The 57,671-nt window shown below is 43.2% G+C and carries 44 protein-coding genes, 2 tRNA genes and 3 pseudogenes (2 of these 49 running past the window's edge); 13 read left to right on the forward strand and 36 right to left on the reverse strand.

Annotated elements, in window-relative coordinates:
- Positions 1-1,291, forward strand: the 3' portion of a protein-coding gene (locus BM030_RS02690) for an acyl-CoA carboxylase subunit beta (RefSeq protein ID WP_090971035.1). The gene continues 338 nt to the left of window position 1, outside the view; the window shows 1,291 of its 1,629 coding nt (coding positions 339-1,629); its start codon lies off the left edge, out of view; its stop codon occupies positions 1,289-1,291.
- Positions 1,292-1,316: 25 nt separating this feature from the next.
- Positions 1,317-2,666, forward strand: a complete 1,350-nt coding sequence (locus BM030_RS02695; RefSeq protein ID WP_090970767.1) for an acyl-CoA dehydrogenase family protein — start codon at positions 1,317-1,319, stop codon at positions 2,664-2,666.
- 64 nt (positions 2,667-2,730) lie between these two features.
- Here BM030_RS02695 and yidC read toward each other — a convergent pair whose 3' ends face one another.
- Positions 2,731-4,551 (reverse strand): membrane protein insertase YidC, encoded by a 1,821-nt coding sequence (gene yidC / locus BM030_RS02700; RefSeq protein ID WP_090970768.1) that lies wholly within the window; start codon positions 4,549-4,551, stop codon positions 2,731-2,733.
- Positions 4,552-4,564: 13 nt separating this feature from the next.
- Positions 4,565-6,184: a CTP synthase gene (locus BM030_RS02705; RefSeq protein ID WP_090970769.1), complete on the reverse strand. Its 1,620-nt coding sequence runs from the start codon at positions 6,182-6,184 to the stop codon at positions 4,565-4,567.
- Between the two features lie 241 nt (positions 6,185-6,425).
- On the opposite strand from BM030_RS02705, the gene BM030_RS02710 reads away from it, so the two are divergent.
- Together BM030_RS02710 and BM030_RS02715 are read left to right on the forward strand one after the other, a co-directional pair.
- Complete coding sequence (locus BM030_RS02710) at positions 6,426-9,443, forward strand: amidohydrolase family protein (RefSeq protein WP_090970771.1); 3,018 nt, start codon at positions 6,426-6,428, stop codon at positions 9,441-9,443.
- Positions 9,444-9,456: 13 nt separating this feature from the next.
- A complete protein-coding gene (locus BM030_RS02715) occupies positions 9,457-10,764 on the forward strand; it encodes an amidohydrolase family protein (RefSeq protein WP_090971037.1) in 1,308 nt (435 codons plus the stop codon).
- An 86-nt stretch (positions 10,765-10,850) separates the two neighbouring features.
- Here BM030_RS02715 and rplS read toward each other — a convergent pair whose 3' ends face one another.
- Positions 10,851-11,198 (reverse strand): 50S ribosomal protein L19, encoded by a 348-nt coding sequence (gene rplS, locus BM030_RS02720; RefSeq protein ID WP_090970773.1) that lies wholly within the window; start codon positions 11,196-11,198, stop codon positions 10,851-10,853.
- A gap of 155 nt (positions 11,199-11,353) precedes the next feature.
- Between rplS and BM030_RS02725 the strand changes: the two genes are divergently transcribed.
- Positions 11,354-11,428 (forward strand) — tRNA-Pro (locus tag BM030_RS02725).
- Positions 11,429-11,604: 176 nt separating this feature from the next.
- On the opposite strand, the gene BM030_RS02730 is transcribed toward BM030_RS02725, so the two are convergent.
- The 4 genes from BM030_RS02730 to BM030_RS02745 form a co-directional block, all read right to left on the reverse strand.
- The gene (locus BM030_RS02730; protein WP_090970775.1) at positions 11,605-12,375 is read right to left on the reverse strand and encodes a metallophosphoesterase family protein; all 771 of its coding nucleotides are present in this window, start codon (positions 12,373-12,375) and stop codon (positions 11,605-11,607) included.
- 117 nt (positions 12,376-12,492) lie between these two features.
- Positions 12,493-13,578: an ACR3 family arsenite efflux transporter gene (arsB, locus tag BM030_RS02735; protein WP_090970777.1), complete on the reverse strand. Its 1,086-nt coding sequence runs from the start codon at positions 13,576-13,578 to the stop codon at positions 12,493-12,495.
- 136 nt (positions 13,579-13,714) lie between these two features.
- A complete protein-coding gene (locus BM030_RS02740) occupies positions 13,715-14,188 on the reverse strand; it encodes a DUF6428 family protein (protein ID WP_090970779.1) in 474 nt (157 codons plus the stop codon).
- A gap of 63 nt (positions 14,189-14,251) precedes the next feature.
- A complete protein-coding gene (locus tag BM030_RS02745; RefSeq protein WP_090970781.1) occupies positions 14,252-14,587 on the reverse strand; it encodes an ArsR/SmtB family transcription factor in 336 nt (111 codons plus the stop codon).
- 408 nt (positions 14,588-14,995) lie between these two features.
- On the opposite strand from BM030_RS02745, the gene BM030_RS02750 reads away from it, so the two are divergent.
- The 3 genes from BM030_RS02750 (at position 14,996) to BM030_RS02760 (ending at position 18,713) form a co-directional block, all read left to right on the forward strand.
- Positions 14,996-16,153, forward strand: a complete 1,158-nt coding sequence (locus tag BM030_RS02750) for an aldose epimerase family protein (protein ID WP_090970783.1) — start codon at positions 14,996-14,998, stop codon at positions 16,151-16,153.
- Between the two features lie 182 nt (positions 16,154-16,335).
- On the forward strand, positions 16,336-17,691 hold the full coding sequence (locus tag BM030_RS02755; protein WP_090970785.1) for a M23 family metallopeptidase: 1,356 nt from the start codon (positions 16,336-16,338) through the stop codon (positions 17,689-17,691).
- 287 nt (positions 17,692-17,978) lie between these two features.
- Positions 17,979-18,713: a copper homeostasis protein CutC gene (locus BM030_RS02760; RefSeq protein ID WP_244518619.1), complete on the forward strand. Its 735-nt coding sequence runs from the start codon at positions 17,979-17,981 to the stop codon at positions 18,711-18,713.
- Positions 18,714-18,719: 6 nt separating this feature from the next.
- On the opposite strand, the gene BM030_RS02765 is transcribed toward BM030_RS02760, so the two are convergent.
- Positions 18,720-18,902: a spore protein gene (locus tag BM030_RS02765; protein ID WP_090970787.1), complete on the reverse strand. Its 183-nt coding sequence runs from the start codon at positions 18,900-18,902 to the stop codon at positions 18,720-18,722.
- A gap of 33 nt (positions 18,903-18,935) precedes the next feature.
- Positions 18,936-19,006, reverse strand: a tRNA-Cys gene (locus BM030_RS02770).
- Between the two features lie 265 nt (positions 19,007-19,271).
- Between BM030_RS02770 and BM030_RS02775 the strand changes: the two genes are divergently transcribed.
- Positions 19,272-19,913, forward strand: coding sequence for an outer membrane beta-barrel protein (locus BM030_RS02775; RefSeq protein WP_090970788.1), 642 nt, complete (start codon positions 19,272-19,274; stop codon positions 19,911-19,913).
- Between the two features lie 120 nt (positions 19,914-20,033).
- Here the strand turns inward: BM030_RS02775 and rpsJ are convergent, their stop codons facing one another.
- The 5 genes from rpsJ to BM030_RS02800 form a co-directional block, all read right to left on the reverse strand.
- Positions 20,034-20,339: a 30S ribosomal protein S10 gene (rpsJ, locus tag BM030_RS02780; RefSeq protein WP_090632042.1), complete on the reverse strand. Its 306-nt coding sequence runs from the start codon at positions 20,337-20,339 to the stop codon at positions 20,034-20,036.
- Positions 20,340-20,403: 64 nt separating this feature from the next.
- Positions 20,404-22,518: an elongation factor G gene (gene fusA / locus BM030_RS02785; RefSeq protein ID WP_090970790.1), complete on the reverse strand. Its 2,115-nt coding sequence runs from the start codon at positions 22,516-22,518 to the stop codon at positions 20,404-20,406.
- Positions 22,519-22,610: 92 nt separating this feature from the next.
- A complete protein-coding gene (gene rpsG, locus BM030_RS02790) occupies positions 22,611-23,078 on the reverse strand; it encodes a 30S ribosomal protein S7 (protein ID WP_090970792.1) in 468 nt (155 codons plus the stop codon).
- Between the two features lie 18 nt (positions 23,079-23,096).
- The gene (rpsL, locus tag BM030_RS02795) at positions 23,097-23,504 is read right to left on the reverse strand and encodes a 30S ribosomal protein S12 (RefSeq protein ID WP_090970794.1); all 408 of its coding nucleotides are present in this window, start codon (positions 23,502-23,504) and stop codon (positions 23,097-23,099) included.
- A 300-nt stretch (positions 23,505-23,804) separates the two neighbouring features.
- Complete coding sequence (locus BM030_RS02800) at positions 23,805-26,894, reverse strand: metallophosphoesterase (RefSeq protein ID WP_090970795.1); 3,090 nt, start codon at positions 26,892-26,894, stop codon at positions 23,805-23,807.
- A gap of 238 nt (positions 26,895-27,132) precedes the next feature.
- Here BM030_RS02800 and BM030_RS02805 point away from each other — a divergent pair, with 238 nt between their 5' ends.
- The 4 genes from BM030_RS02805 (at position 27,133) to BM030_RS02820 (ending at position 32,249) form a co-directional block, all read left to right on the forward strand.
- On the forward strand, positions 27,133-27,981 hold the full coding sequence (locus tag BM030_RS02805; protein ID WP_090970797.1) for an RteC domain-containing protein: 849 nt from the start codon (positions 27,133-27,135) through the stop codon (positions 27,979-27,981).
- A 262-nt stretch (positions 27,982-28,243) separates the two neighbouring features.
- On the forward strand, positions 28,244-28,579 hold the full coding sequence (locus BM030_RS02810) for a helix-turn-helix domain-containing protein (RefSeq protein ID WP_090971042.1): 336 nt from the start codon (positions 28,244-28,246) through the stop codon (positions 28,577-28,579).
- A gap of 60 nt (positions 28,580-28,639) precedes the next feature.
- Entirely contained in the window at positions 28,640-30,061 is a 1,422-nt protein-coding gene (locus BM030_RS02815) for a DUF3945 domain-containing protein (RefSeq protein WP_090970800.1), read from the forward strand.
- Between the two features lie 103 nt (positions 30,062-30,164).
- The gene (locus BM030_RS02820; protein WP_090970802.1) at positions 30,165-32,249 is read left to right on the forward strand and encodes a type IA DNA topoisomerase; all 2,085 of its coding nucleotides are present in this window, start codon (positions 30,165-30,167) and stop codon (positions 32,247-32,249) included.
- A gap of 162 nt (positions 32,250-32,411) precedes the next feature.
- On the opposite strand, the gene BM030_RS02825 is transcribed toward BM030_RS02820, so the two are convergent.
- From BM030_RS02825 to BM030_RS02940, 22 genes and pseudogenes are all read right to left on the reverse strand, one after another.
- Positions 32,412-33,239, reverse strand: a complete 828-nt coding sequence (locus BM030_RS02825) for an RteC domain-containing protein (RefSeq protein ID WP_090970805.1) — start codon at positions 33,237-33,239, stop codon at positions 32,412-32,414.
- Between the two features lie 24 nt (positions 33,240-33,263).
- On the reverse strand, positions 33,264-33,896 hold the full coding sequence (locus BM030_RS02830) for an ASCH domain-containing protein (protein WP_090970807.1): 633 nt from the start codon (positions 33,894-33,896) through the stop codon (positions 33,264-33,266).
- Between the two features lie 2 nt (positions 33,897-33,898).
- The gene (locus tag BM030_RS02835; RefSeq protein WP_090970809.1) at positions 33,899-34,753 is read right to left on the reverse strand and encodes an SDR family oxidoreductase; all 855 of its coding nucleotides are present in this window, start codon (positions 34,751-34,753) and stop codon (positions 33,899-33,901) included.
- Positions 34,754-35,204: 451 nt separating this feature from the next.
- The gene (locus BM030_RS02845; protein WP_090970813.1) at positions 35,205-35,987 is read right to left on the reverse strand and encodes an AraC family transcriptional regulator; all 783 of its coding nucleotides are present in this window, start codon (positions 35,985-35,987) and stop codon (positions 35,205-35,207) included.
- Between the two features lie 68 nt (positions 35,988-36,055).
- Positions 36,056-36,882: pseudogene (locus BM030_RS02850) on the reverse strand (RteC domain-containing protein).
- Between the two features lie 389 nt (positions 36,883-37,271).
- Positions 37,272-39,305 carry a heavy metal translocating P-type ATPase gene (locus BM030_RS02855; RefSeq protein ID WP_090970815.1) on the reverse strand — a complete coding sequence of 678 codons (2,034 nt, stop codon included), beginning with the start codon at positions 39,303-39,305 and terminating at the stop codon, positions 37,272-37,274.
- A 5-nt stretch (positions 39,306-39,310) separates the two neighbouring features.
- Positions 39,311-39,898, reverse strand: a pseudogene (locus BM030_RS02860) (transglutaminase-like domain-containing protein); the annotation flags it as partial.
- A 178-nt stretch (positions 39,899-40,076) separates the two neighbouring features.
- A complete protein-coding gene (locus tag BM030_RS02865; RefSeq protein ID WP_090970816.1) occupies positions 40,077-40,499 on the reverse strand; it encodes a Fur family transcriptional regulator in 423 nt (140 codons plus the stop codon).
- Positions 40,500-40,511: 12 nt separating this feature from the next.
- Positions 40,512-41,792, reverse strand: coding sequence for an efflux RND transporter periplasmic adaptor subunit (locus BM030_RS02870; protein ID WP_090970818.1), 1,281 nt, complete (start codon positions 41,790-41,792; stop codon positions 40,512-40,514).
- 85 nt (positions 41,793-41,877) lie between these two features.
- On the reverse strand, positions 41,878-46,236 hold the full coding sequence (locus BM030_RS02875) for a CusA/CzcA family heavy metal efflux RND transporter (protein ID WP_090970820.1): 4,359 nt from the start codon (positions 46,234-46,236) through the stop codon (positions 41,878-41,880).
- 132 nt (positions 46,237-46,368) lie between these two features.
- The gene (locus tag BM030_RS20395) at positions 46,369-46,752 is read right to left on the reverse strand and encodes a DUF6660 family protein (protein ID WP_090970822.1); all 384 of its coding nucleotides are present in this window, start codon (positions 46,750-46,752) and stop codon (positions 46,369-46,371) included.
- A gap of 549 nt (positions 46,753-47,301) precedes the next feature.
- Positions 47,302-47,768, reverse strand: a pseudogene (locus BM030_RS20540) (transposase); the annotation flags it as partial.
- Positions 47,769-47,905: 137 nt separating this feature from the next.
- Positions 47,906-48,733, reverse strand: a complete 828-nt coding sequence (locus BM030_RS02895; protein ID WP_090970828.1) for an RteC domain-containing protein — start codon at positions 48,731-48,733, stop codon at positions 47,906-47,908.
- Between the two features lie 198 nt (positions 48,734-48,931).
- Positions 48,932-49,726, reverse strand: a complete 795-nt coding sequence (locus tag BM030_RS02900; protein WP_090970830.1) for a cation efflux transmembrane domain-containing protein — start codon at positions 49,724-49,726, stop codon at positions 48,932-48,934.
- A gap of 3 nt (positions 49,727-49,729) precedes the next feature.
- A complete protein-coding gene (locus tag BM030_RS02905) occupies positions 49,730-51,901 on the reverse strand; it encodes a TonB-dependent receptor (protein ID WP_090971044.1) in 2,172 nt (723 codons plus the stop codon).
- Between the two features lie 85 nt (positions 51,902-51,986).
- Positions 51,987-52,298 carry a hypothetical protein gene (locus BM030_RS02910; protein WP_090970832.1) on the reverse strand — a complete coding sequence of 104 codons (312 nt, stop codon included), beginning with the start codon at positions 52,296-52,298 and terminating at the stop codon, positions 51,987-51,989.
- Between the two features lie 66 nt (positions 52,299-52,364).
- Positions 52,365-53,396, reverse strand: a complete 1,032-nt coding sequence (gene arsB / locus BM030_RS02915) for an ACR3 family arsenite efflux transporter (protein ID WP_090970835.1) — start codon at positions 53,394-53,396, stop codon at positions 52,365-52,367.
- A gap of 368 nt (positions 53,397-53,764) precedes the next feature.
- The gene (locus tag BM030_RS02920; protein ID WP_090970837.1) at positions 53,765-56,035 is read right to left on the reverse strand and encodes a multicopper oxidase family protein; all 2,271 of its coding nucleotides are present in this window, start codon (positions 56,033-56,035) and stop codon (positions 53,765-53,767) included.
- 13 nt (positions 56,036-56,048) lie between these two features.
- Complete coding sequence (locus BM030_RS02925; RefSeq protein WP_090970839.1) at positions 56,049-56,504, reverse strand: heme-binding domain-containing protein; 456 nt, start codon at positions 56,502-56,504, stop codon at positions 56,049-56,051.
- A gap of 26 nt (positions 56,505-56,530) precedes the next feature.
- Positions 56,531-56,950, reverse strand: coding sequence for a hypothetical protein (locus tag BM030_RS02930; protein WP_090970842.1), 420 nt, complete (start codon positions 56,948-56,950; stop codon positions 56,531-56,533).
- Positions 56,951-56,976: 26 nt separating this feature from the next.
- Positions 56,977-57,492 (reverse strand): DUF305 domain-containing protein, encoded by a 516-nt coding sequence (locus tag BM030_RS02935; protein ID WP_244518630.1) that lies wholly within the window; start codon positions 57,490-57,492, stop codon positions 56,977-56,979.
- A 20-nt stretch (positions 57,493-57,512) separates the two neighbouring features.
- On the reverse strand, positions 57,513-57,671 hold the 3' end of the coding sequence (locus BM030_RS02940) for a DUF3347 domain-containing protein (RefSeq protein WP_090970847.1). The gene runs 507 nt beyond the window's last position; only the last 159 of its 666 coding nucleotides appear in the window; its start codon lies off the right edge, out of view; it ends in the stop codon at positions 57,513-57,515.

Below are 57,671 nucleotides of genomic sequence, written 5' to 3' on the forward strand. Positions count from 1 at the left end.
GGCCAAGAAAAACCTGCGTGCGCAGGAAATTGCCATGGAAAACCGGCTGCCCATTATTTACCTTGTTGATTCCGCCGGTGTGTACCTTCCCCTGCAGGATGAGATATTCCCGGATAAGGAGCATTTCGGACGCATCTTCCGCAACAATGCCCGGATGAGCAGTGAAGGCATCGTACAGATTGCGGCTATCATGGGCGCCTGTGTAGCCGGCGGCGCTTACCTGCCCATCATGAGCGATGAGGCCATGATTGTAGAAGGTACGGGCTCAGTGTTTCTGGCGGGGTCTTATCTGGTCAAGTCGGCCATCGGTGAATCGGTGGACAACGAAACGCTGGGTGGTGCAACCACACATTGCGAGATTTCAGGGGTGACGGACTATAAACAGCCGGACGACAAAACATGCCTGGATTCTATCCGGAAAATCATGGGAATGCTGGGTAAACCCAAAGACGCGGGGTTTGACCGTGTAAAGCCAGCGCCCCCTAAATCGGACGCACGCGAGATCTATGGGATACTACCGGCGTCGCGCGAAAAACCGTATGATACAAAGGAGATTATCCGCAGATTGGTAGACCACTCTGAATTCGAGGAATATAAAGCACTGTACGGGCAGAGTATAGTATGCGGCTTGGGCCGTGTGGATGGCTGGGCAGTAGGGATCGTGGCGAACCAGCGAAAGGTAGTCAAAACCAACAAAGGGGAAATGCAGTTCGGCGGCGTGATCTATTCGGATGCAGCAGATAAAGCCACGCGCTTTATCATGAACTGCAACCAGAAGAAGATACCGTTGGTTTTCCTTCAGGACGTAACGGGCTTTATGGTGGGCAGCCGTGCGGAACATGGGGGTATCATCAAAGACGGCGCTAAAATGGTCAACGCGGTGGCCAACTCGGTGGTGCCTAAGTTTACCGTTGTCATGGGCAATTCGTACGGTGCGGGCAACTATGCCATGTGTGGTAAAGCATATGATCCACGGCTTATCGTGGCATGGCCTTCGGCGAAGATTGCGGTGATGGGTGGTTCACAGGCGGCCAGAACACTACTCCAGATTCAAACGGCATCTTTAAAGGCTAAGGGCGAAGAGATCGAGGCGGAAACCGAAGCGGCATTGCTCAAGACCATTACTGAACGGTATGACGAGCAAACTACGCCATACTATGCAGCGGCACGACTTTGGGTAGATGCTATTATCGATCCGCTCGATACCCGCAAGGTGATTTCCATGGGTATTGAAGCGGCCAATCAGTCACCGGTTGAAAAGCCGTTCAATGTAGGGGTTATACAGACGTAATGGTTGTACTATTAAAAAAAGCACGATGTTCTCAAAAATCAAAAAGGCTTACCAGTTATTCAAAAGCATCGATTTTGAACAACTGGATAAGCTGTCGCGAAAGATAGACCTGCCTAAAGCGATGGAATCTTTTTCCAAGCTGGATGATAAACAGCTTAAGGGCTTGATGAAGATGCTGGACGGCGGAAGGCCTAAAAAGGAATTGCCGCCAATTAACGGCGACTTCTATGAATTGCATTTACGGCTGAGCGACGAGGATCGTGCCTTGCAGCTCAAGGTGCGGGATTTCATGGAACACGAAATACGGCCATTGGTTAACCACTATTGGCTGCGTGATGAATTTCCGTTCGAGATCATCCCCAAGCTGGCTGAATTGAATATCTGCGGCCTCACCTATAAGGGTTATGGCTGTGCGGGCAAATCATCATTGATGGAAGGCATCATTGCCATGGAAATTGCACGGATTGATGCTTCAGTTGCTACATTTTTCGGCGTGCAAAGCGGATTGGCCATGGGGTCAATTTACCTGTGCGGTTCTGAGGAGCAGAAACAGGAATGGTTGCCTGCCATGCAACAGATGAAATTGATTGGCGCATTCGGCCTTACCGAACCCGAGGTTGGATCCGGCGCTGCGGGTGGACTGACCGTGACGGCCAGGAAAACCGATAGGGGATGGGTGCTTAATGGGCAGAAAAAATGGATTGGCAACGCTCCCTTTGCTGATGTAACCATTATCTGGGCCAAGGATGTGGATGACGGGGAAGTGAAGGGATTCTTGGTACGGAAAGGTGCTCCGGGTTTTGAGGTGGAAAAAATCAAAGGCAAGATGGCGCTGCGCATCGTGCAGAACGGGTTGATTACGCTACGGGATTGCATCGTGCCGGAAAACGACCGGCTGCAGCATGCCAACTCCTTCAAAGATACGGCTAAAGTATTGCAGCTCACCCGGGCCGGTGTGGCTTGGATGGCTGTGGGATGTGCAAACGGGGCCTATGAAAATGCACTGGATTATACGCGTAAACGCAAACAGTTTGGTAAGCCCATTGCTTCCTTCCAGTTAATCCAAAACCACCTGGTGGAAATGCTATCTAACCTTACGGCCATGCAGACATTGGTATATCGCCTTTCCGAGCTGCAGGATGCAGGAATGCTGCGGGATGAGCATGCTTCGCTGGCCAAAGTCTTCTGTACGCTCCGCACCCGCGACATTGTGAGCCAGGCGCGCGAGGTAATGGGCGGTAATGGTATTCTGCTGGAATATGATGTGGCGCGCTTCCTGGCCGATGCCGAAGCCATTTACTCCTACGAAGGCACGAAAGAAATCAATTCGCTCATCGTTGGCCGGTCGATTACCGGATTTAGCGCCTTCGTGTAGGGCTGTAACGCACAGAAGCCGGGATGATTTCCTGGCTTCTGTGTTTCGACAAAGGTGGCTATAATTACTTCTTGCCCTTTTTTGCTTGCGCTTGCTGTTGGCGCATGTATTCTTCCATACGTTGCTGGAATTTCGATTTCTTCTGTGCTTCGGGCTTCTTCTTGTTGGCCTCAATGATGGCGAGTATTTTGTCGTCATTGATCAGCTGCCGGATAACCAGTTGCTGCCCGAAGGTGAACACGGTAGAAAGCAGGTAATAATAGTTAAGACCGGCAGGGAAACTGTTCAATACAAAGAGGAAAATCAGCGGCATGAAATAGCCGATGTATTTCATCTGCCCCGTAGCCCCGGAAATTGAATTGTTATACCAGGTGGAAAGCAGCGTGGCCACGGTCATCAGAATACACATCAGGCTGATGTGGTCCATGCCGATAATAGGTATCCGGGGGAAGGTGATGGGCGAATCGTATGTCGATAGATCCTTTACCCACAGAAAGCTCTCGCCCCGTAGCTCAAACAGATTGGGGAAGAAGAAAAAGAAAGCGATGGTAAAAGGCATCTGCAGGAGTAGCGGTATACAGCCTCCCAACGGGTTTACCCCGGCCTGCTTGTACAGTTTGAGGTATTCCTGCTGCAGTAAGGTCGGATTGTCCTGTCCTACCTTTTCCTTGATCTGATCCATCTCCGGTTTCAGCACCCGCATTTTGGCCATTGATACATACGAGCGGTAGGTCAATGGGGAAAGGACGAGTTTCAGCATTACGGTGAGGATGAGGATAACCAAGCCATAGCTCCAGTTGAAGCTGTCCAAAAAGGTAAATACAGGGATGGTGATGAACCGGTTGATCCATTTCATCGGCCCCCAGCCCATGTCTATCTGTTTTTCCAGTCCGTACCCATGGGCTTTCAGCACCTTGTATTGGTTCGGGCCGAAGAAGAAATGCATAGGGTAGGTGTTTACCTCTTGGCGGCCGAAATCGAGCCGCATATTGGCCGAAAACAGCTTTATGATATTAGCTTCGGGGCTGGAATACACATTTACCTTGCCGCCCTTGAAGCCGTTTTCAGCTACCAGAACATTGGAGAAGAAATGTTGCTTGAACGATATCCATTCCACCTGTTCTTTGAGTTCTTCCTCGTCATCGCCGTCCGTGCCGAGATGATCAACTTCACCATCTTCAAGGGCATAGTACAAGGTAGAGCGTTGGCGCTCGCTCGCTATATCCTTTTCCTTCTGCGTAAGTGCTGCCTCCCAATTAAGTATCAGTTGGCTTTCTGTGGGAGCTACAATGTCCTGTAATCCCTTGGTCACGATAGTAAAGCCCAGGTTATGATTGTCTCCTTTAATGGAGTAAATATAGTCGATGTATTTATTGTCGGCATAAGTCAGCCTGAGCGTTACCGAAGCTGAGTCCTGCCCCGTGACATGAACATCGCCGTCGGCCGTGGTAAAATAAAGGTCATTGGTGATGATATTTTTTCCAGCCGCCGAAAAAAACAGCCCGAACTTGTTGTTATCGCCATCGAATAACACGAGCGGTTGTCCGTCATAGGTTGTCTCGCCTTTAAGCGCTACCGATTTTACGCGGCCGCCTTTCGTACTGATGCTGGCCCTGATGTATTCGTTTTCAAGGGTGACGAGGCGCTCTTCCCCTTGCAGGGCGGTTCCGAAGGGCCCACTAAGTAAAGTGGAGTCGATGGCGGTACGCTGTGGCGTTGCTGATGTGTCGCTGTCTATCTGTTCGATGCCCGCCCGCGCGCGGGCAAGGGAATCCTGTAATTGGCGCTCCCGTTTTAGTTCCTCTTCGGATGGCTGCATCAAATAAAATGAGCCGGCGATGATGACGAAAATTAAAACGAGCCCTGTAATTGAATTTCTGTCCATTTCTAAATCTGCGCTATTTCTGTTTCGCTGCTTTGCGATGTGCCAAGGAAGCGGCTACAAAACTAACAAAAAGTGGGTGAGGATTTGCAACCGTCGATTTTAATTCAGGGTGAAACTGTCCGGCTACAAAAAATGGGTGGTTTTTGAGTTCGATGATTTCGACAAGCTTGTTGTCGGGGTTGATGCCTGATGCAATCATTCCTGCCGCTTCGTATTGCGCCAGGTAGTCGTTGTTAAATTCATACCGGTGGCGGTGCCGTTCGGATATCCGTGCCTTTCCGTAAATTGCAGCGGCCTTGCTGCCTTTCTTGAGCTCGCAGTCATAAGCCCCCAGGCGCATGGTGCCGCCCATATTCTTGACCTTTTTCTGCTCTTCCATCAGATGGATAACCGGATGCGGGGTTTGGGGGTCCATTTCATAACTGTTCGCGCCTTTTAGTTTCAAGACATTCCGGCCAAACTCCACAACGGCACATTGCATGCCAAGGCAGATACCAAAGAACGGTACGTTATGCTCGCGGGCATAGCGGATAGCAGCCAGCTTGCCGTCCAGGCCGCGTTCGCCGAATCCAGGAGCCACCAACACGCCGCATGCACCTTTCAGCTTTTCTTCTACGTTGTCCGGCGTAATGCTTTCAGCGGCGATATATTTTACCCGCACTTTGCATTCGTTCACAGCGCCGGCGTGTATGAACGCTTCATTGATGGATTTATAGGCATCGGGAAGCTCGACGTATTTTCCTACGAGCGCAACGGACACTTCAGCCGTGGGGTTTTTCAGTTTGCCCAGGAAGACTTTCCAGTTGTTGAGGTCTGGCTCGCTTTTGGTGGAGAGCTTAAGCTTGGTAAGTACGGTCTTGTCTAATTGCTCCTTGAGCATCAACAGGGGTACATCGTATATAGATGGGGCATCGATGGATTCGATCACCGCATTGACATTAACGTTGCAAAATAATGCCAGCTTTTTGCGGATATCCGAATTGAGGTGGTGTTCGGTCCGGCACACCAGCACATCGGGCTGCACGCCATACTCCAACAGTGTCTTTACCGAGTGCTGGGTAGGTTTGGTTTTCAACTCGCCGGCCGCGGCGAGGAAAGGAACCAGCGTCAGGTGGATGACCAATGAGTTGTTCGTGCCTAACTCCCAGCGCAACTGGCGCACCGCTTCGATGAAAGGCAGCGACTCAATATCGCCTACGGTGCCTCCAAGCTCGGTAATTACGATGTCATAATCGCCGTTTTTGCCAAGCAGGCACATCCGCCGCTTGATTTCGTCTGTGATGTGCGGTACAACCTGGACGGTTTTGCCGAGGTATGCCCCCTCACGTTCCTTGTCTATCACGTACTGATAAATACGTCCGGTAGTGACATTGTTGGCCTGAGACGTAGGCGTGTTGAGAAAACGTTCGTAGTGGCCAAGGTCAAGGTCGGTTTCTGCTCCGTCTTCAGTGACATAGCATTCGCCGTGTTCATAAGGATTAAGCGTGCCGGGGTCGATATTGATGTAAGGGTCGAATTTCTGGATGGTTACTTTGTAGCCCCGTGCCTGAAGCAGCTTGGCCAAAGACGCCGAAATAATACCTTTTCCCAACGACGAGGTAACGCCGCCCGTAACAAAAATGTATTTAGTCATGACAAATTCTGGGTGTATTTTATACGCGGTCTAAGCTAAAAGCGCCTCGAACATCACGTTTGTGTACGGGATGCAAATATAGGTCTTTTTTCTGAATTCGGGCTAAAAGAAATTTATGTTGCAGGCCGGCCGCCTGCCGGGCAGGGTTTTTCCGGATGCGTAACTTTCCTATTACGTATTGATTTTCTTGTGCCGGAATCACATTATCCGTATATTTTTGGTCGGAATCACCCTTTACAAGATGAGAAAACCGATACTCTTTCTTTTTTCAATGTTCATCCCCGTCCTGTTAATGGCGCAGGAGACCTATCCCGTGAACGGGTCGCATGACAAGCGCCCGGCGTTGTTTGCTTTTACCAACGCCAATATCGTGGTAAGGGCCGGAGAGGTTATTCGAAACGGTACATTGTTGGTCAACGAACAACGCATTGCGGCGGTCGGCAGAACTCAGTCTGTTCCCAAAGGTTACGTAGTGATCGATTTACAGGGTAAGTTCATTTATCCGGCTTTCATTGATGCGTTCAGCGAGTACGGACAACCCGGTAATGGCCGGACCACGAGCCAGCAGACGTCAGGCGGTCGGCGCGCCCAGATCTTTGAATCGACCAAAACAGGGCCCTATGGGTGGAACGAAGCCATACGACCGGAGGTGGCTGCTAAGGAACATTTCACGGTAGATGAGCGGCAGGGCGAAGAACTTAGGAAAATCGGTTTTGGAGCTGTGCAGTCGGTCATACGCGATGGTATCGCCCGGGGAAGCTCTGTGGTCGCCACACTGGCCGATGGCCGGGCGAACGAGGTAATCGTCATGCCGGAAGCGGGAGCACATTATTCGTTCAGCAAAGGCTCAGCGCAGACGAGCTACCCGTCGTCACTGATGGGCACAATCGCCTTGTTGCGGCAAACCTATTATGATAGCCAATGGTATCAAAAGCAAAAAGACGAATATAATATCTCCTTGGATGCGTTCGGTAAATTGCAATCGCTTCCCCAGTTTTTCGAAGCGAGCGATGTGCTGGACATTCTTCGGATCGACAGGATTGCCAAGGAGTTCGGAAAAAGCTATATCATCAAAACAGGAGGTAACGAATACCAGCGCCTTGCAGACGTCAAGGCTACCAATGCGAGCCTGATTGTTCCGCTTACCTTTCCCAAAGCCTATGATGTGGAAGATCCGGCGGATGCCCGCAACGTTACGTTGGCTCAGTTGAAACACTGGGAGATGGCGCCGGCTAATCCGGCCATGTTGGAGAAGGCAGGTGTCCGCTTCGCAATCTCACCGATAGGCCTGGATAATCTCCGTGATTTCTGGACCAACCTTCGCTTGGCAATAGATAACGGACTTTCGGAAGACTATGCATTGCAGTCCCTGACGGAAATTCCTGCCGGAATGCTGGGACTGTCGGATAAGTTGGGTACACTCGAAAAAGGGAAGTTGGCCAACTTCATTATCACGAGCGACACGTTGTTTAAGGAGGGAACCATTATCCATGAAAACTGGGTGCAGGGAAAGAAATTTGTCGTTTCCCAGAGGCAGGGGAAATCCATATCGGGAGAATACGCTACACAATTGCCCGGCATGGGCATGGCTAAACTCTTTGTCCACGACCGGCAGGGTAAGCTGGATGCTCACCTCGCGATAGGCAGCGATACCACCAAGGCAACAATATCCCGCACGGGTGATCTACTGTCCTTCAGCGCTAACCCTAAGGGACCGCAGGGAAGTATCCGTGTGAGCGGCTATATAGCAGCGGAAGATCCTGTGGTGCTGAAAGGCGAACTGGTGCTGCCGGACGGGGCTTCCCATGCTTGGACGGCCACTTATGTTGCGGCATATAGTGCAAAGATAACGGATAGGCGGAAAGCGGAAAGAAACATGCCTGCTGTTGACGGTAAGCTGGTTTATCCGTTCGTCGCGTTCGGTAACGAGGAGCTACCCAAGGCGGTGCCCACGTTGATTAAGAACGCTACGGTGTGGACTAACACAGAAGAAGGTATTCTGGAAAATGCCGATGTCTTGCTGGCAGACGGTAAGATAAAAGCCGTGGGGCAAAACCTGTCATCTGCCGGTGCCACGGTGATTGATGGCACCGGTAAGCATGTGACCCCCGGCATCATTGATGAACATTCGCATATCGCGATCACACGCGGAGTAAACGAGGGCTCCCATTCTGTTACGGCCGAGGTACGGATAGGCGATGTGATCAATTCAGAAGATATCAACATTTACCGGCAACTGGCTGGCGGAGTTACTGCCTCTCATTTACTGCACGGGTCGGCAAATACCATCGGGGGGCAGTCGCAACTGATTAAGCTGCGTTGGGGTCAGAATCCTGAAGGGCTGAAATTCGGCAATAACGATGTTTTTATCAAATGTGCGCTCGGCGAGAACGTGAAGCAAAGCAACTGGAATATCGTTGGTACTCGTTTCCCACAAACCCGCATGGGGGTGGAACAGGTATTTTATGATGCCTTTACCCGGGCAAAGGAATACAAAGCCCGCAGGGCTGCAAATGATCCTTCATTGCGGCGCGACCTGACCCTTGACGCATTGGTTGATATCCTGGATAAAAAGCTGTTTATCACCTGTCATTCCTATGTGCAGTCTGAAATTAACATGCTCATGCACGTCGGTGACAGTATGGGGTTTACGGTAAATACGTTTACCCATATACTGGAGGGCTACAAAGTAGCTGATGAGATGGCCCGCAGGCGCATAGCCGGGGCCTCGTTTGCAGATTGGTGGGCATATAAGATGGAAGTGCAGGAAGCCATACCGTACAACGCTTACTTGATGCATAAACGTAATGTACTAACTGCCATTAACTCCGATGATGCTGAGATGGCCCGCAGGTTGAACCAAGAAGCGGCGAAGGCTGTCAAGTACGGCGGGGTAAGCGAAGAAGACGCCTTGAAGATGGTCACGCTCAATCCTGCCAGGATACTTCATGTGGATGACCGCGTGGGAAGTATCGCTTCTGGAAAAGACGCCGATGTAGTGGTGTGGAGCGATAAACCGTTGTCCATATACGCCAAGGCCGAAAAGACATTCGTGGACGGCGTAAAGTACTGGGATATTGAAGAAAATGCGGCCAAGCAGGAGGCTGTGGAGGCCGAGCGGGCACGCCTCATCCGTAAATCGCTGGAAGCTAAGCGGGGTGGCGGTGTTACACAGCGCCCGGTGGCACAGCCGAACAGGGAATACCACTGCGATACCATCGGTGAAATTGCTGAACTGGACGAACATGCAGACTACTAACCGGAACACCACAATGAAAGCAAATTCAATCACAACATATTTTTACGTCCTGGCGATAGGAATAATAGCTGTTCACCGCGCGGGAGCCCAACCTACCATCTATCCTGCCAAACCCCAGGAACAGGCGATTGCCATAACCGGGGGCACTATCCATGTGGGTGATGGCCGGGTTATTGAGCATGGGACACTGGTGTTTGAAGGCGGTAAGATTATTGGTGTAGGAAGTACCGCCGCCATACCTGCCGGGGCGCACACCGTTGATGCGACGGGGAAACATATCTATCCTGGCTTCGTCGCGCCAAACACCAACCTGGGGCTGGTGGAAATCCAGTCGGTGAAGGCAACGGCCGACTACGCCGAAGTTGGGGAGAATAACGTACATGTCCGGTCGCTGATTGCCTACAATACCGACTCCAAGGTGATAAATACCTTGCGTTCCAACGGGATACTGCTGGCACAAATAACGCCCCAGGGTGGTTTGATTTCCGGTCAATCGTCCATTGTGCAGTTGGATGCATGGAATTGGGAAGATGCCGCTTACAAGGTTGACGAAGGTATTCATGTCCATTGGCCTGCTATTCCTTTTTCACGTTCAGGTAATGCCGCCGCTCAAGACCAGGTACAATCGCAGATAGACTTGTTGAACGATTACTTGCTGGAGGCCAGGGCCTATGGTGAGTTAACGGGCAATTATACAGTCAATCCGCGTTTCGAAGCACTTAGGGCGGTGTTTTCAGGCGATAGGCAGGTATACGTGCATGCAAATAAAGCCAAAGACATCATCTCGGCAGTTACCGCACTAAAACGGCACGGCATTCGTCCGGTGCTGGTGGGAGGGGCTGAGGCCCATTTGGTTACCGACTTGCTGAAGGATAACCAGGTGGCGGTCGTTCTCCGCCAGCCCCACTCGCTGCCCTCGGGTACCGATGTGGATGTATCCCTTCCTTTCAGGCAAGCCAAGCTACTGACGGATGCAGGTATATTGGTGGCTTATAGTATTGAAGGTTTCTGGCAGCAGCGGAATCTCCCTTTCATGGCGGGTACGGCAGCTGCCTACGGTTTGGATAAGGAACAGGCGCTGGCGATGATAACCAGCAATGCGGCCAGGATACTGGGGATTGATGACCGCACGGGTACACTGCAGGTGGGTAAGGACGCTAATATTATCATATCGACGGGTGATGCACTGGATATGCTGGGCAACAATATTGAACGGGCGTTTATCCAAGGGCGGGACATCACATTGGATGACTTGCATAAGCAACTGTTTGAACGCTATCAATACAAATACGGGATGGCAGGGGAGCAACAGGAACAATAACGGCAATGGATGCTACGGACAAAAAAAAGAGAAGCTATCTTTTTCAGATAGCTTCTCTGCAATGTCTTTTTCCCGGCAATCCGGTGTTATATCCGCTTGCTCTTGATACGAGCAGCCTTGCCTGTAAGTCCGCGCAGGTAATACAGTTTCGAGCGGCGCACTTTACCATAGCTATTTACTTCAATTTTTTCAATGTTGGGTGAGTTTATCGGAAAGATACGCTCTACACCTACTCCGTTGGAAATCTTGCGCACGGTAAACGTTTGGTTGGTGCCGATGCTATTACGTTGGATCACAACCCCTTGGTAAACCTGAATACGCTCTTTGTTCCCCTCGCGAATTTTATAGTGGACGCTAACGGTATCCCCAGCTTTGAATGCGGGAACATCGTTTTTTGTTACCGCCTGCTCTTCTACAAATTTTACTAAATCCATGATTTTGAGTAATTAATAACGATTATTATCCCGTAAAAATCGAGCTGCAATATTAGCGATTATTTTCCGGATATAAAAATGGTTTTGTGAAAAAGAATTGCAAGGTTGTTTTTGGAAATTGAATTTAATTTTTACCTTTGCACTCCCCACAGGGACGGGGTGTAGCGTAGCCCGGTTATCGCGCCTGCTTTGGGAGCAGGAGGTCGCAAGTTCGAATCTTGCCACCCCGACAACATGAATGTCAAAAGACATAAAAAAACCCTCTAATCATTTAGGGGGTTTTCTTTTTTACCCTGTATCAGTTCGGGGCAAAGGATAACAGGGTGTTTTTGCCCTATTCTTAACCCCGTTTCACAAATACGTAGCTGTTGCCTGATATTTGTTAGGGTGTGTCGATCACATTGTTCTATCCGTTTCGGAGCATATCGGCATAAGCATCCGGAAGCGGGCTGTCTTCCACGGCTCTGGCTGCTTTTTCCACGTCATAGCCAAAGCGGATAAAATCAACGCCGATGCTGTCTTTTTTTCTTGTAGTACTGTCGGGATTGATTGTCAGAATCACATATCCGCCTCTCGGGTCACCGTCTTTAGGTTTACCCACCGAGCCGATGTTGATGGCATGCAGGTAGCGCGTTGCGCCGTCCGTCTGCACGGGAAGGATGCGGTGATAGGGTATATGGGTATGGCCGAAGCACATAACCGTTGCCCCCGCCTGCTCCATAATGCGGATCATGCTTTTTTCTTCTCGATCTTCAAACAAGTATTCATTGACCCTCCTTGGGCTGCCGTGCACCAGAAGCACGTCCATCTTTTCATCACTTAGTTGGTATTCCAACCGGATATGGGCCGGCAATGTACGGAGATAGGCGCGCTGGTCTTCGCCGACCACCTCATTCGTATAGGCAATGGAAACGTTGCCCATGGCCTTTTCCTCATCGGTTTTATAGGCGCAGCCGCAATCGTCGCTGGCTCGACCGATGCCCCAATCGTAGTTGCCGGCAATCGAGGGGATACCGCGTCTGCGTACTTCATCGATTACTTCATTGGGCCAGATATTGTAGCCTACCAGATCACCGAGGCAGTACACAGCATCCACACGGCGTGTTTCCAGGTCCTCAAAAAATGCTTCCAGCGCCGGTAAATTGGCGTGAATATCGGAAAATAATGCTATTCTCATCTTAATATAGTTAAGTCGTACTTATTTTTTTCTATTGGTGTTTGCGCTTTCGCCGGTGTCCTCCAAAAGATTCCATTGGCAAGGGCGCTTCGATAAGCTCCTTTTTCATCGTCGATATCATTTCAGTACAGTGGAAACTCCGCCGCTATAATATTTCTTCCGGAACCAGAATGCCAGGTTGACCAGCGCGATAAGCGCCGGTACTTCCACCAGGGGGCCGATGACTCCTGCAAAAGCCTGGCCGCTATTGATGCCGAACACCCCGATGGCCACGGCAATGGCCAGTTCAAAATTATTGCCCGTGGCGGTAAAGGCAATCGCTGTATTCTTTGAATAATCTGCTCCGGCCCGCTTGCCGAGCAGGAAGCTGAATACAAACATGAACGCAAAATAAATCACCAGGGGGATGGCTATCCGCACCACGTCCATGGGGATCTGTACGATCAGTTCACCCTTCAGGCTGAACATCACCACGATGGTAAAAAGCAGTGCAATCAGCGTGATCGGCGAAATGAACGGCACATAAGTTCCGGTAAACCAGTTCTCGCCTTTCCATGCAATGAGTGCATACCGGCTGATTACTCCCATCGCAAAAGGAATCCCCAGATATATCCCCACGCTTTCGGCAATCTGGCCGATGGTGATGTTTATCGCTGTTGCTTCAATACCGAACATCGGTGGCAGTACCGTGATAAACAGGTATGCAAAGACGCTGTAGAGCAGTACTTGGAAAATACTGTTCAAGGCGATCAGTCCCGCTGCATATTCCCTGTTCCCTTCCGCAAGTTCATTCCACACTACGACCATAGCAATACACCTGGCCAGCCCAATCAGGATTAACCCTACCATATATTCGGGGTAATCCCCCAGGAAAGCGATAGCCAGCACGAACATGAGCACAGGGCCGATTATCCAATTGAGCAGGAGCGAAAGACTCAATATCTTGGTGTCCTTGAAAACCTTGCCGAGATGCTCATATTTCACCTTTGCCAACGGTGGGTACATCATCAGGATTAGCCCGATCGCCAATGGGATGTTGGTTGTCCCGCTGGAAAAGGAATCGATGAAACCCGCCGAGGAAGGTATAAAGTAACCGATCCCCACACCCAGCGCCATCGCAAGAAATATCCACACGGTAAGGTACCGGTCCAGGAAGCTAAGCTTCTTTCTTTTTGCCGCAGGGGCACAGCTCGTTGCTGACATATTGCTGTTTGTTTTTTAGTAACTGAGTAAAGGCTTTATGGGAAGCCTGTGGCGAAATGGCAGAGGTAACCTTCTGCCACTGGCAGCGGCAACTGTTGCCGGTGCAGAGCACCAGTGTTTTTTTATTCTTTCCATATTAGCAGCAATCTCCGCCCGGTGTGCAGCATGATGATACCCCAACGGGTATCTTTACCAGTCCGTTCTGTTGTTGTGCCGGTGGAACCCCGCAGGCATCCTGTGCGAGACACGCCGTGGCTTTATTCTTGAGCACAAAATGGCTGCTATTGAAATCAAGGTCGTAACGGCCGATGGTATTGCTCTGGTATTCCACTTCCACTTCAGCATCTTTGATGCCCAGCTTGTCTTCTGAAAGCTCGATGATATGGAGTAATTTCCCAGGTTTCAGCCGGTGCTCGTAATCATCGGCGTTCCACAGTTGGAAATTAACCACTTCTTCGCAGCGGGTCACGCCGCCGCAGTCGATGAAATGTTTGATTGTTGTTCCTACCTCGGTGACATGGAAATGTTCGGGGACAAACGTGCCGTCTTCCAGTTGGAAAACCACGTTATCCAATGTCGGTAGGAGCTTTTTTACTTCAGATAATTTCATTGTATTCTGTTTTTTGATTATATTGTATTAACGCATTATTACGATGTACGGGATCAAAAAATGTTAACAGCACTTACCGGCACAAACAGACGCATCCTGCGAGAAGAAAGCGTTTAGCTCATCTTTAATTGATTGCCACATTTCTTCATCGATGCAGTAGCACACACTGGTGCCTTCGATGGTACCCTTAATGATGCCGATGTTTTTCAATTCACGGAGGTGTTGGGATATGGTAGGTTGGGCTAATCCGAGCTCCTGAACCAAATCATTGCAGATACAAGACTGTTGCTTGATGATATGCTGCAAGATGGCGATGCGTGCAGGATGGCCCAACGCCTTGAAGGTAACGGCCAACTCATTTTGTTTCTCGCTGAATATTTCTGTCTTGGTAATCCCCATTGTTGTATAAATTAATTGCAATATTACGATAAATTGGCGACATGTGCAATTTGTCGTAAAAATATTCGATTCCCTGCCATGTAGGGTGATGACAGAAACAGCATTGTACAGGCTTAGCCCCATTTTCGGAAGAGCCGGGCATGCGAAGAATTTTTCTTTAGAAAGGCGGTCACAAATACCGATTTTTAAAACACACGCGAAAATAAAGAATGTGTCTCGGTAAGCTGTTGATGTTCAGTGTTATAATTGTGTTTCGTAAAGTGAAAAGAAGGTTCTTTAGGTAAAGATTATAAAGTTTTATTAATCAAAAGTGTATAGTGTATTATGTTAATATTACATTTAGATAAGTCTGGCAGGGGACCGATTATTTATTTGTATCTTCGCTGCTCTTGGAGAAACCTTAAAATTATGATCAAGACAATAATCAATACCGCCGTCGTGGGAGCCATCTCAATGCTCTTGTTTGCCGCATGCGGCCAGCGAAATACCACAACAGCATTTACAAAGTCCGGATTAGATAGACGCAATTTTCAGCGGGTGATCGATGGCGACTCAACGGATCTTTTCGTATTGACCAATGCTGCAGGTATGGAAGTTTGCATCACTAATTACGGTGGCCGTATCGTTTCAATGATGGTGCCGGATGCGGAGGGCGAATTTCGAGATGTAGTGCTCGGGTTTGACAACATTGACGAGTATACTTCCCGGCCGTCCTCATTCGGGGCGACCATCGGGCGTTTTGCCAATAGGATTAAACACGGCCGGTTCGTACTGGGTAGCGATACGGTTCGCCTTGATGTGAACAGCGGTATACACACCATTCATGGCGGAAGCGAAGGATGGCAATATCAGGTATTTGATGCTGTGCAGCCGGATGACAGTACATTGGTTTTAGCCTATTTGTCGCCCGACGGTGAGGGAGGTTTCCCCGGCGAGGTAAACGTCGAGGTCACGCTGTCCCTTGGCCATCGCAATGAATTGGCTATTGATTATCGGGCATCGACGACAAAGACGACGGTTATGAATATGACCAACCACAGTTTTTTCAACCTTTCCGGGGATGCGGGCAATACTATTTTGAACGATATACTTTTTGTAAATGCAGATGGGTTTACGCCATTAGACAGCACGCTGGTTCCCACCGGCGAGATTACACCGGTAAAGGGCACGCCGTTCGATTTTACCAAGCCTTTGGCTATCGGCGAAGGCATGGCGAGGGATACCCTTCACGAGCAATTGCGGGTTGCCGGAGGCATTGACCATAATTTCGTGTTAAACACCAGGCATGATCCTTTGGTGCCCGCTGCCCGGCTATATTCACCTCGAAGCGGTATAGTGATGGAGGTATATACCACCGAACCCGGATTGCAGGTTTATACGGGTAATATGCTTGACGGTTCCCGCATAGGCAAACGGCAGCAACCCTATGACAAACAGGTGGCCGTATGCCTGGAAGCACAGCATTTTCCGGATTCTCCCAATAACCCGCAGTTTCCTTCTACGGTAATAGAGCCCGGTACGCCGTACCGGAGCAGTTGCACATACCGTTTTCTTACGGAAAGGTAGCCGGAACATGGTTGCCGGAAAAGGTAAAAAAGTGTTAAAAAAGTTGTGGTTTTCAGTGAAAGTGCTTTATTTGCAATTTGAGTTGTGTGTGTTAACGATTGGTAACGAAAGGATTACAGTTGTCAATTAACTTAAACTAAATGGAATCGACTGTTGGAGATTCAAACTACCTATAATAAAAGATGTTAAAAAAGAATGTACTTGCACTTGTTGTGCTTGCTGTAGTTGTGTTGGGCGCTAGTTTCATTTTCTTTTCGTCCTTTGAGGCTGAACCCGAAACGTTGTCCCTGACTGCCGGAGCTGCTGAAGAAAGTAAAGTGCCCGAACAGCTATTCGGGATACCGATTGACGGCTACGAGATTGAAACCAATACCGTAAAACGCAATGAATTCCTGTCAAGTATTCTGACGCGTTATCAGCTGGATATGCAGCGCATATCCGTCCTTGCGGATAAATCCAAATCAATATTTGACGTGCGGAAAATTGCAGCCGGGCATGAGTATACGGTGTTCAGGGATGTAACGGGACAAGCCGCTTATTTTGTATATCAACCTAATCCGATAGATTATGTTGTATACGATCTGCGGGACACGATATCCGTATATAAATCGCAGAAAGCTGTGGATACCAAGATGGAAACGGTAGCCGGCGTAATACAAAGCTCACTCTATGAAACGTTGGAGGCAAACGGCGCCAGCCCTGACTTGGCAGTGCAGTTGGCGGAGATTTATGGTTGGGCGGTTAATTTTTACCGCATTAACAGGGGTGATTGGTTCAAGTTGGTCTACGAACGTAAGTATGTAGACGGGAATCCTATCGGTCCCGGCCGGATACAGTCCGCAATGTTCGGGCATAATGGAAAGGAATATCAGGCTTATTATTTTGAGACTGCTGACGGTAAAGGGTCTTATTATGACGAAAACGGGAAAAGCCTGCGTAGAACTTTCCTAAAGGCGCCGTTGAAGTATAGCCGCATTTCATCGCGCTATACGAGCAGGAGGTTTCATCCGGTGTTAGGGCGTTGGAAAGCGCACCTCGGCACCGATTTTGCTGCACCTCACGGCACGCCCATCGTGGCGACGGCTGCCGGAGTAGTCGTGGAGTCGGCCCATAGTGGCGGCAATGGCAATTATGTGAAAATAAAACACGATAACGTTTATACCACCCAGTACCTGCATATGAGCCGCCGGGCCGTAAAGAAAGGGCAGCGGGTAGCCCAAGGGCAGGTAATCGGCTATGTGGGCAGTACGGGCTTGGCCACCGGACCGCACGTCTGTTACCGGTTCTGGAAAAACGGGCGGCAGGTGGATGCATTGGCACAGGTGTTTCCACCGTCTGAACCCATCAATGAAAAATACCGGTCGGCTTTTAATAATGTCCTCAGTATGCACCAGCAAACTCTGGCGTCGCTCGGTTTTGAAAAGCAAAGCAATTTGGAGATCTACAGTGCGCTCGCGTTCAATATTGACCGCTTATTCGAGCAGCCGACTCCGGAGGATAACCGAATCCTTGAAGGATTCTCTGCTCAGATACTTTAAATTACATCAAAAACAAAACCCCGGTGATTCACATCAGCGGGGTTTCTACTAACTAAACTAAACAACTATATAAAACAAACCATATATAGGTCGTGTGCTAATGGCGGGCCGTGATGCTCCGCTTAACGCCTCAAAGATATAAATTATTTAGAAAGATTATAAATAATTACAAAAAATTGGCAGCGACTCCCTGTCCCGAACGCCAGTCTGATCGGTAATTCAATACTTATTCTTTTTTTGGTGCCGGGTAGGTTTTTTACCTTTGGCTTCGTTAATTGCTGATTTTAATGGAAAAGATGTATCGGCTTGAAATATGTGCAAATTCGGTAGCCTCGGCTTTGGCGGCTCAGGAAGGCGGCGCGGATCGGGTGGAGTTTTGTCAAAACCTGGAGGCAGGCGGTACGACCCCTTCGCCGGGGCAGATACGGTTGGCTCGGACATTGTTGGACATTGGTATGCATGTGCTGATCCGGCCGAGAGCGGGGGACTTCCTATATTCGGATCTGGAGTTCCGCGAAATGAAGGATGATATCTTGTTCTGTAAGGAGATGGATTGCGACGGCGTGGTTGTTGGCTTGTTACAGCCTGATGGCAGTGTGGATCAGGAGCGGACTTCAGAACTGGTGGATTTGGCTTGGCCGATGCACGTGACTTTCCATCGTGCATTTGATGTATGCCGTGACCCCTTTGAAGCATTGGAAGCAATTACCGCAAGCGGATGCCGCAGGTTGCTCACTTCGGGGATGAAAAACACTGCCCTTGATGGCGCCCCGTTGATTAGCAAGTTAAGGGAACAGGTGGGTGAGAAAATAGAGATAATGCCGGGCGCAGGAATCAATGAGACCAATATAACGCAAATTGCATTGATGACGGGGGCCAAGTCATTCCACGCTTCCGCCAAGGTACCCCTGGCAAGCGCCATGGTTTATGCAAATGCACATGTAAGCGGGATGGGCGGGGAAGGATGGGTGTCCTCAAAAGAAAAAATCCGCCGGTTGGCGGATATCTTAACGAATATGTAAGGGCACCTACTTGCCCAATTTAGCTTCCAGCTCGTTTAAAATGGTATTGTTTTTAACGATTTGGCTGTTCGCCGGCATCTTTGAGCGGCTGCCGATTTCAAGGTTACGGCCGAGTTTCAGAAACTGTACCTCGTTTTTCGCAACCACTTTATTTCTTCTGTCTTTTCTTTTTAAACGTGTAACTCCCATTGTTCTATCGTTTCGTTAAACTATTCTTAAACGAGGTCGGAAGCGGATTCGAACCGCTGTAAAAGGTTTTGCAGACCTCTGCCTAGCCACTCGGCCACCCGACCCTTTTTTAAAGGACTGCAAAGCTAATATAAATTATCGACAAATGGAAGTAATGGAATAGATAATTGTCAATTGTTGCTCCAAGTGTCTTATTTATGGCAGAGTGTATCAAAAATCATACAGATCATAGTGTTGTGTTTTTTAGATTATGTTGCTGATTTACATATAGTTGTGTTAATGTTAAGGTAATGGCGCATAACTTGTAATTATTGCTGACAGTTTAACACAATTATTCAATTATTAAATTAAAATAGAAGGAGACCAAAAATGAAAAAGTTAGTATTAGCAATAGCAATGGTTAGTATTTCCATCGGTGCATTTGCCCAAGGTCAGCCGATGGGCTTCGGGCTCAAAGCCGGTGTGAACTTCCCGAAATACCATTGGTCGGGATCAAATAACAATTATGAAACCAACGCGGCGACCAACTTCCATGTGACGGCTTTTTTAGATGCGCCCATTGCGACTGATTGGTTTTATATACAGCCAGGGGTATCGCTTCAGGGTAAAGGTGCTAAGTTTGTGGACACCGATAACCTGGAGGTGACACAAAACACCATGTGGATTGAGGTGCCGGTTAATTTTGTCGCCAAGTTTCCGGTGCAGACGGCAGGTAGTTTCTTCTTGGGTGCCGGTCCCTATGTTGCGTTCGGGATTTCTGGCAAAAACAGATACGATACGAATTGGGGGGCTGAAGAGCGGGAATTTGAGTTTGACCAAGACGGAACCATTAAAGGCACTGATTTCGGTCTTAACTTTATCGGAGGCTTCCAGTTGAACAACGGTCTGATGATTCATGGTGGCTACGGAATGGGTATTACCGATATCCGCGGTTCCAATAACAACTTCTTTACGGGTGACGAAAAACTGACGAACCGTGTTTGGACTATTGGATTAGGCTTTGCGTTCTAATCGATTACTACTACAAAAGACAACGAAAAAACCCCGGGGTATTGCCCCGGGGTTTTTATTTAAAAAAAGGACTGCCTTTTTTAAGCAGCCCTCTGAATTTTTCTTGAAATCGTAGCTTGATCACACTTTGATTTCTACTTCCACGCCACTGGGCAGTTCCAGCTTCATCAAAGCATCAACTGTTTTTGAATTGGAGCTGTAGATGTCCAATAACCGTTTGTACGCGCAAAGCTGAAATTGTTCACGGGCTTTTTTGTTCACGTGTGGCGAACGCAAAACCGTGTATACTTTCTTCTCGGTAGGCAAGGGGATAGGACCGCTTACCACGGCACCCGTTGGTTTCACAGTTTTGACGATTTTCTCGGCAGATTTATCCACCAGGTTGTAATCGTACGATTTCAATTTGATTCTGATTCGTTGGCTCATGTTATTTAGTTAAAAGTGAAGGTTGCCTGTTAGAGCTATTTACAACAGGCAACCAAATGAAAGATTATACGTTTATTTTACCTTTGGCCTTTGCAATCACTTCGTCCTGCACATTTTTAGGCGCTTCGGCATAGTGATCGAATTCCATGGTAGATGTAGCCCGTCCGGAAGTGATCGTACGCAGTTGCGTAACATATCCAAACATTTCGGAAAGCGGTACCATGGCTTTGATAACCTGTGAACCGGCGCGGCTGTCTATACCTTGCAGCTGCCCACGCCGACGGTTCAAGTCGCCCATCACATCACCCATGTTTTCTTCCGGCGTGAGTACCTCAATTTTCATGATGGGTTCCATCAATACCGGCCTACATTTAGGAAGCGCCTCACGGAAGGCCGTACGGGCAGCAATTTCAAATGACAGCGAGTCTGAGTCAACCGGGTGGAAGGAGCCATCTATCAGGCGAACCTTCATGCTTGATAGCGGGTATCCGGCCAAAACACCATTAACCATGGCAGATTCAAATCCTTTCTGTACAGAAGGGATATATTCTTTCGGGATGGCACCGCCCACGATTTCATTAACGAACTGCAGTGGCGACTTAACCGCATCCCAGTCTGCATCAACAGGGGAAATAACCACCTGGATGTCGGCAAACTTACCGCGGCCGCCCGTCTGTTTCTTGTATACCTCGCGGTGCTGCGTAGTACCCGTGATGGATTCTTTGTATGCTACCTGTGGCGCACCTTGGTTAACCTCGACTTTGAATTCACGCTTTAAGCGGTCTATCAGGATATCCAGGTGTAACTCTCCCATGCCTGAAATAACCGTTTGTCCGGTTTCTTCATCGGTCTGTACGCGGAAGGTCGGGTCTTCCTCTGCAAGCTTGCCAAGGGCAATACCCAGTTTATCAACGTCGGCCTGTGTTTTGGGTTCAATTGCCAAACCGATCACGGGCTCCGGAAACACCATGGATTCCAGTACGATAGGATGTTTTTCATCGCACAGGGTATCGCCTGTTTTGATGTCTTTGAATCCTACTACGGCGCCAATATCACCCGCACCGATGTTCGGAATGGGGTTTTGTTTATTGGCGTGCATCTGGAAAATCCGTGAAATCCGTTCTTTGTTGTCTGAACGGCTATTGTATACATATGAACCAGCCTCCAGGTTGCCGGAATATACCCGGATGAAGCATAGCCGACCGACAAACGGGTCCGTGGCAATTTTGAATGCCAATGCGGCAAATGGCTCGCTGGCGTCTGGCTTGCGTGCAATCTCGTTGCCTGTGCGCGGATCTGTACCTTTAACGGCTTCTTGATCTACCGGAGAGGGCAACAGTTCCATTACCAGATCCAGCATGGTCTGCACGCCCTTGTTTTTGAATGACGAACCACAGACCATGGGGACAATCGAGTTATCAAGTACAGCCTTACGCAAGGCGTCCAGTACTTCCCGCTCTGTGATGGAATCCGGGTCATCAAAGAATTTTTCCATTAAAGATTCATCGTAGCTGGCTACGGATTCCAGCAATTTTTCGCGCCAGTGGGTAACATCTTCCTGCATGTCATCCGGAATAGGCACTTCAGTATAGGTCATTCCCTTATCATGCTCGTTCCAGACAATACCGCGGTTGTTAATAAGATCTACCACTCCCTTGAAGTTGTCTTCCGAACCGATGGGCAATTGCAGAGGCACCGCCTCAGCACCTAACATCTCTTTCACTTGCTTCACTACGTTGAGGAAGTCAGCGCCTGAACGGTCCATTTTATTAACGAAGCCGATACGGGAGACTTTGTAGTTGTCTGCCAAGCGCCAGTTGGTTTCCGACTGCGGTTCAACACCGTCAACAGCCGAAAATAGGAATACCAAGCCGTCCAACACGCGAAGTGAACGGTTTACTTCTACTGTGAAGTCAACGTGGCCGGGTGTGTCGATAATGTTAACGTGGTATTTGTTGCCACGGTAGTTCCAGAACACCGTAGTCGCCGCAGAGGTAATGGTGATGCCGCGTTCTGCTTCTTGCACCATCCAGTCCATGGTGGACGCCCCTTCGTGCACTTCGCCGATTTTGTGGTTTACACCAGCGTAATAAAGAATACGCTCGGTGGTCGTGGTTTTACCGGCATCAATGTGTGCAGCAATGCCGATATTTCTTGTGTATTTTAAGTCTCTTGCCATGTCTTATCTTGTTGTCATAAAAAAATCACACCGATTATCCCGGATGTTAAATTTCCTTCAAATCGGTGTAATTTCATGGGCTGCTGTTGAATTTAGAACCTGAAATGAGAGAATGCTTTATTGGCCTCTGCCATCCGGTGAGTGTCTTCTTTCTTCTTCACCGCTGCGCCTTCACCCTTAGATGCCGAAATGATTTCAGCGGCCAGCTTCTCATACATGGTCTTTTCGCCACGTTTGCGGGCAAAGCTGATTAACCATTTCATGCCCAGGGAGATCTTGCGCTCCGGGCGTACCTCTGTCGGTACCTGGAAGTTGGCTCCGCCTACGCGGCGTGATTTGACTTCAACGGAAGGCATCACGTTGTTCAGCGCTTTTTTCCAGGTGTCCAAACCGTTTTCATTGGTTTTCTTTTCAACCAATTCCATCGATTTGTAAAATATATTATAGGCAAGTGATTTCTTGCCATCAATCATCATGTTGTTTACGAAACGGGTTACCTGAACATCATTAAACTTCGGATCAGGTAAAATGATTCTTTTCTTGGGCTTCGACTTTCTCATCTTCTATCCTCCGTTTAATTATTTTTTACCTTTAGTGGGAGCTGCTGCCTGTCCCGGTTTCGGACGCTTGGTTCCGTATTTTGAACGACGTTGGTTACGCCCAGCTACACCGGAGGTATCCAGGGCCCCGCGGATGATGTGGTAACGGACACCGGGTAGGTCTTTCACCCGCCCGCCGCGAATCAACACGATGGAGTGTTCCTGCAGGTTGTGGCCTTCGCCGGGGATGTATGCGTTTACCTCTTTGCCATTGGTAAGGCGCACACGGGCCACTTTACGCATTGCTGAGTTGGGTTTTTTAGGGGTAGTGGTATACACGCGTGTGCATACGCCTCTTCGCTGTGGACAGCTGTCCAACGCTGGAGATTTACTCTTTTCCTCCAGAGCTACTCTACCTTTTCTAACTAATTGTTGAATAGTAGGCATTTACAGTTTTTAATTTTTGCTTTTATCCTATATTTATTTAAGGACGGCAAAGGTAGGTAGATTATTTTTGATTATCAAGGGGTTTGGTGAAAAATCTGATGCCGGGAAACGGAAAAGGCCCCGAGTGGAGCCTTTTGATTGGTGGAGCCAAAGATACAAAACTCGAACTCTTTTTTGGAAGATTTACGGAAAATAAACCAATTAAAGGACAGTCCGTACCAATCTGATATATTCGTGGAAAAGGTCAATAAACATAAACAGTACCAAATTCTTACGAAAGTAGGAAAACTTAAAAGATGATTATTTTTTATTTTTATTCGTTTTCAATTGCTGAATATAACTACCTCTATTATTTTTTGTGATTGCACCCATATCCACTTTTATTTTTGAGAGTACATCTAACCACTTTTTATCGAGGTAAGGGTCATTATTTCTTAACTTGTAATACGATAGAACTTTAAGGAATGAAAGGTCTTTAATATACTTCTTTTTTGAATTTTCTATAAACTCCTCGACTACTTTCGGATAATTAGTGCCTCTTATATCTGCATATATGAATACCGATATGAACTTTTCTAACTCACTTATTTTGGAATTTGAAAGGTCATCTTTGATTTTTGTACTCAAAATTGGTCTAATCTTTTGTGTTCCCATCCATTCATACAATACAACTTGGTGGATTAGTGGTAAAACCTTTATAAACAAATTAAAACTAATGTTTTTCGGAAAGTTATCGGGAACTTTCTTGTTGTTTTCATAATAAAAAAGAAGAGAGTCTCTATATATCATAAGAAATGAAATAGAGCTGACTAAAACCTGCTTATAGAAATTATACTTCAATTTATAATCATCTATATCTTCACTGTTTTTCAAAACAACAGATGATAATTTTAGTACGAGGTCTAAATTCTTTTTAGAATCTAACGTTACATTTTTTTCCTCTACCTCTTTAATTGTTGGGCTACTTGCTAACTTATTGTCTAAAATACCCTCTAACTGTTTTTCATCAATCTTCTTAACCTTTTTCTCATCTATTTTAAATGCTAACAGGTTTGAACTCTTAGGCTCTAAAACATGGTCTACTTTTTCGTAGTTTTCGATTATGTCTTGATTGATAGCATCGTAACTATGCATTAATTTTCTCGATATATAATTTAGAATATCGACATCATCTCTTTTTAGACCAGTGTAATAAGATATCTCTTCGATATAATTTAAATAGTTCTCATCGGTAAAGACAAAATCTTTGAAATCTTTGAAATAGTCAAAAGCTAACGCTAAAAAGAAATGGAAATAAAAAGCAGATTTAAACGTGAGATTATTTTCATCGTCCAAATAAAGAATACCTCTGTTAATAAAATCTTCAAGAACTTTTACTGGTTGAATTTCCGCTCGGCTGGATATATATTTTTCAAAGAACGAACAGGCGGAGCTATACTTTACTCGATAACTGGACTTAGCATCCCCCTCATCATGCATATATTTCGCAAAGCATGCCAGTAATCTCTTTTTGTTATGGAAATCAAAAGTATCACTATAAATGTTTTCAATTTTAGTTTTTTCCAAGATGTTCTCAACGAAAAGTTCTACTAACACAGACTTATTAATAGGTTTCTTTTCTTGTTTTTCAAATATCCACAAAAATAGTGTAATAGATAGTGGGTTTTTAGGCAATCCGAAGTCGGTAAAACTCTTTATTAAGGATTGCATTTTATCTTGTAGGTCTATTTGTTTATTCGCAAACCACTTTTTTATTAATTCCTTGATATGTTTGGTTTTAAAATTTTGAATAAAAACGTATTCAAAATTTTTTGTTAGCTTTTCTATCAACAGTTCCTCTGGAATTATGTTTTCAAACGCCTGAGTTGCTGTCAAAACAACTTGTATGTTTTTAAATTTCTCAACTACCTCTAAGAGGTTCTGGTATTTGCTTTCTCCGTTTTGTTTGAAATTATCTACTATTAATATAAACTTATTTGATTCTATGAAATTTTGAATATCTGAACTCGATACCCCGCAATTAAATCTAACAATTTTCGTAATATTGTCAGTCAAGTCAGCATAGTCAATCAGCACGGGGATTTTTTGTAACTTTTGAAAACTATTAAGAGCATCAATAAAAATCTTATCAATTAAAATTGTTTTACCAGACTCCTTTTGACCTAAGATAAGAAAGTTCTTATTCGATGAAATTATGTCGTCAATCTTGTATATAGTTTCATCATCGCTTTCGCCCAATGAATTTGATATAGAAGGTTCGACAAATAGGTTTTCAATGGTACAAGGAATATCAGTGTAGCTATTAGATAATAAAATATGGTTATTTAATGGCTCAACCTTCGTCTCTTTTAAATGGTTTATTATTTGAAAGGTCTTTTCATTTTTAAGTATTTCTTCTGTCTTTGGAAGATTATATATGACTTTGCCATCTGCATGCCCTACATCTGCATTAGGAACAAATTTCTTATGAAATGGTAAGTATTTTCTAAAGTATGTCGTTACTCTGTCATTCTTTCTATATTCAATGATAGAATATCCATTTGCAAATCTTTGTGAATCGATATAATCCCCTATGGTGGAGCTGGCTTGAGATGTGTACAGATTTCCGTATAAATTCGTGGTATTCTCCGCATCATTTTCATGAACATGTCCTACAAGAAGAATGTCGTAATATTTGCCGAGAAGTGCCTTACAATCTTTCTTGTCAAAATCATTTAGAAAATCAAGAGGATGATGAACTACGGCAATTTTTATTTCCGTGTTCTCGATTTTCATCAAGGAATTTGTTATTTGTTTCCGTCCCAATAAAAGATTACCCTTATCACTATCATCATAACATAGGAAAGAGCTATTAAAACATGAAATACCGATATTTCTTTGAGGTGTGTTCAGTAAGAAAGAGTACTCGAAGTTTGAATATTCTAATGCTAAATCATTGTATTTTTGATAAAAGTCGTATTCCCAGTCTTTGTACCTGACTAATCTCGCTAAAGATACTTTGTTCTTATAATTGCTTTCAATAAAGCCGTCTAAGCTATCTGATGAATTTATTGAACCAATTATACCTCTATGGGAGTATATGTCAACTTTTGAACGTTCAACTTCATGGTTTCCGGGGACAATAAATATTTTTCCGCTCAACTTTGGGAAAAATGTAATCAGTTGATTGATAAAAACTTCCTCAAACCTCTCATAAGGATTGTCATTCTCATTGAAAGCAGCCCCTCCCTTATCTATTAAATCCCCTGATATAATAAAGACAATATTGTCGTCGTCAGGACTTATTTGGTCTATCAAATCTAAAAAGAAAGCTTCTAATAATTTTTCCTTTTCAAAAGATAAAGGAAAGCTCTCCATATGAAAATCTGAAACATGTATTATTTTTACCATTTATAATCTATCTGGTTGATTCTTAGAAATTGACTCTTACGTTGGCACAATTTACGAATTTTGATGACATAAATATACTTTGGCGTCCAATTGTTCGAGTATTAGATTTCCCCATCTGTTATCTGCCACTCGTTCTGAACAAAATCTTTCCCAACTTCGTCCTGTCTCATGAAAAAAGCTCGGTACTAATCGCAAACTTTGCGAAGGCATATTGGCTTCATTTTAAACCTTTAGTATTATGAGACACCTATTACACAAAATAGTCTCCGACATACAGAAACAGGAGCGAAAAGTGTCCGTCGAGGCTTCGGGTTTTATGGACGAGGCTTACGGGATGACAATCTATCTGAAAGAGCTACTTGGAGATATCAAAGAAGATATAATAAACGAGGGCTTCAAGACAATCGAAGACGAAATACTTTTCTTTAAACAGATAAAGCCTATCGTTCTTGGTAAACTCATTTATTACAACAAAGTATTCAGGATAGAAACTGCCTGCCCCGCAAGCAACGGAAATATCTATGAAAATTATTTTGCCATGCACCTGCGGGAGCTCAAAAAAGAATACACGGAGCATGTCTGCAATTCCGACTTCTACCGCTACTACCGCTCTGGCAGAACCGACCGAGACGAACAGTATTTTACGCTTGGAAAAATCAACTGCTATGACGGGCTGAACAGCTTCGTGTTTGAAATCGACACCAAGTTTTCGACCTATTTTGATTACAAGGTTGCGAAAATCATCGCCAACGAATTAGTCTATAATTATCTGACAACCAAACTAAGCCCCGAACAAAACCCCGATGTCCTGCTACAACAGGAGGATACAAAGGACTTCTTTTGGACACAGACAAAAAATGCCCTTATCGAATTGATTTATGCACTCTACGCCTGCGATGCCATTTCACACGGGAAAATAGGCATTCGCAAAATCAGCATGGTTTTCCAAATCCTGTTCCGTGTCTCCCTTAATGACATACATAACAGCTTCCACCGGATGAAAACCCGTGCAGGCTCACGGACGTTGTTTTTAGACCAACTCAAATACAGCTTAGAGGAATATATGGACAGGGAAGACAACCTATAGTATTTGTGCTCTCTTACAATCAATAAGGACAGCATCACCCGGTGCTGTCCTTTTTTTGCCCATTTGCCTATGTGTGTCTATCGGCAAATCCATTGAATTGGAATCCGACCGATTGACAAAAGGTGTGAAAAGCCCTATAAAACAGCACTTTGCTCCAATTGTAAAAAATGAAAAAAGTGCCTTTTTGATAGACACGTATCGGACGACAGCCTCCGCCAATCACTCCAATTTTGGGGTGTTAGAAATCATTAAAAGTATTGTTATGAACATCGACAGAATGGAATTTATCGCATGGATGGAACGTATCATGGAGCGTTTTGATATCCTGAAAGAGTACGTCCTAAACATCAAGAAAGAACGGCAGAGCATAGACGGCGAGGAATTATTGGACAACCAAGACCTGCTCCTCATGCTGAAAATCAGCCACCGTTCCCTGCAACGATACCGCTCCACGGGCAAGCTGCCGTATTACACCATCAGTGGAAAGCTCTACTACAAACTATCGGATGTGCACCAGTTCATTCGGGAAAGTTTCAAAGCCCCCATAAGGCGTACCAAAGAAAATCCCAGACAAACACCGCCGTCCAAGGACGGGTAAACAGGCTGGGTATCTACACGGATTACTTTCGGAGAATGTAAATTTTAAATAATCAATATCATGAGCGAACAGACAAATGAAAATCCACAGCAATATCCCGAACAGCTTTCGGATGTGCTGTTGGTGATGGATAAGGAGAAAAAGAAAATCCAAGCCGTCACGGGTGTTGACGAAAACGGCAATCTGAAAACCGTTGATGCCACCAAGAAAAACCAAAGCCAATTTATGCGAGTGGACAGAGCCGGAGATTTGTTTACAAATTTCTTCTCCAACTTTTGGCGACAGCTTAAAGACCCGACCCATTTCTCATTTTTCAAAGTACCTGCAAAGGAAGCGGTAGAAACCGCCAAAGAAATGCAGAAACAGGTCGATGCCCCCACCAAAGAGGGCGAGGCTGTTATGGCAAAGCATGAGGTCAAAGAGCCAAAAGAGCAACAACAGGAAACCAAAAAGGATGTGCAAGCGCCACAAGCACCGGAAAAAAGCGAATACCGCTATAAGGCGGAAGATGTGGACTGGAATTATTTAGCGCAATTTGGGATAAACAAAGAGCGGCTTGAAAAAGACGGTCAGTTGGATTTGCTGTTAAAGGGCTATAAGACCAATAAGGTATATCCCACAAGTGTCAATTTCGGTGCGGTTATCATGCGCTCGGATGCAAGGCTCGGTTTCCAAGACGGTGAAGACGGAAAACCTGTACTTATGATGTATGGTGTACGCCACGAACCCAACCTCAAAGCCCCTTTCTTTGGTCACGAGTTTACCAAAGAGGACAGGGAAAACCTGCTCAAAACCGGAAACATGGGGCGTATGGTGGAATTGACCAACCGCAAGACAGGCGAAAAGATACCGTCCATTATCAGTATCGACCACCTAACGAATGAGGTTATCGCATTCCGGCAGGACAGGATAAAAGTACCCGATGAGATTAAGGGCGTAAAGCTAAGCGAGGAACAGAAACAGGATTTGAAAGATGGGAAAGCCATTTATTTAGAGGGGTTGGATTTTAAGAACAGTACGAACAAAAATGCCCATGTGCAGTTCAACGCCGACAAAAAATATACGGAGTTTCTCTTTGGTGATAAAGCCCCCAAACAGACACAGGAAAACGACCCGAAATACTACCGTGGCAAAACGTTCTCCGATGAACAATACAAGCAACTCACCGAGGGCAAGACGATTTACGTTTCGGATTTCAAGGATGGAAAAGGAAACCCGTATAAAGGATATGTCACGCTTAACAAAGAGACGGGAAATTGTGATTTCAGCTTTAAAAACCCCAATGCGTTGAAAAATAAGGCACAGCCTACCGAGGCGCACAAAACACAGGTTGCCGTAAACTCCAACGGGAAAACCAACGAGGCTACCAAGAACATCAACGAGCCTCTGAAACCGGAGCAACAAAAGCCGAAAAATCAAACACAACAGCAACGGCAGAATGAACACAACCGTCCGGCTAAATCCAAAGGGGTAAGGAGATAACACCATTAAAAAAACATTTCTCTTTGGAAATCCCCTCTCACAGAAAACGGAGGGGTTTCTCAAAGAGAAATCTAACATTCAACCATTCAAATGAGATAGTATTATGAAAGCAATCATTGCAGAAAAGCCAAGTGTGGCGAGGGAAATAGCTACCCTATTGGGCGCGACCGAAAAACGGGATGGCTACCTCGCAGGGAACGGCTATAAGGTTACGTGGGCATTGGGGCATTTGGTCGGACTGGCGATGCCCGAAGATTACGGGGTGTCGGGCTTCCAAAGGGAAGCCCTGCCCATATTGCCCGACCCTTTTATCCTTACGGTACGGAAGATAAAAAAGGACAAAAGTTATGTTCCCGATAACGGGGCGTTAAAACAGTTGAAGATTATCGAACAGGTCATCGGTAGATGCGATAGTATTATCGTGGCTACTGATGCCGGACGTGAGGGGGAACTCATCTTTAGGTACATCTATGAATACCTAAAATGCCGTAAACCCTTTGAACGTCTATGGATAAGCTCGCTCACAGAAAAGGCAATTAAACAGGGTTTTGACAACCTAAAAGCCGGAAGCGATTTTGATGGGCTATACAGAGCCGGACAAGGAAGGAGCAAAGCCGATTGGCTTGTGGGCATCAATGCCTCGCAGGCGTTGAGCATTTCGGCAGGGCGTGGCGTTTACTCGCTTGGTAGAGTACAAACACCAACGCTTGCCCTTATCTGTAAGCGGTATTTGGAAAACAAAGACTTTGCCGTCAAGAAATACTTTCAAATCCAGTTGGAACACCGCAAGGAATTTACAGACTTTAAAAGCCTGTCAAAGACCAAATGGGATGACAGAAAACTCGCAGACGATACGCTGAAATCCATTCACCGTATCGGAATAGCAACCGTTACGGCGGTAGAAACCAAAACGGTTTCGGAGCAACCGCCTTTGCTGTTCGACCTTACGGGATTGCAGAAAGAAGCAAACAAAAGGGCTTCCTACACTGCCGAGGAAACATTGAACATTGCCCAAAGCCTGTATGAAAAGAAATTTATCACCTACCCCCGTACAGGGAGCAAGTACATCCCCGAAGATATGTGGTCGGAAATCCCTGCACTGGTAAGAAATTTGGAAGCACGGGCATCCTGTAAAAAAGCGGTCGGAAAAGTGAAATGGGGGCGCTTCAACAAACGCATCGTGAATGACGTAAAGGTCACAGACCACCACGGTCTGCTGATTACCGAAAAAATCCCGTCCGAACTGTCAGCACACGAAAACGTCATATATGATATGATTGCACACCGCCTACTGGAAGCCCTTTCATCTGCCTGCACCAAAGAAATAACCGACATCGGATTGCAGGCTCTGCACTATGACTTCACATTGAAAGGGTGTAAAATCCTCGAAGCCGGCTGGCGTGGCATCAAAGAAAAATTTTTAGATGAGGACAGCGAGCCTGTGCAGGAACTGCCGGAATTAAAGGTCGGCGATGAGCTGAAAATCAAAGGGGCATCCGTACTGGAAAAGAAAACCAAACCGCCCGTGCTTTACACCGAGGCAGGTCTGTTGTCCGCAATGGAAAATGCCGGAAAGGAAATTGACAACGAGGACGAACGGAAAGCCCTAAAAGACATCGGTATCGGTACACCTGCCACAAGAGCCTCTATAATCGAAACGCTTTTTAAGAGGGATTACATTAGGCGTGAAAAGAAATCCCTTATCCCTACCCATAAGGGATTGCAGGTTTATGGGGCAGTAAAGGACAAAAAGATTGCCGATGTAGCCATGACCGCCGAATGGGAAATGGCATTGCAGAAAATCGAAAACAACGAAGTGGACGCAGGTGCTTTTCAGCGTGAAATGGAAGCCTATGCCACTTCCATTACATGGGAACTTTTGGACACGGGCATTGCCGATGAAAAGCAACCCGAACTGAACTGCCCCAAATGCAAGAGCCGTCAGCTATTGATTTGGAACAAGGTTGTAAAATGCCCCGATGAGGCTTGTGGTTGGCTTCAATTCCGTATTGTTTGCGGAGTGCCGTTAAGCGTTGCCGATATAGAAAGTCTTTTGACCAAAGGAAAGACCAACCTTATCAAAGGCATGAAAAGCAATTCGGGCAATAAATTCAATGCCTATATCGTCATGAACGATAAAGCCGAAACCTCCTTTGAGTTTGATAACAGGAAACCAAAAAGGAAATAAATGTTTTGTTTTTTGGACGGCATACAGCGTGAGGGATAGAAGCGACATCCTTTTGCGGTCCTCGCAGATCCGCAAAAGATATAGCGGATAGCCCGACCCGTCTGCATTTTTTCCGATAGCCTGGACATGGTGGCAAAATGCAGACGGTGGCACGCCCAAATCTTACTTTTCGTCCTGCTCGTCCATTTTTTTGATAAGTGTTTCTCGAAGTGCATCAAGGAATTTTGTCGGGTTCATCTTTCGGGTTCTCAATTCCAAATAGGTTTGGTAGAAGTTGCCCAAATTGACATTAAACGCATCTTCAAAGTATTTTGCTATTAGCCTTATATCGGCGTTCCCATTATCAAAGACACCTTGATAATGCAGGGCATAAATCAGTTCTATCATTGCCACTTTGCTACCTGTCCAGTTCAGCTTCTTAATGGCTTTTGTTTTACCCTTTTTTTCTTTGTTGTACAACTGGTCTTCAATGTAGACCTGTATCAAATCGTTTGCAATAATCTCGGCGACCTTGTAATTATGGGAAGTAGTAAAGTTACGGTCTGATTGAAAATAATAGGTGTCCAAACACAGCTTAATATCATGCTTGTTTCTAACAAACAACTTTTCGTCCAAATAGGAATTGTTAGTGCGGTAGTATTTGTAAAAATCGAGATTATTGTCAAAGTGCATTTTGAGTTTTCGCAACTCGCTATTGAGGTATTTCCTTATGGGTTTCTCCCCATAAGGTTTCCTTGTTTCGATTTTATATATGGTATTGTAATAAATGAGTTTTGCAACAATCGTGGGCTTTTGATATTTGAAAAAGCGAATTTCCTCATTTACATTTTTGAACGCTGTCTTTAACACATATTCCTTTAATTCGGATAGACATTCCACAACAAGATGGATAACGACTTCTGTCCGTTTTAAAGGGCAATCGACTTCAATCTCCAATTCGTTGATTTCCGTTTCCAGTTTTTGTAATATTTCATCGTAGAATTTATCCATCCCGTTATCTTGAATACACCTATCTCAAAGTTTAAATCGTCTTTTTTTAGTAGGCTGACCCTTTGATAAAGATTGGATATTGAATAGTTTGCTTAAATATTCGCTTCCCAACGGAGATATTTCATAGCCAATATTATGACTTATCGTTAAGCCCAAATTTTTCAGTTTTCGGATATTCAGCTTCAGCCACTCTTTTTCAAAACCTGTCAATTCTGCAACACCTATGGCGTGCAGATTGGGATTATTCTTTATGGTGAGCAAGACTTTTTGAGTCCAATACCCCTGCTTACTGTAACGGTCTAAACGCTCTAACCTATCTTTCAAGTCCTCGAATTGCTGTTCAGACAATCCTGTTTGTTCCCTCAATTTAATTCGTGGGTCTTCGGCATGATAACGAACGGATATTTTAAAAATCGTTCCTGTGCTGTTGTGGTTAAATGATTTTAGCAACTGCTTTTTGTCCACAAAACCTGCCTGTACTGCATCTTTGTCGGTTATATCATTTTCGTTTACAGCTTCAATCTTGCCGATTTCGAGCAAGCCAACAGACGTATGCAAAAGGCTTCCGCTTTTAACGGAAACCTTTTGCCACTTGCGAAATGCCATAGTGATTTCTCCCGATTTAATACCTTGCAGGTGTGCTCCCCTAAATAGCATAATTATAATTCTTTTACATACTCGTTCAAATCAAGTGACTTTCTACCAAGCAATTTTTCAAGTGTACTGTCCACATGGGAAAATTCGCCTACCTTAATCCCGTTCGCCATACTAACCAATAAATCCACGACCTCGACAGGCATTTGATAGCTAATCAGTTCTTCTCTGAAAACTTCATCTGAAATATCTGCATGGTTTATGATTATACTTTTTTCTGTACTTATCACCCGTGCCAATTCATCAAAAGAATATGCTGTGTTACCTGTTATTTCATGGGTCTGATTTCCATGTGTATTTCCCGTTAATACGTTTGCAATGGCTTCTGCTATGTCTACCCGTGATACAAAACTTACTTTTCCGCTTCCCGATGGATAACGGATTTCGTTCGTTTGTAAGGCGTTTCCAATCAGTTCTGGTATGGCTTCCATATACATACTATTTCTGAAAAACGTGTACGGGATGTTTGACTTCCTTATGAGTTCTTCCGTATAGTATTGCGTTTGTGTTCCTTGAAAAACGGTGTTCGGTCGGGCTTGCACCATACTGGTATAAACAATATGTTTTACGTTGTTTTCCACGATTGCATTTACAACATTCCTTTCCTGCTGTTTGGCTGTTTCTATATCCACTCCGATAGTAGATATTTGCAATACCGTTTCCACACCTTTAAAAACTTGTTTAAGTGTATTGTAATCGTTGTAATCCGCTTGTCTAACAGTTACGCCCTTTTCCTTGAATTCATTTATCTTTTCGGGGTTTCTGACAATGGCAACAATATCGGTTGGTGCGACTTTCTGTAACAAAAATCGAATGGTCGCTTTGCCTAAATTGCCGTTTGCTCCTGTAATGGCTATCATAACTTTACTTTTCCTTTTAGGCTTCCAATGCAAACAAAGCAACCCGATTACCCTCGCTATCCAAAATGTGGGCAATAAAGCCCGATTTTATCGGCATTGTTTCCAATACAATTTTACCGTTGTTTGCTTTCACTCTTTCAAGGGCAGGGCTTAATTTTTTACCTGCATTAAAATATAGAATTGCGGACTGATTGGGTTAATTGCCTTGATTTTGCACCAATGAGCCGGAGACATTGCTCCCGTCAAATGGAAAAGTCAAGGATTTAAAACCCTCAATTTCCATTTGTGTCAATGAGATTTCAAATACATTCTCATAGAATTTTTTTGCTCTGTCAAAATTGTTGACAGGCAGTTCAAACCAAGTAATTACGTTGTTCATCATTTTTAATTTTTGTGATGGAACAAAATTATCTTGACTTGAAATTTCAAAATTGGATAAAACCGACAGGGGTTATATTTTCCATTCGGGAAAGTTCTCTACGTGTTCATTGGTCTGCTGAATAAACTGTTTGGGGTTCATTCCTGTAAATGCCTTGAACTCTCTAATGTAGTGTGATTGGTCGAAATAATCGTTTTGGTAGGCTAAGTCCGTAAGGTTGTGGAAATCATTTTGACGTAATGCGTGTAAACCCGATTGAAAACGGACAATCCTTGAAAATGCCTTTGGGGATATTCCGACATATTGTTTTACCAATCTTTCCAAAGAACGCTCGGACAAATTCATTTCCGTTTGAATGTCTTTCAGTGTCTTTCCATTTTGCAAAAGCATAGTCGCAAAATCTGCTTTCTTGGCATGATGTTCCACCTGCTGTATGCGTTTCAGAAAAAAGCGTGAGATAATTTCAATTTTATCATGTGCCGAAGTCGCATTGACAAGTTGCTCAAGAATGGGGTCGGTGGTAAGGCAGTCTATTGAAATGTGTTGAATGGTCAGCTCAAATGCATCAATATTGAAAATGGTTTTTAGTACTGTTGGTTGCAGATACACACCAATATTCCTAAAATTTCCTATTGCTTTCTGTTCGCTATGATAAGTTGTTTGCCCATACAAAAACATTTGCGGTAAGACCTGTTGTTTGTTATCCAGAAAGAGGTTTACTTCTTCTTGAAATATAAGCCCCGATAACCCGTCTGGTATAATTTTGAAAGTTTTATCGCCAAAATCTTCCAATATCCAAAAGTACCGGATGTAGCCCTGCAAAGGCTTTATTGGAATAATTTTTTGATAATACATTATGTACCTTTTTTTAGACTATCAAAATAAGAATTTTTTATAAGCAAGTCAAATGCTGTAAATCGGGGTCACTTTTCATCCTGCTCATCCATTCTCCGCATAAGTTCTTCCCGAAGCGCATCAAGGAATTTAGTACGGTTCATCTTTCGGTTTCTCAACTCCAAATAAGTCTGATAAAAATTGCCCAAATCAATATCAAATGTGCTTTCAAAATATTGGGCTACTTCCCTTATATCATTGTTCCCGTTGTCAAACACGTTTTGATAATGCAGGGCATAAATCAGTTCTATCAATGCTACTTTGCTACCTGTCCATTTCAGCTTCTTTTGGGCTTTCGATTTATTTTTTTGAATTTGTTATATAACTGGTCTTCGATGTAGACCTGTATCAAATCATTTGCTATTATCTTGGCGACCTTATAATCATGCGAAGTGGAAAAGGACGGGTCAGACTGGAAATAATAAGTGTCCAACCACAACTTTATATCGTGGTTGCCTCTTAAAAACATTTTCTCGTCAAGGAACGAGTTATTGCTACGGTAATACTTGTAAAAATCGAGGTTATTGTCAAAGAACCTTTTTAGCTTTTTCAGTTCTTTGTTGAGGTACTTTCTTATGCGCTTTGCTCCGTAGGGCTTTTTTGTCTCGATTTTATAAATGGCATTGTAGTAAATGAGTTTCGCTACAATGGCGGGTTTCTGATATTTGAAAAAGCGGATTTCTTCGTCTGTGTTCTTAAATCCTTTTTTTGAGACATATTTCTTTACAACGGACAGACTTTCTACAATTAGGTGTACGACTGCTTCTATCTGCTGTACAGAACAATCGGTGTCAATCTCCAATTCGTTGATTGTCGTTTCTAACCTATGTAATGTTTCGTTGTAAAATTTATTCATTCGATTATTTTGAAATGTTTAAGCATACTATGAACATTAAATTATCACCTATTATTTTTCTTTCATCGTTTGATATTCATTTATAATTATAAAATGTCCGTACCTATCTCATCAAAAACATCTTCCCTTATCTGCCTATTTGAATGATGATGCTCGTGTCTGTGCTGATGTTGAGGAACTTCGCCTGAATAATGCTGATAAATATGATGGGCAACAATAAAAATTATCAATATCAATATTGCAGAAAGGAAAAATTTTGATATCCAGTTAATAATATTGGATAACTAATTTTTTATAGGTTTTTCCTTTCTGAAAATATGCCGATTGGGGGATATATTTCTAATTACGTATTTTCCGTTTCTTTTTCAAAACTCATAAATTGAAGTCCTTTAAAATTTCATCCGCTGTATTCGTACAGCGTTTAGGATAGCCAATAATGCTACACCCACATCAGCAAAAACAGCTTCCCACATTGTAGCCAATCCACCTGCACCAAGCACTAATACAATACCTTTTACAACAAATGCCAATGTGATATTTTGCCAAACTATTTTCTTTGTCTGTTTCCCGATGTTGATTGCCACAGGAATTTTACTTGGCTTATCGTCTTGTATGACCACATCCGCCGTTTCAATAGTGGCATCGCTCCCCAAACCGCCCATTGCAATACCTACGTCGCTCAATGCCACAACGGGAGCATCGTTCACGCCGTCGCCGACGAAAGCAACACTTTCGCCTTTGGCTTTGATTTCTTTAACCCTGTTCACTTTATCTTCGGGCAATAAATCCCCGAAAGCATTATCTATGCCCAACTGTTCTGCTACATATTTTACCACTGTACTTTTATCTCCGCTAAGCATAGTTGCTTTAACATTGAGCTTATGCAATAAGGTTATGGTTTTCTGTGCATCTTCTTTAATGCTGTCGGCAATCGTGATGTAACCGACAAATCTGTTATCGTAAGCAACGGCGATAGTAGTATAAACGATGCTGTTCGGGTCTAAGTCATATTGTATTCCGAACTTGTTCATCAGCTTGAAATTCCCTACCAATAAATCCTTGCCATTTACGGTTGATTTCAGTCCGTGTCCTGCGATTTCCTCCGTATTTTCCAAGCGGATTGTATTATCCGGTTTGCCGACGTACTCGTGAATAGCGGTTGCTACGGGGTGGGTACTGTGGCTTTCCAAAACATTGACCAATTGCAGGATTTCGTCTTGATTGAATGCTTTGTCAAATACCACTTCCTGAACCTTGAAAACGCCCTCTGTCATTGTACCGGTTTTATCCATTACCACATTTTGCATATTGGAAAGGGCATCTAAAAAGTTGCTTCCTTTAAACAGTATTCCGTTTCTGCTCGCTGCTCCAATGCCCCCGAAATAACCCAATGGAATACTTATCACTAAGGCACAAGGACAAGAAATAACTAAGAATACCAAAGCTCTGTATAACCAATCCTTAAATTCATAATCAGCTACGAAAAAGTAAGGCACTAAACAAATGGCTATGGCTAAAAACACGACAATAGGCGTGTATATTTTTGCAAACTTGCGGATAAATAATTCCGTTGGTGCTTTCTGCGAAGTGGCATTTTGTACCAATTCCAAAATTTTACTCAACTTGCTATCCGTATATGCGGTTGTGACCTGCACCTGTGCAACGGTATTAAGGTTTATCATACCTGCCAAAACTGTTTCGCCTTTGGCTTTGGTGTCAGGTTTGCTTTCGCCTGTGAGTGCTGCGGTGTTGAACGATGCCGTTTCAGACAATAATTCTCCGTCCAAACCTAATTTTTCTCCCGGTTTCAATTGTATGATTTCGCCGATGTCTACAGTTTCAGCCTTTACGGTTTCCGGCTGATTGTTTCTTAAAACCGTTACCTCATCAGGTCTTTGGTCAAGCAATGATTTGATGTTTGCTTTTGCCCTCGAAATAGCCATTGTCTGAAAAACTTCTCCAACAGCATAGAATAACATCACGGCAACACCCTCTGGGTATTCGCCAATGGTAAATGCCCCGATAGTGGCAATGCCCATTAAAAAGAACTCTGAAAAGATTTCCCCTTTTCTGATGCTTTTCACGGCATCTGTCAATACGGGAAACCCAACGGGAGCATACGCAACTATATACCAGATAATCCTTACCCAACCCGTAAACCATTGCTGTGGAAGCCAATTATCAAATGCTATGGCAACAAGCAACAATATCAATGATATTATACTCGGCAAAAATAGTTGAATTGGACTACTATCACTATGGCTGTGGTCGTGTCCGTCATCATCGCTGTGGTCGTGTTGATGCTTTTCATTTACCAGCTCTTTTGCACCGGCTCGGGTGTAAATTTTTTCTTCCTGTGTGCAACAAGTCATTTTGCCTTGTGCATCATAAGTATGCTTGTGATTTTTGTCTGTATTTATCATAGCCTTTAATTTTTTAGGTTCGTTACACTTTTATTTCTTATTCTTTCCACGTTATTATTCATTATATGCCTCACGATATGCTGAAAAGCAAATCGCTTAAACGCATTTAGCTTTTGCTGATGCTTAGAATAAAATTCATCGGGTGTATCAAAAACGCCAAAGTCCTGATTGATGCCTTTATCCTGAATAAACGTATTGTTGAGGTTCCATTCAATCGGCGGGTTCTCAAAATTATCGGTATAAACCCCGAAACCACAGAAAGTGGTTTTGCAATCGCTGTTTTCTTTCTGTAATTTGGTTAAGTATGATTTATCTAAAATCACACCCTCTAAAAAATACCACTGCTCATTTACCCATACTTCTATCCAGCTATGTAAGATGTTTTGAGGCGAAAGTTTATACCAAATACCTGTAATAGCTCCTTTTTGCAAGGCTTTGTCAATGGTAAAGCCGTGAATACGGTTAGGTATTGCCGTTGCTCTTAATAACGCCATTAGCAAAGTTGCTTTGGTATTGCACTGTCCGTAACCGTCTTTCAGAATTTCTGATGCAGGTATATCGTCCGAAACATTGTAGCCAAATTTTATTTCATCCCTGAAAAATTGTAAATGGCTTTAACTCTTGAAACAGTGTCCAAATCTTTCCACCCTCTTTGTTCCAATAGCTCTTGTATAGAAACGTTTGAGTAGTCAAGGATTTTTGTTTCTTTAAGATAGTTGTCCATAACACATTTATATTTATAACAAAGGTACACAGGGAGAGCCTGCAATGCTATTGCAAACTCTCCTTTAAACAGTTCTCACAAATACCTTTACCAAATAATTTTATTTCGTCAATACGGTAATTTTGACTTCCATTCTGCGGTATTATAAAATCCTCCTTACAGGTTGTCTGTTTACAGATTTTACAATAGAAATGTAAGTGCCAATCCTTGTGCGTTTCTTCATCACACCCATCGTGGCACAAAATATACTTAACCGTAGTGTTCTCCTGAATACTGTGTACAATGCCTTTTCCCTCAAAAGTTTTCAAAGTCCTGTAAATCGTAACCCTGTCTGCTTTATAAAAATGGCTTTCGATTTCAGATAAGGACATCGCTGTCTGCTGTTGCTCCAAGAAATCATACACCAATATCCGCATACTGGTCGGATTGGTGTTCTTTGACAACAGCTTTTGTTCAATGTTCTTTTTCATTATCCAATGTTTTTAGTGAGCGTGGGCGTGTTCTCCCGAATCATCCATTTTTGCATTCACAAAAAATGCACCTTTTACCACGATATGCGTTCCGTGAGGAATTTCGCTTACAGGTGTAATTGCCGTATAGCCTAATTCAGAAGCACCTTTAACGACTTCCACTCTTACAAATCGAGTTCCCTTTTCAGAACCGTGGTCGTGAGCGTCCTCTTCATCGTGGTCGTGAGCTTCTCCCTCTTTATGCTCGTGGGGTTCTTCTTCCTGCTCCTTGACCAAAAAGATGTAATATTTCCCGTCAGCATTGACAATAGCATCGTTGGGTACAGCCGTACTTAGCACATCATCTAAACTTACCATTCCGGTTATATTCATTCCGTCAATCAACCCTGTTTTATCTCCCGTAATTCTACTGTGAACAGCAATGGTTTTACCCTCTCCGCTGAAAGACGAACCGATGCTGTACACTTCGGCAGAATAGGTCTTATTGGGATTGTTGGTTACGACAAAATCTATTTTCTGACCTATTTTGATTAAAGGAATGTCCTTTTCATAAACCTGTAAATCCAAGTGTAGGGCTGTGTTTTCTATTATTTCAGCAATAGGCGAAGACACATCTACATAACTTCCAATTTTGGCAAAAACGTCACTTATCGTACCGCTTATCGGACTTGTAACGACCAATGACGATTTAAGGCTCGCATTTGACAAGGAAGCCGGATTAATCCCCATCATTTGTATTTGTTGTTGTAACGATGCTTTTCGTGTTCTCAACGTGTTTAGTTCAGTAGTGGCACTTTGTAGGTTTTTCTTTGCTCCGACATTTCCCTCGTTCAGCTCTCTTTGTCTTACAAGTTCCTGTTCGGCAAATTCTATCCGGCTATTGATGCTCAGGTATTCTTCCTGCAACTGTATGAATTGCGGATTGGAAATAGTAGCGATGACCTGACCTTTCCTTACGAAGTCGCCTATCTCCACATTGAGGGATTTGATAACACCACCAAACAACGAGGTTGCATTCGCCTTGTTGCTGTTGGGAACTCTTAATGCTCCGTTGGCTTTCAATGTTTTGGATAATTGCTTCTGTTCAATTGAACCGATTTCAACACCTACGGCTTTCATCTGCTCATCGGTCAGCACGGCAACATTTTCTTCTTCGTGTTCGTCCGTTGTTGCTGCTTCTGTACCGTGATTATGTCCGTCGCCCTCCGTATGTTTATTTGTACAAGCGTTCAAAGCAAAGATTGCTACGAGGACAAAAACGCTGAAAACTATATTATTTATGATACGTTTCATATGTATATATTTTGATTTTTAATGGACATATGGAATACTCATGTATATTTATTTTTTCGGAAACATGAGTATTTCATATCTTGTATTATTTGCTGATTAATGAATGGATAAGCGTTACAGCCTCATTGATTTGCTGTATGCAATTTAAATAATTAAGCTGAATGTCTGCTGTTGTCTGCAAGGCAAATAGGTACTCCACATAAGAAATATCTCCGGTACTGTAGCCCAGTTTTGCGGCATTGATAATTTCATTAGCATTCGGAAGTGCCTGCTCCTTGAAATAGGTAAACTGCGCTACATACTGTTCGTATTGTTTCAAGGCGTTTGCCAATTCCGTTTTAAGCTGTTGTTCCTGCCATTGAGCATTTAATTCCAATGATTGTTTCTGATAATCAAGCGAGCGAATTTTTGCTTTGGTGGTTGTAAAAATTGGGATTGTAATACCCACATCAACAAAACTAAACCGCTGTCCTCTGCCATAAAATTGCTCTACACCATTTTTACTGTGCATTCCTATCAGCGATATGTTATTATAACCGAATGTAAAATCAGGCAGGCTGTTTGCCCGTTCCAATTTCTTGTTTTGTTCGGCGATTTTCGCCTCTTGATACAATAGCTGGATGCTCGGATGATTTGCAACAGCCGAACTGTCAATGAAAGAACTTAACAGCAATGGTGTATAATCCGGTTGAGGTTCTATTAAGAAGTCTTCCTGTGTCTGCATCAGATTTTTAAGGCTTTGATAGGCATTCTGCCTTAAAACCTCGTTCTGTTGATACAAAAGACTTATTTCCCCTTTCTTGGTAGTTGCCGTATTAACGTCCAATTTGCCTATATCTCCGGTTTTGTACCGCAGTTCTGCCACACGAATAAAGTCTGCATAAATACTATCCAAATACTTCAATACCGAAGCATTATGCTCCAAATATTCCAACTGATAATAATAGGTTCTTACCTGCTTTTTCAGTTCGTTTTCTGTAAGTGCCTTTGCCCACTGCTGACCTTTGACCTGCTCTTTGACAAGGTTTTTCTTTGCTCCAAAGAGTGTCGGAAAGGGTATGGTCTGTGAAACTTGGAAGCCGTCATTGTACTCAAATCCATCCGTATTTCCATATTGGAAATTTACATCGGTCTTCGGCAATTCAAATGCCGTCTTGCTGAGACTTTGGGCAGCTTGAATATCCAAATTTTTGGAACGGAGCTGCGGGTTGTTCTCCACTGCTACTTCAATAGCTCTATCTACACTTATGGGAGTTTGTGCCTTACTGTTTTGAGAAAAGCCTAAGAACGCAAACAGCAACAATACAGGTGTTATGGCTTTCATTTTATTGTTTTTTGGAGGCTTATGACTTCTCATAAATACGAGGTACAGCAATGGCAGTACGAACAATGTCAATGCCGTTGCTGAAATCAGTCCACCGATAACGACCGTTGCCAATGGTTTCTGTACTTCTGCACCCGCACTTGTACTCAACGCCATTGGTAAAAAACCTAAACTTGCCACCGATGCCGTCATCAATACAGGTCTAAGCCTTGTTTTAGCTCCCTCGATAATTCTCGGGATAATCTCGTTCCAACCCTCTTTTTCCAGTCTATTGAACGTGGCAATCAGTACAATCCCGTTCAGAACAGCAACACCAAACAGGGCGATAAATCCGACACCTGCCGATATACTAAATGGCATATCCCGCAATAATAGGGCAAATACACCTCCAATAGCACTCATCGGGATAGCTGTATAGACCAAAATGGCTTCCTTGAACGAATGGAATGTGAAGTACAATAGGATAAAAATCAAAAGCAGGGCGATAGGTACTGCTATGAGCAATCTGTCGGTAGCTTTTTGGAGGTTCTCAAACTGACCGCCATAAGTAAAATAATAACCTGTTGGTAGCTTAACCTGTTCAGCCAATTTATCCTGAATTTCATTGACAACACTGGCTACATCACGTCCCTGCACATTGAAGCCAACATATATCCTGCGTTTACCGTCTTCACGGCTGATTTGTGCGGGTCCTAATTTGTAATCAATGTTTGCAACCTGAGAAAGCGGTATTTGGTCGCCGTTTGGTAGTGGGATAAACAAATTGTTCACATCCTCAATGGAACTGCGGTGGGCTTCATCAAGCCGTACCACCAAATCAAACCTTCGTTCGTTTTCATAAATCACACCTGCTGATTTACCTGCAAACGCCGTGCTGACAATATCGTTTATCTCCTGTACATTCAAACCGTAATTGGCTATTCGTGTACGGTCGTATTCGATATTGATTTGGGGAAGACCTGCTACCCGTTCTACCTGCGGAGCAGTCGCACCTTCTACTGTTTGAATAATGGCATTCGCTTTATTGGCATAAACCAACAAACTGTCGAGGTCTTCTCCGAATATCTTAACGGCTACATCCTGCCTGATACCTGTCATCAGTTCATTGAACCGCATCTGTATCGGCTGGTTGGCTTCAAAGAATACACCCGGAATGACTTCGAGTTTCTCCATCATTTCATTGGAAAGCTCGTCATACGATTTCTTTGTTTTCCATTCGTCCTGTGGTTTCAGGATAATCATCAGGTCGGTCGCTTCGGGAGGCATCGGGTCGGTCGGTACTTCGGCAGCCCCCGTTTTTCCTACAACCATTTTCACTTCGTCAAACTCTTTGATTATCTTAGATGCCTGCATAGAGGTTTCCAGACTTTGGCTTAACGATGTTCCTTGCGGCAGGATACAATGGAAAGCAAAATCGCCCTCGCCCAATTTTGGCAGAAACTCTCCACCCATTCGTGAAAAAAGGAATATGCTGATTGTAAAAAGACCAACGGCAACCGCTATCACAACATATTTTATCCGAATGGCTTTTTCTAACAAAGGCTTATAAATCCCTTGCAGATAGTCCATCATTTTGTCTGAAAAATTCCTTTTGGTAATCGGTTTTTTAGACAGACACAAGGCACTCATCATTGGGATATAGGTAAAGGACAAAATCAAAGCTCCCAAAATGGCAAAACTTACGGTCTGTGCCATCGGCGTAAACATTTTACCCTCTATACCTACCAAAGTAAGGATAGGGATATACACGATAAGGATAATGATTTCTCCAAATGCTGCACTAGTACGGATTTTTCTTGCAGATTCATACACCTCCTCGTCCATTTCTGCCTGCGTAAGTTTTTGTGTGGATTTCCGTAAGCCCAAGTGGTGCATTGTCGCCTCAACGACAATCAGGGAACCGTCCACTATCAACCCGAAATCAATAGCCCCCATACTCATCAAATTGGCACTCACGCCAAATAGCCGCATCATTCCCAATGCAAAAAGCATCGATAACGGTATGGCTGATGCTACGATTAAACCTGCCCTGAAATTCCCTAAGAAGATAATTAATACAAATATTACGATTAAAGCTCCTTCAATAAGGTTTTTTTCGACAGTACTTATGGCTCTATCTACCAAATCCATTCTATCCAAATAGGGTTCTATGACCACATCATCAGGTAGAGATTGTTGGATAACCGGTATTTTTTCTTTGATGTTTTTTACGACAGTGGCAGTGTTTTCTCCCTTGAGCATCATCACAATACCTCCCACAGCATCTACCTCGCCGTTATAGGTCATTGCTCCGTATCGGGTAGCGTGACCAAATTGTACTTTTGCTACATCTTTGATGAATACCGGAACACTTCCCGTATTTTTAACGACAATATTCCCGACATCTTCCAATGAAGTGACCAGACCAATTCCCCGAATGAAGTATGCATTGGGTTTCTTGTCTATATAAGCACCTCCCGTATTCTGGTTATTGGTTTCCAGTGCGGTAAAAATATCGGAGATACTGACGCCCATTGCCTTGATGCGGTTAGGGTCGATAGAAACTTCGTATTGTTTAAGCAGCCCTCCGAAACTATTGACTTCTGCAATTCCCGGAGTACCGTAAAGTTGTCTGGCAACAATCCAGTCCTGCATTGTACGCAAATCCATTGCGGAATATTTATCTTCACTTCCTTTTTTGGGGTGGAGAATATATTGGTACACTTCGCCAAGACCTGTACTGACAGGAGCAAGTTCAGGCGTTCCAATGCCCTCCGGTATCTGTTCTCCCGCTTCTTTCAGTTTTTCGCTTACTAATTGTCTTGCAAAGTAAATATCTACATTGTCTTGAAATACAACGGTTACAACGGAAAGTCCAAACCTCGAAATACTTCTTATTTCTTCCACTTTTGGAAGATTGACGATGCTTTGCTCAACGGGAAAAGTAACCAATTGTTCTACTTCCTGTCCTGCCAATGTAGGGCAGAGTGTAATAATCTGAACCTGATTATTGGTAATATCAGGCTGGGCATCAATGGGGATTTTGGTGGCACTCCATACCCCCCATATGATGAGTAATAAGGTCATTAATCCTATAATGAACTTATTCTTTATAGAGAATTTTATAATATTATTTAACACTTTTTGTGATGATTAATGATGAATAATTAATGATAAATTGCAATGACTATAAATTCGGGAATTACGTAGTATGACCCAAAACATTTAGCTTAATGCTGTACGCAAAAGCTATAATCATTAAAACATTAAAAATTATGCATTAATCTTCGGCGGTTGCCAAATTTTCCCGAAGTAGTGGGGTATAAAGATAGATTTGTAATATATTTCAGGCTTAGACAGTTCAAAAGTCTTCGCCTTAACTAAGTTATATACATTCCATTGAAGCACTATGCCCGACACCATCCCACAACAACCGCATAAACAAAACGGGCTACACATATCAGTTGTTTCCTGATGTTCATGGCTTGCTTTATGAGCTAATTCTTCTGAATGGATATGGTTTTGAAAACTCTCCTTTTCATACATATCGGTACACGGCATTAAAAATACCGCCATCATATAAATTGCCAATATGGAGAAAAAGAATTTCATATTCTTTTGCAAAGTTAGTAAAAAAGTAATGCAATGGCATTGCATTGTTTGAATAATTACAATTTTATCAGTATCGTTTTCATTCCGAATATTTGTTTTATAAACTGTTCAGAAAAATTATTGGCGACACTCCATCTAAATTCAAGAAGAAGTACCTCCAACATTCTTAGTCTTTACGTAATGCTTTTATTGTTCTTTTTGTATCAAATGCTGTAAATCGAAGTCATTCTTAATCCGCTCCATTTCACTTTCTACAATATGCACAACGTCCGCTTTGACCTACCTGTAATTGGCTTCGATTACCTGTTTCATATTGTCATTGCCGTTTTCATCGGTAAAAGATAATAATGGGATAACTTTTATAGTGCTTAAAAATAATTGAATTTAAGTAACTGTTGAAATCAAAACCACTAAGACCAAGATGTTAATCCTAGTCTTTGATGGTCAAAAAAAGCTATTGTTGTCTTCCATGCCTTTTGCGTTTCTTCTTTTTCTTCATACGGGTAGCACATTCCTGTTCCTCGCTGTCTTCGCCCTGTGCCTCCGGCAATACCCCACCCAATCCGTCTATCCATAAATCATCGGTCAGCTGCTATTGTCTTTAACCTTATGGTGCATGCAGTCCAGAAACACAAAGGGATATACTGATTCAAGCGGACGGTTTCGCCATTCGTTGAGAGCCGGAATGACCTTGTCTGTAATATTAGAGATCTCCTTAGAAGATATACCCATGGCATACATCTCCTTCACGTAGTCCGAAATATCCCGTGTACTCATGCCTCTGGCATACATGGAGGCAACATTGCCCTCCAGTTCTTCTGTATGATCAGTTGACGTCTAGGGACTATCTTAGGCTCAAAAGTGCCATTTCGGTCACGACCGCTCTCCAGTTCGTAATGTCCGGCATGAAGGCTCCGTGCCGTCTTTTTTGTCTTCCAGTTTTTACGGTTAATCTCTCCCGAAGCTTTACTTTCCTGTAGATGGTGATTCAGTTCTCCTTCCAACATGCTTTCCAGAAGGTGTGTACCGCCCATCTTCTGGCCGTCGTAAAGGCCTTTCATCGCTTCTTGTTTGAAGCGCTCAAAATCAAAATCCTCTTTTCCATTTGCTGTGTCTAATATAAAAATTCTTTATCTGACACAGTTTACTTTACATCCTCACATGGGGGGTAAAATGCAGACGGTGGCACGCCCAAACCCTAATTTTCGTCCTGCTCGTCCATTCTCCGTATAAGTTCCTCCCGAAGTGCATCAAGGAATTTTGTACGGTTCATCTTCCGGTTTCTCAATTCCAAATAGGTCTGATAGAAATTGCCCAAGTTAATTCCAAATGTACTTTCAAAATATTGGGCTACTTCTCGTATATCGTTGTTCCCGTTGTCAAACACATTTTGGTAATGCAGGGCATAAATCAGTTCTATCAAGGCTACTTTGCTACCTGTCCATTTCAGCTTTCTCGGGGCTTTCGATTTGTCTTTTTGGAATTTGTTATATAACAGGTCTTCGATGTAGACCTGTATCAAATCGTTTGCTATTATCTTAGCGACCTTGTAATCATGTGAAGTGGAAAAAGTATGGTCGGACTGAAAATAGTAGGTATCTAAACATAGCTTAATATCATGTTTGTCCCGTATAAAGAGCTTCTCGTCAAGAAATGAGCTATTGTTGCGATAATATTTATAAAATTCAAGATTGTTGTCAAAGAACCTTTTTAGTTTTTTTAATTCTTTTTTGAGATACTTCCTTATTGGCTTCGCCCCGTATGGCTTTCTCGTCTCAATCTTATAGATGGCATTGTGATAAATGAGTTTAGCAACTATGATGGGTTTCTGATATTTAAAAAAACGGATTTCTTCTTCAGCATTCTTAAAACCTCTTTTTAAGACATGTTTTTTTGTGTCCGATAAGCACTTAACTATAATGTTTATAACTGTTTCAATCCGTTGTATCGAGCAATCTACCTCAACTTCTAATTCACTGATTGTCGTTTCCAGCTTATACAGGGTTTCCTTATAAAATTTATCCATCCGATTAACTCTAATTTGATAGGTTTGTAAAAAGACATAAAATGTTTAGTATTTTAAGCTTCATTCCCATTATTGATTAAACCTCGGCATATTAGCTGTGGCTGTAATGAGGCGGAATGTGAAAGTATTCCGCCCAAGTTGATGTTATTTAGTCCACCATCCAATTAAAAGGGAACAGCATTTGAAAAGTTTAAAGGCTTATTTTGCTAATTTTAAAATCCTATATGCCCCTCTTGCCACAATTACAAATACAATTGCTCCGATAATCAAATCGGGGTAGCTTGAATTAAGCCAATGAACCAAAAGACCTGCAACGATAACGCCTGAATTGATAATAACATCGTTCGATGTGAAAATCATACTTGCTTGCATGTGGGCTTCTTTACTTTTGTTCTTTTGTAAAAGGTAAAGACAAAGTACGTTTGCCATTAGTGCCAAAACGGAAACGATAATCATCGTTTGAAAATCGGGCATTTTTTCAAACCCCAAAAACCGCCTAACGACTTCCACAAAACCGATAACAGCTAACAGGATTTGGAAGTACCCTGCAAATTTGGCTATGTTGTTTTTTCTTGCAATCGTGCCTCCAACGGCAAACAAAGCCAATGCGTAAACGATGCTATCTGCAAGCATATCCAAGCTATCCGCTACCAATCCCATTGAGTTGGAAAAAATACCGAATAACATTTCTAACCCAAAGAAAACGAAATTGATAATCAATACCGTCCAAAGTAGTTTCCGTTGGACATTGCTTGTATCTGTTTCCACAACTCCGTCAGTTTCTTCGGTTGAAATCAACGTTGTATTTAGGTTCAAAGTTTCCAAAGCCGATAAAATCGGCTCGGGGTTTCCACTATGATAAACATTCAATTCCCTATTGGGAATATCAAATTCCAATGACTTTACCGTATCAAAATCCTGCAATTTCATACGGATTAATTGCTCCTCACTGGGGCAATCCATTTTGGTAATATTGAATATGGTTTTGTTCATATTTTAAAGTTTAAATTTTATTCCACCATTAATTACAAATCCGTCCAACGGTGCATAGATGTCTCTAAAAACAGGGTTGGTTATTGTGCCTGTATAGATGTTGTCAAAACGTGTCTGCCTTGTATCAAGGAAGTTTTCAAAGTTGATATACAAAGAGAACCGTTCCCAAATCTTTTCAGCCATAAAGCCACACATCCAATAGTCCTTTCCAGTTGTACCGTCATTCAACTTTTGAGGGCTGAAATAATAGGCTTCCAAACCAATCTTCCATTTATCCTCTATTTCGTACATCAGTACGGAATTAACACGGTGTTTTGGGGTCAATGGATTTTCGGTACTTGTTCCGTCTTCCAGCAATCGGGTATCGGTAAATGTGTAGCCCAAAAACAGTTTCAAATCATCATAGCCGATTTTCACATTGGTTTCTGTTCCCTTGGTATGGATGTAACCCGATGAATTGATAAACTGATAAGTATTTGTTGCCATATTTTGAAGCAACAATGGATTGTCTAAATAGGTGTAAAAGAATAAATGGTTGATGCTGAACGTCCAGTCATCGCCCATATTCGTGCGGTAATTGATGTCTGCATTTGCACCGTAGCTCTTTTCTAATTTATTGGTATTATCATCAATAGGCATAACGTTTTGATATTGTATGCGTTCGCTTTCTTCGGTAAAAATGGTTGGTGTTTTATACCCAAATCCACCCCCGATGCGTGAAGTCAATCCGTTTGCAATATGGAACAATGCCGATACTCTTGGTAGAAAAACAGCCCCGTAATCCACCACGTAATCCGTTCTTAAACCTGTTTCCAATTGAAACCAGTCCGTAGCCCTAAAAGAATTTTGAACGAAAGCCCCGAATGTCGTTTGATTGTAATTCCTTAACGGAAATGAGGTAATTTGTTTTTCTTTGAAGTTATCCGTCCAAATATTAAAACCTGTTATCCATTCCGACTTTTCTTTGCTGTGGGTATAGCTCGCTTCCGTGAAAGTGGCTGTTTGCGTTCCATCAAACTCGTAGTTAGGAATAGCTGTATTGCGGTTAAAATAACTTACGCTGTTTTTGACTTGGACAAAACTGTTTTCGTTTATTCTATGGTCAAAAACAAATTGTGTGGAATAACGCTGTGTTTTGTTTTGCTCGAAAAACTGGTGTGTGTTGTCCGCTTTGCCCTTTATATAAAGCATGTCGCCACCCAAACGGTTTTCAATGGTACTGTTGACACCAAAGTTCATTTTAGTTTTATCATTGAAGTAAACAAATAATTTAGGGTTCAGCACATACCGTTCAAATTGGGGAATGGCAGAAAGTCCGATTTGTGCAGGGTCGTAAGCTACGTTTCGGTTGTGAGAAGCAAATATTGTTGTTCCGATTTTATTAAACTTCTGTCCGTAAAAACCGTTGATGTCCAACCCTCTGCCCGATGTTCCGTTTAAATGAAAACGCAAATCCCTTTCTTCCGTTGGTGTCTTAGAAATTAAATTTACCAAGCCTGCTATTGCTCCACCGCCATACAGCGTAGATGTTGAACCCTTAATAACCTCAACCTGCTTTAAGTCAAGCGGTGGAATTTGCAACAAGCCTAACCCACTTGAAGCACCGGAATAAATAGGGAAACCGTCTTTTAAAATTTGCGTATATCGCCCGTCAAGACCTTGAATACGAATGCTTGCATTGGCACTTGTGGGCGAGGTAGTTTGGACATGAATACCTGTACTCTCGCTCAAAAGCATACGAATATCCCCTGCTTTCATATTTCCTTTTTCGTCCAATTCTTCACCTCCGATAAATTCAATACGGGTAGGAATATTTTGTATGCTTCTCGTGCTTCTGGTAGAGGATATGACAATTTCGTCTAACTCCTCTGAACTTTCTTTGAGTAGGATTTCAATAACACTGGTGTCCTTTAATGGAAATTCTAATGTATCAATACGTTCATTGAAGCCTATATAACTAAAATGTATTTCCTGTAATCCATCAGGAATATTGAATAATGTAATTTGTCCGTTCTCGTTAGATGTTGCTCCAATTGAAGTGCCTTTTATAGATGCCGTTACGCCAATTAAAGGTTCTTTCGTTCCACTGCTTTTTACGACAGCGGTTAATGTGTTTTGTGCATATACACAAAGGTTTAGTGCCATGAAAAATGACACAATGAGTATTTTTTTCATTGTAAAAATGATGCTTAATGTGAAGAAATAAACAATTACGATGCAAAGCATCGTTACTAACTAACTTGTGCCGAAGCACTATACATTAAGCGATTTGTGGTGGATGCCAAATAGAATAGGGGAAGTCAGAAATAGGTGACGTAGTTATTACTCCTAATTTCTTTTCAGGTAATTGGAAAGAGTTAGCAATTGAAAAATAAAATGACGTTATTACAAACCCCGTACAAGTATTACATTTAGAAAAAGGGGAGCAACAATCCATCCCGCAATCATCATTGTCTTGTTCTTGACTGTCTGTTGTTTGTTGTGCGAGGTCAAGGCATTTATCTTCCATAAAGCAAGGTGCTGTTGATAACACCAACACCATTAAAGCTAATATGAATGATAAATATTTCATTATGCAAAGGTAAAAAAATTAGTTTTCAAATCTCTACTCTTGTTTCATCCCTTAAAAATACCTTTTCTAAGTGTAATACTTTCCCTTTAACCATAAACTTGCTCTTACCAATAATATCAATACCGGAACTTCCACAAGTGGGCCGATAACGCCCACAAATGCCTGTGGTGAATGAATGCCAAAAACAGCTATTGCTACGGCTATTGCCAATTCAAAATTATTTCCTGTGGCTGTAAATGCGATGGATGCGTTTTTGTCGTAAGGAACATTTAAGAATTTGCAGATAAAGAAGCTCACGAAAAACATCAGTACAAAATAGATGATAAGCGGTATAGCTACTTTTACTACGTCCATTGGCAACTCCAATATTTTATCACCTTTCAGACTGAACATCAATACTATGGTAAACAATAAAGCATATAATGTAATGGGTGATATTTTGGGAACGAATTTACGGTTATACCATTCTATACCTTTTGACTTTACAAGTGCGTAACGGCTTATAAAACCTGCTAAGAAAGGAATACCTAAGTATATCAATACGCTTTCGGTTACATCTTTCATTGATACACTTACATTGAAATTGGCTAAGCCTAATTTATTGGTTAATACGTTAATAAATAGCCAAACAAAGAAGCTGTAACTTATTATTTGAAAGATACTGTTCAATGCGACTAATAATGCCGTATATTCTCTATTACCTTCCGCCAAGTCGCTCCATACTATGACCATAGCGATACATCTTGCCAAACCGATTAATATTAAACCTGTCATATAATCGGGTTCGTTTCGTAAAAACAAAACGGCTAAACCAAACATCAATACTGTACCGATTACCCAATTCAGTAATAAAGATATGCCGATTACTTTTGTGTCTTTAAATGCTTTGGGCAACAATGAATAATCCACCTTTGCCAAAGGTGGGTACATCATCAATATAAGCCCTATTGCCAAAGGAATATTGGTAGTGCCTGCGGATAAAGCATTTGTAATATTGGAAATGCTCGGGAAGAAATACCCTAATCCTATTCCTGTCGCCATTGCAAGGAATATCCATAACGTTAAGTAACGGTCAAGAAATTTTAGTTTTGGTTGCATCGGCTAACTTTTAATCATTGAAAAAACATAGAACATCTCTTGCGCTATTTGCAAACTCCTTTCAGCATATACCTGTGCCTGTTCGGGTGTTTCCAATTTAAGATATGTTTCATTGTAAAATTTATCCATTCGTTTCATTTTGATATAATATGATACTGATTAATACAGCAATGCTAATACTGCTCGTATTAGCCCATGCAACTACATAAAAGAACAACCAGTATGATGCTGGTCGTGGAACTGTTGTATTGTCTGATGGGTTGCAGCATGATGCAGGTTAATCATTACGAATTTGACCTGCATCACCAACTGCTTATTTACCGATTTTTCCACGGTATTTGCAGTTTACAACCATTCGGTATTTTATTTTAATATGTCAAGGCAAGCCCTACGCCCCAACCCATATCACTATCATAGTGGGTACGTATGCCGATGTTCTTATTAATGATATACCTAAGTTCTCCCATATACTCTAAGTCGGTATTTACCATGAAGCCACCTCTTAGTCTTTTTGAAATTGGTATATCTTCACGCATTAACTGCAATCTCACAATTCCATCATGATATACTTCTGCCTGAAAATTGACCAGCATAGGTAACGTATACATAAACCCTAAACTGAACGCCCTGCGGGTGTCTTTCTTGTTGGTTTGTCCAAATATGTTCTTTTCGTGTTCATCTTCTCCCATTTTACGGTAGCGGTAATCAAAACCTACAAAGGGCATGAACCATTGCATCTTTCCAATGTATCTACCTAAATGGGTTTCTACTTCATAACCGTGCATACTATTATAGCCTAAACGCCATTCTGTTCCTAATTGGTAGCGTGCATTCATTAGCATAGCTTCTCCATCATTACCATTGGTTGCAAAATCGTTTTGTGCCATAAAATGAGGCATATTGCTTTCTCTTTGCAATTCTTTATAGGCTTTTGCTTTATCGGGTAAATAGGGATTTTTGTAATCTCCAACTTCAAACACCCTGTTCATTCCCGCCATCATGTGATATAATATATGGCAATGAAAGAACCAATCACCCTCCTCATTTGCTAAAAACTCAATGGTATTTGTTTCCATAGGCATGATATCCAACACATTTTTAAGCGGCGATTTTTCGCCTTTTCCGTTTATCACCCTAAAATCAAATCCGTGAAGATGCATTGGATGCCGCATCATTGAATTATTATAAATGGTAATCCGTAGAATTTCTCCTTTTTTTACAGGTATTTTGTCAGTTTCCGAAAGTATTTTATTATCCATACTCCACACATAGCGGTTCATATTTCCGGTAAGCGTAAATTTCAATTCTTTCACCGGAGCATCTTTAGGAAGTTCTGTATTATGGGGCGATTGCAACATTGCATAATTCAGGGTCTTTATTTCTCCTAATTCGTTGGCATTGTAGCGGTTTGGGTCGTTGTCCATATTGTGCTGACTATGGTCGTGCTTTTGTTTTTGCTTCGCTTCTCCTGTTATTTCGGGATACATTACCACGTTCATATCCATTTGGTTCAGGCTCATTTTCATTCCCATATCGTCCAAATCGCCATTCATTTTCATCATATCATTCATCATCTTCATCCCCTCGAAATACTTCAATCGTGGGAGCGGGGAAATAAGCTGTTTGACCCCATCACCTATAAATAAACTCGCAGATTGTGTCCTGTCTTCGGTTGTTGCTAATAACTCGTAAGCCAAACCATCTTGAGGGATAGTCACTACAATATCGTAAGTTTCAGAAACGGCAATGATTAACCTGTCCACCTCTACAGGCTCAACATCATTCCCATCACTCGCTACTACTGTAATTTTTCCTCCAGCATACCTTAGCCAGAAATATGAAGACGCCCCTCCATTGGAAACACGCAATCTTACTTTGTCGCCTGCTTTTAGCTTTTTACCATCAATTGTTTTCAAATCGGTGCTATGGCTACCATTTATTAGGATTTTATCATAGTAAACGTCACTGACATCCATCGCCAGCATCCGCTTCCACTCGTTGGTGAGTTTTGTTTTGAAATGTCCTTCTCTAATAGCTTCTGCATAAGACTGTGTTGCATTTTTTTTGATGGCAGCCCAATCATTGGCATAATGCAACATTCGGTTGATGTTATTGGGGTTTAGATTTGTCCATTCGCTTATAATAATGGGAACGGTTGGTAAATCATCAATACCTTTCCTAAAGGTTTTATCATCCTCTCTTTTTTTCATAATAAAGCTACCGTACATTCCAATCTGTTCCTGCAAACCTGAATGGGAATGATACCAGTGCGTACCGTGCTGGATAATCGGAAAACGGTAGGTGTAGGTTGTGCCCGGTGCGATGGGTTTTTGTGTAAGCCAGGGCACACCGTCTTCTTTATTGGGCAGGAACACACCATGCCAGTGAAGTGATGTGCTTTCTTTCAATTGGTTGTGCACCACTATTTCGGCAGTGTCGCCCTCGGTAAAGGTAAGGGTGGGCATGGGGATTTGCCCGTTTACGGCAATCGCTCTTTTTTCTTTCCCTGCATAGTTTACCAGTGTGTCTTTTACGTACAATTCGTAACGCACTACTTTCTGTGCGAATAATGTTTGTGTGCAAAGCAGTATCAGCACTGTTTGCAAAATTCTTATAGGTATTTTATTATATCTGTTCATGATTTGAAAAATTTTATTTAATGCTGTCTTCCATTGTGCTAAACCACGCTATCAAAACCTGCTTATCCTCCGGTGACAATACTGCATTGCGATGAATTAGTGTGTATGATGACAACGGCATTTCTCCGTCCTTAACCTGCCCGGCCATAGCCCTGAACTTGTTTCGCTGCTTGCGGGCTGAATACTCGCCAAATTCGCTAAAGTTGAGTTCCTCTTTGCCTTTTTTGATATGCCGTGCCATATACCATGCCCCGGGCTGGATAAGGCTATACCACGGATAGCGGGTATTGTTGCTATGACAGTCATAGCAGGATTGGGTAAGGATGGCCTTTACGTTTTGGGGTACGTTGTAAACCCTTTCAATATGAGAGGCGGTTACTTCATCCGACTGGTTTCTTAACGGCTGAAAAAACTGTATGCCGATTAAGATAACAGCCAACCCCAATATGATTTTCTTTTTTAAGGACATAATATTGTGGCTTCATCTTTTTGTGTCTACTGTTTTTTCACATACTTGGCATAATTCTCCTTGTTTTCAAAATAAGAAACTTCACCGTTATTTCCTGTCACAGCAATCACCGCATTAGCTTTGTCTACCTGCTTATTGGAATAGGGGTCTATCGCCATCCGCACGGTCGCATCTTTTGGAATACGTTCCTTACACATTTCGCAACATCCGTAATAGGTTTTACCATCAAATTTTACTTCAAACTGCTTTTTGCCCATATAGGCATCGTTGACCATGCAGACTTCATCCGATGGAACCAATTCACCTATTTGGGTACTATGCCCGTGGCTTTCCGGAGTTGCCTGCGAATGCTGCTGTGCCGCTTTATCCTTATTTGACCCTGCCTGCCCGCAAGCGGTGAATAGCAGGGCTGATAAGGAAATAAAGCCAATTATTATTTTGCTCATGTCCAAACTTGTTTTTTTAAATTTTATTATTTACTTTCTTCAAACTCTTTTAGCTTGCGCTTCATTAGTTCAATTTCTTCCGCTTGGGTTTTAAGTATATTTTTTTGCAGCTCTATCAGTTCCGGGTCGGTCAGGTGTGCCTTTTCGGACATCAATATGGCTGCTGCGTGATGGGGTATCATACCCTTTGCAAACTGCTTGTCCCCGACATTGATTTGTTCCCTGATACCAAACCATGAAAAGATGCCAACGGCAACCGAGATGATGGCTATCGCCCAATTCATCTTCCTGTTGGGGTACATTACTTTCATTATCGCTAATTCGATAAGCAGCATTGCCGAGGTCATCAGCAGGGTCATGTACAAATTGTTGATATTGGGTATCAGGTTCTGCCACCCGTCAATCATGGCGTACATGATAAAATACATCACTGCGAACATTGCGACAGCCATCACCGCAAAGCGTTTGTACATGACCGAAGCATGTTTTGTATTGTGCGTGCCATGCTCCGAGGAATGACCCGCATGATGACTGTTTTGCATATTTTCCAAAACCCTGAATTTTATTTGCTGTTAATTGTTTTTTCCACCTTACCGCAGGTCAGCATTTTAGAGCCATAATAAGGGTTTTTAATTTCCTTGTTTTCGCTGAACCAAACAGCGCCTTTACCATCATTGAACATCGGGCAGTGGGCTTGATACAATGTTTGGGATGTACCGAA

The sequence above is a fragment of the Parapedobacter composti genome (genome assembly GCF_900112315.1).
Taxonomy (GTDB): Bacteria; Bacteroidota; Bacteroidia; order Sphingobacteriales; family Sphingobacteriaceae; genus Parapedobacter; species Parapedobacter composti.

What these genes read in the sequence shown, in the direction of transcription:
- BM030_RS02695 (WP_090970767.1), top strand. Translation starts at nt 1,317, where the DNA reads ATGTTCTCAAAAATCAAAAAGGCTTACCAGTTATTCAAAAGCATCGAT.
- yidC (WP_090970768.1), bottom strand. Translation starts at nt 4,551, where the DNA reads ATGGACAGAAATTCAATTACAGGGCTCGTTTTAATTTTCGTCATCATC.
- BM030_RS02705 (WP_090970769.1), bottom strand. Translation starts at nt 6,184, where the DNA reads ATGACTAAATACATTTTTGTTACGGGCGGCGTTACCTCGTCGTTGGGA.
- BM030_RS02710 (WP_090970771.1), top strand. Translation starts at nt 6,426, where the DNA reads ATGAGAAAACCGATACTCTTTCTTTTTTCAATGTTCATCCCCGTCCTG.
- BM030_RS02715 (WP_090971037.1), top strand. Translation starts at nt 9,457, where the DNA reads ATGAAAGCAAATTCAATCACAACATATTTTTACGTCCTGGCGATAGGA.
- rplS (WP_090970773.1), bottom strand. Translation starts at nt 11,198, where the DNA reads ATGGATTTAGTAAAATTTGTAGAAGAGCAGGCGGTAACAAAAAACGAT.
- BM030_RS02730 (WP_090970775.1), bottom strand. Translation starts at nt 12,375, where the DNA reads ATGAGAATAGCATTATTTTCCGATATTCACGCCAATTTACCGGCGCTG.
- arsB (WP_090970777.1), bottom strand. Translation starts at nt 13,578, where the DNA reads ATGTCAGCAACGAGCTGTGCCCCTGCGGCAAAAAGAAAGAAGCTTAGC.
- BM030_RS02740 (WP_090970779.1), bottom strand. Translation starts at nt 14,188, where the DNA reads ATGAAATTATCTGAAGTAAAAAAGCTCCTACCGACATTGGATAACGTG.
- BM030_RS02745 (WP_090970781.1), bottom strand. Translation starts at nt 14,587, where the DNA reads ATGGGGATTACCAAGACAGAAATATTCAGCGAGAAACAAAATGAGTTG.
- BM030_RS02750 (WP_090970783.1), top strand. Translation starts at nt 14,996, where the DNA reads ATGATCAAGACAATAATCAATACCGCCGTCGTGGGAGCCATCTCAATG.
- BM030_RS02755 (WP_090970785.1), top strand. Translation starts at nt 16,336, where the DNA reads ATGTTAAAAAAGAATGTACTTGCACTTGTTGTGCTTGCTGTAGTTGTG.
- BM030_RS02760 (WP_244518619.1), top strand. Translation starts at nt 17,979, where the DNA reads ATGGAAAAGATGTATCGGCTTGAAATATGTGCAAATTCGGTAGCCTCG.
- BM030_RS02765 (WP_090970787.1), bottom strand. Translation starts at nt 18,902, where the DNA reads ATGGGAGTTACACGTTTAAAAAGAAAAGACAGAAGAAATAAAGTGGTT.
- BM030_RS02775 (WP_090970788.1), top strand. Translation starts at nt 19,272, where the DNA reads ATGAAAAAGTTAGTATTAGCAATAGCAATGGTTAGTATTTCCATCGGT.
- rpsJ (WP_090632042.1), bottom strand. Translation starts at nt 20,339, where the DNA reads ATGAGCCAACGAATCAGAATCAAATTGAAATCGTACGATTACAACCTG.
- fusA (WP_090970790.1), bottom strand. Translation starts at nt 22,518, where the DNA reads ATGGCAAGAGACTTAAAATACACAAGAAATATCGGCATTGCTGCACAC.
- rpsG (WP_090970792.1), bottom strand. Translation starts at nt 23,078, where the DNA reads ATGAGAAAGTCGAAGCCCAAGAAAAGAATCATTTTACCTGATCCGAAG.
- rpsL (WP_090970794.1), bottom strand. Translation starts at nt 23,504, where the DNA reads ATGCCTACTATTCAACAATTAGTTAGAAAAGGTAGAGTAGCTCTGGAG.
- BM030_RS02800 (WP_090970795.1), bottom strand. Translation starts at nt 26,894, where the DNA reads ATGGTAAAAATAATACATGTTTCAGATTTTCATATGGAGAGCTTTCCT.
- BM030_RS02805 (WP_090970797.1), top strand. Translation starts at nt 27,133, where the DNA reads ATGAGACACCTATTACACAAAATAGTCTCCGACATACAGAAACAGGAG.
- BM030_RS02810 (WP_090971042.1), top strand. Translation starts at nt 28,244, where the DNA reads ATGAACATCGACAGAATGGAATTTATCGCATGGATGGAACGTATCATG.
- BM030_RS02815 (WP_090970800.1), top strand. Translation starts at nt 28,640, where the DNA reads ATGAGCGAACAGACAAATGAAAATCCACAGCAATATCCCGAACAGCTT.
- BM030_RS02820 (WP_090970802.1), top strand. Translation starts at nt 30,165, where the DNA reads ATGAAAGCAATCATTGCAGAAAAGCCAAGTGTGGCGAGGGAAATAGCT.
- BM030_RS02825 (WP_090970805.1), bottom strand. Translation starts at nt 33,239, where the DNA reads ATGGATAAATTCTACGATGAAATATTACAAAAACTGGAAACGGAAATC.
- BM030_RS02830 (WP_090970807.1), bottom strand. Translation starts at nt 33,896, where the DNA reads ATGCTATTTAGGGGAGCACACCTGCAAGGTATTAAATCGGGAGAAATC.
- BM030_RS02835 (WP_090970809.1), bottom strand. Translation starts at nt 34,753, where the DNA reads ATGATAGCCATTACAGGAGCAAACGGCAATTTAGGCAAAGCGACCATT.
- BM030_RS02845 (WP_090970813.1), bottom strand. Translation starts at nt 35,987, where the DNA reads ATGTATTATCAAAAAATTATTCCAATAAAGCCTTTGCAGGGCTACATC.
- BM030_RS02855 (WP_090970815.1), bottom strand. Translation starts at nt 39,305, where the DNA reads ATGATAAATACAGACAAAAATCACAAGCATACTTATGATGCACAAGGC.
- BM030_RS02865 (WP_090970816.1), bottom strand. Translation starts at nt 40,499, where the DNA reads ATGAAAAAGAACATTGAACAAAAGCTGTTGTCAAAGAACACCAATCCG.
- BM030_RS02870 (WP_090970818.1), bottom strand. Translation starts at nt 41,792, where the DNA reads ATGAAACGTATCATAAATAATATAGTTTTCAGCGTTTTTGTCCTCGTA.
- BM030_RS20395 (WP_090970822.1), bottom strand. Translation starts at nt 46,752, where the DNA reads ATGCAATGCCATTGCATTACTTTTTTACTAACTTTGCAAAAGAATATG.
- BM030_RS02895 (WP_090970828.1), bottom strand. Translation starts at nt 48,733, where the DNA reads ATGGATAAATTTTATAAGGAAACCCTGTATAAGCTGGAAACGACAATC.
- BM030_RS02900 (WP_090970830.1), bottom strand. Translation starts at nt 49,726, where the DNA reads ATGAACAAAACCATATTCAATATTACCAAAATGGATTGCCCCAGTGAG.
- BM030_RS02905 (WP_090971044.1), bottom strand. Translation starts at nt 51,901, where the DNA reads ATGAAAAAAATACTCATTGTGTCATTTTTCATGGCACTAAACCTTTGT.
- BM030_RS02910 (WP_090970832.1), bottom strand. Translation starts at nt 52,298, where the DNA reads ATGAAATATTTATCATTCATATTAGCTTTAATGGTGTTGGTGTTATCA.
- arsB (WP_090970835.1), bottom strand. Translation starts at nt 53,396, where the DNA reads ATGCAACCAAAACTAAAATTTCTTGACCGTTACTTAACGTTATGGATA.
- BM030_RS02920 (WP_090970837.1), bottom strand. Translation starts at nt 56,035, where the DNA reads ATGAACAGATATAATAAAATACCTATAAGAATTTTGCAAACAGTGCTG.
- BM030_RS02925 (WP_090970839.1), bottom strand. Translation starts at nt 56,504, where the DNA reads ATGTCCTTAAAAAAGAAAATCATATTGGGGTTGGCTGTTATCTTAATC.
- BM030_RS02930 (WP_090970842.1), bottom strand. Translation starts at nt 56,950, where the DNA reads ATGAGCAAAATAATAATTGGCTTTATTTCCTTATCAGCCCTGCTATTC.
- BM030_RS02935 (WP_244518630.1), bottom strand. Translation starts at nt 57,492, where the DNA reads ATGCAAAACAGTCATCATGCGGGTCATTCCTCGGAGCATGGCACGCAC.